Annotated in this window: 28 protein-coding genes, 1 pseudogene and 1 riboswitch (1 of these 30 cut by a window edge); of the genes and pseudogenes, 10 read left to right on the forward strand and 19 right to left on the reverse strand. The window is 75.6% G+C overall.

Annotated features, from left to right (window positions below; all coding sequences use genetic code 11):
* The 10 genes from JIG38_RS16345 to JIG38_RS16390 form a co-directional block, all read right to left on the reverse strand.
* Window positions 1-312: the 5' portion of a DUF501 domain-containing protein gene (locus tag JIG38_RS16345; protein WP_199424882.1), read on the reverse strand. The gene continues 180 nt to the left of window position 1, outside the view; only the first 312 of its 492 coding nucleotides appear in the window; its start codon is at window positions 310-312; the stop codon falls past the left edge of the window.
* Window positions 309-953 carry an FtsB family cell division protein gene (locus JIG38_RS16350; protein ID WP_199424883.1) on the reverse strand — a complete coding sequence of 215 codons (645 nt, stop codon included), beginning with the start codon at window positions 951-953 and terminating at the stop codon, window positions 309-311. Before JIG38_RS16350 ends, JIG38_RS16345 begins: the two co-directional genes overlap by 4 nt.
* A gap of 235 nt (window positions 954-1,188) precedes the next feature.
* Entirely contained in the window at window positions 1,189-2,466 is a 1,278-nt protein-coding gene (gene eno, locus JIG38_RS16355; RefSeq protein ID WP_199424884.1) for a phosphopyruvate hydratase, read from the reverse strand.
* A 186-nt stretch (window positions 2,467-2,652) separates the two neighbouring features.
* A complete protein-coding gene (pntB, locus tag JIG38_RS16360) occupies window positions 2,653-4,047 on the reverse strand; it encodes a Re/Si-specific NAD(P)(+) transhydrogenase subunit beta (RefSeq protein WP_199424885.1) in 1,395 nt (464 codons plus the stop codon).
* 1 nt (window position 4,048) lies between these two features.
* The gene (locus JIG38_RS16365; RefSeq protein ID WP_199424886.1) at window positions 4,049-5,593 is read right to left on the reverse strand and encodes a Re/Si-specific NAD(P)(+) transhydrogenase subunit alpha; all 1,545 of its coding nucleotides are present in this window, start codon (window positions 5,591-5,593) and stop codon (window positions 4,049-4,051) included.
* A 76-nt stretch (window positions 5,594-5,669) separates the two neighbouring features.
* Window positions 5,670-6,350, reverse strand: a complete 681-nt coding sequence (locus JIG38_RS16370) for a MazG family protein (protein WP_199424887.1) — start codon at window positions 6,348-6,350, stop codon at window positions 5,670-5,672.
* Complete coding sequence (locus JIG38_RS16375) at window positions 6,347-6,898, reverse strand: hypothetical protein (RefSeq protein ID WP_199424888.1); 552 nt, start codon at window positions 6,896-6,898, stop codon at window positions 6,347-6,349. Before JIG38_RS16375 ends, JIG38_RS16370 begins: the two co-directional genes overlap by 4 nt.
* A gap of 106 nt (window positions 6,899-7,004) precedes the next feature.
* Complete coding sequence (gene mfd, locus JIG38_RS16380; RefSeq protein ID WP_199424889.1) at window positions 7,005-10,703, reverse strand: transcription-repair coupling factor; 3,699 nt, start codon at window positions 10,701-10,703, stop codon at window positions 7,005-7,007.
* Between the two features lie 114 nt (window positions 10,704-10,817).
* Window positions 10,818-11,990 carry an acyltransferase family protein gene (locus JIG38_RS16385; RefSeq protein ID WP_199424890.1) on the reverse strand — a complete coding sequence of 391 codons (1,173 nt, stop codon included), beginning with the start codon at window positions 11,988-11,990 and terminating at the stop codon, window positions 10,818-10,820.
* A 2-nt stretch (window positions 11,991-11,992) separates the two neighbouring features.
* Window positions 11,993-12,442 carry an FAD synthase family protein gene (locus JIG38_RS16390; protein WP_199424891.1) on the reverse strand — a complete coding sequence of 150 codons (450 nt, stop codon included), beginning with the start codon at window positions 12,440-12,442 and terminating at the stop codon, window positions 11,993-11,995.
* Between the two features lie 280 nt (window positions 12,443-12,722).
* Between JIG38_RS16390 and JIG38_RS16395 the strand changes: the two genes are divergently transcribed.
* Complete coding sequence (locus JIG38_RS16395) at window positions 12,723-13,355, forward strand: GtrA family protein (protein WP_199424892.1); 633 nt, start codon at window positions 12,723-12,725, stop codon at window positions 13,353-13,355.
* Window positions 13,356-13,497: 142 nt separating this feature from the next.
* Here the strand turns inward: JIG38_RS16395 and JIG38_RS16400 are convergent, their stop codons facing one another.
* Window positions 13,498-14,310 carry a polyprenol monophosphomannose synthase gene (locus JIG38_RS16400; RefSeq protein ID WP_199424893.1) on the reverse strand — a complete coding sequence of 271 codons (813 nt, stop codon included), beginning with the start codon at window positions 14,308-14,310 and terminating at the stop codon, window positions 13,498-13,500.
* A gap of 245 nt (window positions 14,311-14,555) precedes the next feature.
* Here JIG38_RS16400 and JIG38_RS16405 point away from each other — a divergent pair, with 245 nt between their 5' ends.
* Complete coding sequence (locus tag JIG38_RS16405) at window positions 14,556-15,926, forward strand: hypothetical protein (RefSeq protein WP_199424894.1); 1,371 nt, start codon at window positions 14,556-14,558, stop codon at window positions 15,924-15,926.
* Here JIG38_RS16405 and JIG38_RS16410 read toward each other — a convergent pair.
* The 5 genes from JIG38_RS16410 to JIG38_RS16430 form a co-directional block, all read right to left on the reverse strand.
* On the reverse strand, window positions 15,842-16,888 hold the full coding sequence (locus JIG38_RS16410; RefSeq protein ID WP_307844990.1) for a glycosyltransferase family 2 protein: 1,047 nt from the start codon (window positions 16,886-16,888) through the stop codon (window positions 15,842-15,844). The genes JIG38_RS16405 and JIG38_RS16410 overlap by 85 nt on opposite strands.
* Window positions 16,889-16,938: 50 nt before the next feature.
* The gene (locus JIG38_RS16415; protein WP_199424896.1) at window positions 16,939-21,411 is read right to left on the reverse strand and encodes a LamG domain-containing protein; all 4,473 of its coding nucleotides are present in this window, start codon (window positions 21,409-21,411) and stop codon (window positions 16,939-16,941) included.
* A gap of 150 nt (window positions 21,412-21,561) precedes the next feature.
* A complete protein-coding gene (locus JIG38_RS21125; protein WP_199424897.1) occupies window positions 21,562-24,762 on the reverse strand; it encodes a LamG-like jellyroll fold domain-containing protein in 3,201 nt (1,066 codons plus the stop codon).
* A 235-nt stretch (window positions 24,763-24,997) separates the two neighbouring features.
* Window positions 24,998-29,413 (reverse strand): PKD domain-containing protein, encoded by a 4,416-nt coding sequence (locus JIG38_RS16425; RefSeq protein ID WP_199424898.1) that lies wholly within the window; start codon window positions 29,411-29,413, stop codon window positions 24,998-25,000.
* 153 nt (window positions 29,414-29,566) lie between these two features.
* Entirely contained in the window at window positions 29,567-30,331 is a 765-nt protein-coding gene (locus tag JIG38_RS16430; RefSeq protein WP_199424899.1) for a hypothetical protein, read from the reverse strand.
* Between the two features lie 299 nt (window positions 30,332-30,630).
* Between JIG38_RS16430 and JIG38_RS16435 the strand changes: the two genes are divergently transcribed.
* Together JIG38_RS16435 and JIG38_RS16440 are read left to right on the forward strand one after the other, a co-directional pair.
* Window positions 30,631-32,511, forward strand: coding sequence for a tyrosine-protein kinase domain-containing protein (locus JIG38_RS16435; RefSeq protein WP_199424900.1), 1,881 nt, complete (start codon window positions 30,631-30,633; stop codon window positions 32,509-32,511).
* Complete coding sequence (locus JIG38_RS16440; protein WP_199424901.1) at window positions 32,508-34,160, forward strand: glycosyltransferase family 39 protein; 1,653 nt, start codon at window positions 32,508-32,510, stop codon at window positions 34,158-34,160. Before JIG38_RS16435 ends, JIG38_RS16440 begins: the two co-directional genes overlap by 4 nt.
* Here JIG38_RS16440 and JIG38_RS16445 read toward each other — a convergent pair.
* From JIG38_RS16445 to JIG38_RS16455, 3 genes are all read right to left on the reverse strand, one after another.
* Window positions 34,150-34,935, reverse strand: a complete 786-nt coding sequence (locus tag JIG38_RS16445; protein WP_199424902.1) for a CDP-alcohol phosphatidyltransferase family protein — start codon at window positions 34,933-34,935, stop codon at window positions 34,150-34,152. The genes JIG38_RS16440 and JIG38_RS16445 overlap by 11 nt on opposite strands.
* Window positions 34,932-36,125 carry a DUF1972 domain-containing protein gene (locus JIG38_RS16450; RefSeq protein ID WP_233405153.1) on the reverse strand — a complete coding sequence of 398 codons (1,194 nt, stop codon included), beginning with the start codon at window positions 36,123-36,125 and terminating at the stop codon, window positions 34,932-34,934. The genes JIG38_RS16445 and JIG38_RS16450 overlap by 4 nt, the downstream gene beginning before the upstream one ends.
* A 175-nt stretch (window positions 36,126-36,300) precedes the next feature.
* Window positions 36,301-37,353, reverse strand: a complete 1,053-nt coding sequence (locus JIG38_RS16455; RefSeq protein WP_199424903.1) for a glycosyltransferase — start codon at window positions 37,351-37,353, stop codon at window positions 36,301-36,303.
* 127 nt (window positions 37,354-37,480) lie between these two features.
* On the opposite strand from JIG38_RS16455, the gene JIG38_RS20410 reads away from it, so the two are divergent.
* From JIG38_RS20410 to JIG38_RS16490, 6 genes and pseudogenes are all read left to right on the forward strand, one after another.
* Complete coding sequence (locus JIG38_RS20410; protein WP_233405154.1) at window positions 37,481-39,565, forward strand: glycosyltransferase; 2,085 nt, start codon at window positions 37,481-37,483, stop codon at window positions 39,563-39,565.
* 195 nt (window positions 39,566-39,760) lie between these two features.
* Complete coding sequence (locus tag JIG38_RS16470; protein WP_199424904.1) at window positions 39,761-40,834, forward strand: polysaccharide pyruvyl transferase family protein; 1,074 nt, start codon at window positions 39,761-39,763, stop codon at window positions 40,832-40,834.
* Complete coding sequence (locus JIG38_RS16475) at window positions 40,831-42,132, forward strand: Coenzyme F420 hydrogenase/dehydrogenase, beta subunit C-terminal domain (RefSeq protein WP_199424905.1); 1,302 nt, start codon at window positions 40,831-40,833, stop codon at window positions 42,130-42,132. Before JIG38_RS16470 ends, JIG38_RS16475 begins: the two co-directional genes overlap by 4 nt.
* Complete coding sequence (locus tag JIG38_RS16480) at window positions 42,129-43,685, forward strand: lipopolysaccharide biosynthesis protein (protein WP_307844991.1); 1,557 nt, start codon at window positions 42,129-42,131, stop codon at window positions 43,683-43,685. The genes JIG38_RS16475 and JIG38_RS16480 overlap by 4 nt, the downstream gene beginning before the upstream one ends.
* A 236-nt stretch (window positions 43,686-43,921) precedes the next feature.
* Window positions 43,922-45,316 carry a right-handed parallel beta-helix repeat-containing protein gene (locus tag JIG38_RS16485; RefSeq protein ID WP_199424906.1) on the forward strand — a complete coding sequence of 465 codons (1,395 nt, stop codon included), beginning with the start codon at window positions 43,922-43,924 and terminating at the stop codon, window positions 45,314-45,316.
* Between the two features lie 405 nt (window positions 45,317-45,721).
* Window positions 45,722-45,796: riboswitch (cyclic di-GMP riboswitch) on the forward strand.
* A gap of 13 nt (window positions 45,797-45,809) precedes the next feature.
* Window positions 45,810-46,482, forward strand: a pseudogene (locus tag JIG38_RS16490) (hypothetical protein); the annotation flags it as partial.

The raw sequence follows: 46,482 nt of genomic DNA on the forward strand, positions 1-46,482 counted from the left end.
CGCGCGCTCGGCGAGGTAGTGCTCGTGGGCGGCCCGGTACGCCGCGGCGAGGCCCTCGTCCTCCGCGAGCCGCGCGGTCATCTCGCGCATGACGCCGGACGCCTCGAGCGTCGAGACCGCGGCCACCGCGCGCGGGTGCGTGAGGTAGAAGGTCGTCGGGAACGGCGTCCCGTCGGGCAGCCGCGGGGCGGTCCGCACCACGGTGGGACGCCCGCAGACGCAGCGTGCGGCGACGCCGACGACGCCGCGCGGCGGCCGGCCGAGCTGCTGCTCGAGCGTCGCGAGGTCGTCGGGCGACACGTCGGGGCTCACCCGGCCGCCTCGTCGGCGGCAGGGTCAGCCTCGGGGACGGCCGCCGCACCCGCGAGCTGCACCGACTCCCACACGGTCGCGTACCAGGGCGCCACCGCACCGCCCGACGGCAGCGCCGGACCCGCGACCGGACCGGGCGTCGCGGCCTCGAGCGGCACCTCGACGACGACCTCCGGGTCGATGACCCGGTAGGACGTCTCGTCGGGGTGCACGTAGTTGAGCCGCTCACGGGCCTGCGCCTCGACGTAGGCCGGGTCGTCCCAGCGCGCGCGCTCGGCCTCGAGGTCCTCCTCCTGCTGCTCCGCCGCGGCGACCTCGCGCGCGAGCGCGTCGAGCTCCGCCCGCTGGGCGAGGTAGGCCCGCAGCGTCGGGAAGAGCATCGTGAACCCCACGAGCAGCACGACGGCGAGCACGAGCGCGCGGACCGAGAGCAGGCGTGCGACGTGGACCGGGCGCGGCTCGTCGTCGTCCTCGTGCCGGACACGGGCGGGGCGCGCCGAGCCGGGGCGCGCACCGGGCCGACCGGCGGCCGGACGCCGCCCGGTGACACCCGGCCGCGCGGGCGCCGCCCGGCCCGCGTGCCCGGCCGCGGGCGCGGCCGACCGCGCGCGGGAGCCAGGGAGCGCGGGCCGACGGGACATGGGTCGATTGTGCCTCGCCGACGGCGCCCGGCCGGGGAGCCGGCCCGGGCGCGTTGCCCTGGGCCGTCGTCGCCCACGCGCGGAGGGATGTGACACGACTCGCGCGGCGCGGCGCGGCACGCCGCTCCGCACGTCCCGGTGTGGCGTGGCGTGGTGTGGCGTGGCCGTCGGCCCGGGACGGCGCGAGGCCCGGTCGACGTGGTCGACCGGGCCTCGCGGGCGTGCGGGGACGAGCTCAGCGGCGGCGCGGGAACGCCGAGGCGCCGGCGTAGCGCGCGGCGTCGTCCAGCTCCTCCTCGATGCGCAGCAGCTGGTTGTACTTGTTGATGCGCTCGCCGCGGGCGGGCGCACCGGTCTTGATCTGGCCGGCGTTCGTGGCGACGGCGAGGTCCGCGATCGTCACGTCCTCCGTCTCGCCCGAGCGGTGCGAGACCATCGCGGTGAAGCCCGCGCGCTGCGCGAGGGACACGGCGTCGAGCGTCTCGGACAGCGTGCCGATCTGGTTGAGCTTGACCAGCAGCGAGTTCGCGGCCTTGAGCTCGATGCCCTTGGCGAGGCGCTCCGGGTTCGTGACGAACAGGTCGTCGCCGACGATCTGCACGCGGTCGCCGACATTCGTGACGAGCTGCGCCCACGAGTCCCACTCGTCCTCGGACAGCGGGTCCTCGATGGAGACCAGCGGGTAGTCCGCGACGAGCTGCTGGTAGAAGGCGAGCATCTCGTCGGGCGTCTTCGCGGCGCCCTCGAACTGGTACGCGCCGTCCTTGAAGAACTCGGTGGCGGCGACGTCGAGCGCGAGGGAGACCTCGGAGCCGGGCGTGAAGCCGGCCTTCTCGATCGCGACGAGGATGAGGTCGAGCGCCTCGCGGTTGGAGCCGAGGTTCGGCGCGAAGCCGCCCTCGTCGCCGAGGCCCGTCGACAGGCCCTTGCCCTTGAGCACGGACTTGAGCGAGTGGTAGACCTCGACGCCCGTGCGCAGGGCCTCGCGGTACGTGGTCGCGCCGATGGGGGCGACCATGAACTCCTGGATGTCGACGTTGGAGTCGGCGTGCGACCCACCGTTGAGGATGTTCATCATCGGCACGGGCAGCACGTGGGCGTTCGGGCCGCCGACGTAGCGGAACAGCGGCAGGTCGGCGCTGTCGGCCGCGGCCTTCGCGACGGCGAGCGAGACGCCGAGGATCGCGTTGGCGCCGAGCTTGCCCTTGTTGGGCGTCCCGTCGAGGTCGATGAGCGCCTGGTCGACGAGGCGCTGCTCGCTCGCCTCGAAGCCGATGAGCTCGGGCGCGATCTCGTCCATGACCGCGGTCACGGCGTCCTGGACGCCCTTGCCGAGGTAGCGGCCCTTGTCGCCGTCACGACGCTCGACGGCCTCGAAGGCGCCGGTCGAGGCACCCGAGGGCACACCGGCCCGGGCGATCGTGCCGTCGTCGAGGGCGACCTCGACCTCGACGGTGGGGTTGCCGCGCGAGTCGAGGATCTCGCGTGCGCCTACGGCCTCGATTGTGGCCACGGTGGCTCCTTCGGGAGGTGTGCGGTGGGTTCGGGTCAGGTTGGGTCCAGCGCCCGACACGCTGCGGCTGCAGCGACGGCGGACGGCGGACGGCGGACCGTGCCGCCGGTCGACGTCAACCGGCCGGGTTCCACAGTAGTGCGCCGCCTGAGGGCAGGCGCTGGGACGTTCGGCGGACGGGACGCGTCAGTGCGCGGCAGGCACCGGGAGCGCGGCGAGGATGGCCTCGACCTGGGTCTTCGCGTCGCCGAAGAGCATGGCGGTGTTCTCGCGGAAGAACAGCGGGTTCTGCACGCCGGCGTACCCCGTCGCCATCGACCGCTTGAACACGACGACCTGGCGCGCCTTCCAGACCTCGAGCACGGGCATGCCCGCGATGGGCGAGCCCGGGTCGTCGAGCGCGGCCGGGTTGACCGTGTCGTTCGCGCCGATGACGAGCACGACGTCGGTCTCGGCCAGGTCGTCGTTGATCTCGTCCATCTCGAGCACGATGTCGTACGGCACGCGCGCCTCGGCGAGCAGCACGTTCATGTGTCCGGGCAGCCGGCCGGCGACCGGGTGCACGCCGAACCGCACCTCGACGCCGGTCGCGCGCAGGCGCGAGACCAGCTCGGCGACGGGGTACTGCGCCTTGGCGACCGCCATGCCGTAGCCGGGCGTCACGACGACGCTGCGCGCGTCCGCGAGCAGCTCGGCCACGTCGGCCGCGCTCATCTCCCGGTGCTCGCCGTCGGCGGCGCCCGCCGCGGACGTGCCCGCCTCGACGCCGAACCCGCCGAGGATGACGGAGAGGAACGACCGGTTCATGGCCTTGCACATGAGGTACGAGAGGATCGCACCTGAGGACCCGACGAGGGCGCCCGTGACGATGAGCAGGTCGTTGCCGAGCATGAAGCCGGCCGCCGCGGCCGCCCAGCCGGAGTACGAGTTGAGCATCGAGACGACGACGGGCATGTCGCCGCCGCCGATCGACGCGACGAGGTGCCAGCCGAGCGCGAGCGCGACCACCGTCATGAGCACGAGCGGCACGGCGCCGTTGGTCGCGAGGAACCACACCATGAGGCCGGCCGACGCGACGAGCGCGCCGAGGTTGAGCAGGTTGCGGCCCGGGAGCACGAGGGGTGCGGTCCTGATCTTCGCCGCGAGCTTGAGGTACGCGACGACCGAGCCCGTGAGGGTGACGGCCCCGATGAGGACGCCGAGGTAGACCTCGACGCCGTGGACGACGTCGGCCTCCTCGGTGAGCCACGAGCCGTAGCCCACGAGCACCGCGGCGAGGCCGACGAAGCTGTGCAGCACGGCGATCATCTCGGGCATCTGCGTCATCTCGACGCTCCGCGCCCGCCAGGTCCCCGCGACCGCGCCGATCGCCAGCACGAGCGCGATGAGCAGGCCCGTGACCAGCACGGGTCGGCGGCTCGCCTCGAGGCTGAGCAGGACGGTCGCGGCGAGGGCCAGGCCCATGCCGACCATGCCGAGGACGGTGCCGCGGCGTGCGGTCGTCTGCTTGGACAGCCCGGCGAGGCTGAGCACGAAGAGGACGGCGGCGAGCAGGTACAGCGCCTGCGCGAGGGAGGTCACGTCAGCCGTCCTTCCGGAACATCGAGATCATCCGGTGCGCGACGAGGAAGCCACCGAAGATGTTGATGCTCGCGACGCTCGCGGCCACGAAGGCCAGCGACGTCACGAGCAGGTTCTCGGAGCCGAGCTGGAGCAGCGCGCCGACGAGGATGATCCCGGACACCGCGTTGGTCTGGGCCATGAGCGGGGTGTGCAGCGCGTGGCTGACGTTCGAGATGACGTAGTACCCGGCGACGACGGCGAGCGCGAACACCATGACGTGGCCGTGCAGGTCGGGCGGCGCGACGCTCATCGCACCCGTGACGAGCACGGCGCCCAGGCCGGCCAGCACGGTCGAGCGCCGACGGCGGCGCTGGGCCGCGAGCGGGTCCACGGGGGCGACGACGGGCGCGGCCGCGGCGACGACGGCCGGCGCGGCCGAGACGGCGACGGGCGGCGGCGGCCACAGGACCTCGCCCTCGTGCGCGACGGTCATGCCGCGCTGCACGGGGTCCTCGAGGTCGAGCACGGGCGTGCCGTCGCGCTCGGGCGTGAGCAGCTGCATGAGGTGCACGACGTTGGTGCCGAAGAGCTGCGACGTGTGCCGCGGCATGCGGCTCGTGAGGTCGGTCCAGCCGAGCACGACGACGCCGTTGTCCGTCACCACGCGCTCGCCGGGCACGGTGAGCTCGCAGTTGCCGCCGCCCGACGCGGCGAGGTCCACGACCACGCTGCCCGGACGCATCGCGGCCACCATGGCGGCCGTGATCGTCGTCGGCGCGGTGCCGCGCACGAGGGCGGTCGTGATGACGACGTCGGCGCGGGCCGTCTCCTGCGCGTACATGCGCGCCGTGAGGGCCTCCTCCTCGGCGCTCAGCGCGTCGGCGTACCCGTCGCCCGGGCCCTGCGCCGCGGCCGGGACGCCCGCGCGGACGAACTCGGCGCCCATCGACTCGATCTGCTCGGCGACCTCCGGGCGCACGTCGTACGCCCGGACGCGCGCGCCGAGGCTCACGGCCGCGCCGATCGCCGCGAGGCCCGCGACGCCCGCGCCGATGACGAAGACCTCGGCCGGCGCCGTCTTGCCGGCGGCCGTGACCTGACCGGTGAACATGCCGCCGTACTCCTCGGCGGCCTCGATCACGGCGCGGTACCCGGCGACGTTGGACAGCGTGCTCAGCACGTCGAGCGACTGCGCGCGCGAGATGCGCGGCACGGCGTCGAGCGCGAGGCCCGTGACGCCCGCCGCCGCGAGGGCCTCGGGCAGGTCGGGCCGCGTCGCGGGCGACATCATCGCGACGAGGAGGGCACCCGGGCGCAGGGCCGCGACACGGTCGGGCGGCGGGGCGGCGACCGACGTGACGACGTCGCTGGCCCACACCTCGTCCGGCTCGACCACGGTCGCGCCCGCGTCGGCGTAGGCGACGTCGGGGAAGGACGCCCCCTCGCCGGCGCCGGACTCCACCACCACGTCGTAGCCGAGCTTGTGGAGCTGCGCGACGGTCGCGGGCGTGGCGGCGACGAGCCGCTCCCCGGCCCGCGCCTCGCGCGGCACACCGATCCTCATCCGAGCCTCCTGGTCCCACCCACCCGACTGGCTTCGACGGTAGCCGCCGCGGGGCCGCCGCGGCAGGACACAGGGCCTACGCGCGCTCGGCCGCCCGGACGCGGTCCTCGAGGTCGCGCGCCGCCGCACGGAGGGCGGCCTCGGCGTCGACGCCGGCCGCCTGCGCCTCGGCGACCAGGGCGAGCAGACGCTGCCCGACGTCGGTCGCCGCGTCCCCGGGGCGCGCGGGGACGTCCGCCGTGGCGGCCTCGGCCGCCCCTCCCGCGCGCGCGGCGCGCGAGAGCACGGCCTGTGCACGCGCGAGCGCCGGGAGCCCCGCGGGCACGCCGTCGAGCGCCGAGGTGCGGCCCTTCTCGGCGCGCTTGATCTCGTCCCAGCGCGAGGACACGTGGTCGGCGTCGCGCACGACGGCGTCGCCGAACACGTGCGGGTGCCGGCGACGCAGCTTGGCGGCCACGCCGGCCGCGACGTCGTCGACGTCGAACGGGTCCTGCGGGTGCTCGGCCGCGACCCGCGCGTGGAACACCACCTGCAGCAGGACGTCGCCGAGCTCCTCGCGCAGCGCCGCGCGGTCGTCGGTCTCGATGGCCTCGACGAGCTCGTGGACCTCCTCGACCGCGTAGCGCGCGAGGGAGCGGTGGGTCTGCTCGGCGTCCCACGGGCACCCGCCCGGGGACCGGAGGCGGTCCATCACCGCGACGAGGTCCGCGACCCCGGGGTGCTCCCCCGCGCCCGGCCCGGCCGCGGTGCCGCTCATCCCTCGGCGGGCGCGCCGTCGGTGCCGTCGGTGCCGGCCGTGCCGACGATCCAGGGCGCGACGGTGGGCGCGATCGTCCCGGCCGCGAGGTCGAGCTCGCCGTACCGCGGGTTGACGTCGACGTCGAGCTCGGTGACGCGCGCCTGGACCTCGCCGAGCACCTCGTCGCCGTTCTCGAGCGAGCCGAGCGCCTGCGAGGAGAGGATCGCGCGCGCGACCTGCACGGTCGAGTCCGCGACCTCGCCGTCGGCGCCGCCCGCCTCCTCGTTGCCGTCGACGAGGGCCGCGCGGGCCTCGTCCTCCGAGACGCCGACGCCCGCGTCGGTCGCCGCGTCGATGTAGGCCGGGGCGATGGTGAGGATCCACAGGACCTCGCCCCCGCTGACGCCCTCGCCCGCCGACAGGTCGTCCTGGGCGGCCTCGACGTCGGCCCGTGTGATGGTGCGCCCGTCGACGACGGCGGCCGCGGACGGGTCCCCCGTGCACCCGGCGAGCAGCAGCGTGCCGGCCACGCCCACGGCGACGGCGGCGGACGGTCGAACCCTCACGCGGACCTCCTCGGTGGGCGCCCCTCGGCGCCCGCGCGCCCATGGTAGGCGACGGGCACCGCCGCCCCGGTCGCGCCCCGGGCAGGACGGCCCGGTCCCCCGGTCCTCACCGCGTGCGTCCGCTCGAGGCCACCTCGGCCGCGACCGGGACGCTGCCCTGCCAGACCGCGGCGACCAGGTCGCGCGCCCAGCCCAGGAGCTCCTTGCCCGCGAGCGGGCGCCCGCCGATCCGCGCCGTCGTCGGGAACGGGACGAGCGCGGTCCGGATGGCCGGCTTGAGCACCGTGCCCGGGTAGAGGCGCGTGAGCCGCAGCTGCGCGGACTCGGGCAGCTCGACGGGCGCGAACCGGATGTAGCGGCCCTGCGCCGTGACGTCGGTGAGCCCGACCTCGCGCGCGGTGTTGCGGAAGCCCGCGACCTCGAAGAGGTTCTCGACCGCCTCGGGCACGGGCCCGTAGCGGTCGACGAGCTCGGCCCGGACGGCCTCGAGCGCCTCTGAGGTCGTCGCGTCGGCGACCTTGCGGTACGCCTCGAGGCGCAGCCGCTCGTGCTCGATGTACTCGTGCGGCACGTGCGCGTCGACGGGGAGCTCGAGCGTGACCTCGGCGGGCCGCGTCTCGGCCTCGCCGCGGAACGCCGCGACGGCCTCGCCGACCATGCGCACGTACAGGTCGAACCCGACGCCCGCGATGTGGCCGGACTGCTCGCCGCCCAGCAGGTTGCCCGCGCCGCGGATCTCCAGGTCCTTGAGCGCGATCTGCATGCCCGAGCCGAGGTCCGTGTTGGCCGCCATCGTGGCGAGCCGGTCGTGCGCGGTCTCCGTGAGCGGCCGCTCGGGCGGGTACATGAAGTAGGCGTACGCGCGCTCGCGCCCGCGGCCCACGCGGCCGCGCAGCTGGTGGAGCTGCGACAGGCCCAGCAGGTCCGCGCGCTCGAGGATGAGCGTGTTCGCGTTGGAGATGTCGAGGCCCGTCTCCACGATCGTCGTGCAGACGAGCACGTCGAACCGCTTCTCCCAGAAGTCGACGATGACCCGCTCGAGCTGGTGCTCGCCCATCTTTCCGTGGGCGGTCGCGATCCGGGCCTCGGGGACGAGCTCGGCCAGGCGTGCCGCCGCCCGCTCGATCGAGTCGACCTTGTTGTGGACGTAGAAGACCTGGCCCTCGCGCAGCAGCTCGCGCCGGATGGCCGCCGTGACCTGCTTCTCGTCGTACGCGCCGACGAACGTGAGGACGGGGTGGCGCTCCTCGGGCGGCGTCGCCAGCGTGGACATCTCGCGGATGCCCGTCACCGCCATCTCGAGCGTGCGCGGGATCGGCGTCGCGCTCATCGCGAGCACGTCGACGTTGGTGCGCAGCTGCTTGAGCGTCTCCTTGTGCTCGACGCCGAAGCGCTGCTCCTCGTCGATGATGACGAGCCCGAGGTCCTTGAAGCGCACCTGGCCCGTGATGATGCGGTGGGTGCCGATGACGACGTCGACCGAGCCGTCGGCGAGGCCCTCGACGACCTCCTTCGACTCGGCGTCGGTCTGGAACCGCGAGAGGGCCTTCACCGTCACCGGGTAGGGCGCATAGCGCTCGGCGAAGGTGTCGAGGTGCTGCTGGACGAGCAGCGTCGTCGGCACGAGCACCGCGACCTGCTTGCCGTCCTGGACGGCCTTGAAGGCGGCCCGCACCGCGATCTCCGTCTTGCCGTAGCCGACGTCGCCGCAGACGAGGCGGTCCATCGGGACCGTCTTCTCCATGTCCGCCTTGACCTCGTCGATCGTGACGAGCTGGTCGGGCGTCTCGACGAACGCGAAGGCGTCCTCGAGCTCGGCCTGCCACGGCGTGTCCGGGCCGAAGGCGTGGCCCTCGGTCGCCATGCGCGCCGAGTAGAGCCGGATGAGCTCGCTCGCGATCTCGCGGATCGCCTTGCGCGCCCGGCCCTTGGTCTTGGCCCAGTCCGAGCCGCCCATGCGGTTGAGCGTCGGCGCCTCGCCCCCGACGTACTTGGTGACCTGGTCGAGCTGGTCGGTCGGGACGTAGAGGCGGTCCCCCGGCTGGCCGCGCTTGGACGCCGCGTACTCGATGACGAGGTACTCGCGCGTACCGGCCGTCGGCCCGCTGCCGATGGTGCGCTGGACCAGCTCCGCGAACCGGCCGACGCCGTGCTGCTCGTGCACCACGTAGTCCCCCGCGCGCAGCGCGAGCGGGTCGACCGTGTTGCGCCGCCGCGAGGGCATGGCGCGCATGTCCTTGGTCGACGTCCCGGCCCGGCCCGTGAGGTCCTGCTCGCTGAACACCGCGAGCTGCAGGTCCGTCGCGACGAAGCCGCGCCCCGCCTGCGCGGGGACCACGAGGACGACGCCGGCGTCGGGCTCGTCCTCGACCCGCCCGACGAGCCGTGCCGGGACCTCGAGCGCCGTGAGCTGCTCGACCATGCGCTGCGCGGGGCCGTGGCCCTCCGTGGTGAGCACCAGGCGCCAGCCGTCGCGCTGCAGGCCGCGCAGGTCGGAGACGGCGCGCTGGACGTCGCCGTGGTAGCCCTGCACGTCGCGGGCGCCGACGACGAGGGTCTCGACCGCGCCGTCGTCCTCGCGGCCCTCGCGCGCCGCAGACGCGCGCCCGGTGGCGCCGCCCTCGGCCTCGTCCGCGGGCACGTCCGACGTCGCCGCGTCGGCGTCGAGCGTGAAGGCGCTCATCGACCACCAGCCCAGGTCCCGCGCCAGGGCGAGCTCGCGCGTGTCCGCGTACGACGCGAACGACGCCGCGCGCAGGTCGATCGGCGTGCTGCCGCCCGCGGCCGCGGCGGTCCACGCCGCGTCGAGGAACTCCTGGGTCGTCGCCATGAGGTCGTGCGCGCGGCGCCGCACGCGCTCGGGGTCGGCGACGACGACGAGCGCCCCGTCCGGCACGAGGTCGAGCATCGGCACCATGCGGTCGACCAGGACGGGCGCGAGCGACTCCATGCCCTCCACGGCGATGCCCTGGGACAGCTTCTCGAGCATCTCGGCGGCGCCCGGGAGGTCTGCCACGAGCGCGGCAGCACGCTCGCGCACCGCGTCCGTCAGCAGGATCTCGCGGCACGGCGGGGCCCACAGCCCCTCGCCCGCCACCTCGAGGCTGCGCTGGTCGGCGACCGCGAACCAGCGGATCTCCTCGACCGTGTCGCCCCACAGCTCGACGCGCAGCGGGTGGTCGTCGGTCGGGGGGAAGACGTCGAGGATGCCGCCGCGCACCGCGAACTCGCCGCGGCGCTCGACCATGTCGACGCGCGTGTACGCGGCCGCCACGAGGCGGTCGGCGACGTCGGCGAGGTCCACCTGGTCGCCCGTCGCGAGCGCGACCGGCTCGAGGTCCCCGAGGCCCGCGACCACGGGCTGGAGCAGTGCGCGCACCGGCACGACGAGCGCGCGAACCGGACCGGCCTGGCCCTCGCCGCTCGGGTGGGCGAGACGCCGGAAGACCGCCAGCCGGCGCGCCACCGTGTCGCTGCGCGGCGAGAGCCGCTCGTGCGGCAGCGTCTCCCACGCGGGCAGCACGGCGACGTCGTCGGCGGGGAGCCAGCAGCGCAGGGCGGCCGCGAGGTCGTCCGCGTCGCGCCCCGTCGCCGTGACGACCACGACCGGTGCGGCGGGGGCGTCGGCGCGCGGGGGCGCGGCCTGCGTGACCGCGCGCGTCAGCTCGGCGAGCAGGGGCGGTCGCACGCCCGCGGGGCCGACGACGTCGAGCGCGCCGCGCGCGACGGTGCTGCGGCCGCGTTCGACGGCGCCCGCGAACGCCGGGTCACGCAGGAGGACGGGCAGGACGCCGGTGAGGTTCATGGATCCCTTCGGACCGTCGCGAGGCCCACGAGCGCCGGAGGACCCAGGCGCGGACCGTCGCGTCAGCAGCACGAGGACCCCGGTTCCGGGTGCGGATCGGGGTACGTCGCCAGTCTACGAGGGGGTACCGACAGCGGCCGGTCGGGCCGCGGGCGCCGACGGCGGGGCCGCGGGCGCGCGCCGCGCCCAGGGCAGCCGGCTCTTGAGCCGCAGCGCCGGCCGCTCCACGAGCACCCAGCTCGCCGCGGCGACCGGGACGGTCGCGACGAGCGCGAGCAGGCCGGACACGAGCGGCGGCAGCGCGTCGGCGCCGAGCAGGACGAGCGTCTGCTGGACGGGGAAGGCGTAGATGTACAGGCCGTAGGAGATGTCCCGGTCCGCGAGGCGGAGCCGGGGGGTGCGGATGGCGCCGCCGAGCCAGATGACGAGGTACGCGAGCGCCGGCCCGCCGAGGACGCGGTAGTCCACGAGCACGGGCGAGACGAGCACGAGCGCGGCCGCCGCCGCCGCGACCCCCGGGTGCGCGGGCAGCCGGTCGGCATAGACCTGGACGACCATGCCCGCCACGAACATGAGCCCGAGGCGGGCGCCCGTGCTCACCCAGTACCCGTCCTCCACCACGCCGAGCGCGAGCCCGACGCCGACGAGCCAGAGCCCCGCGAGCAGCACGAGCGAGACGGCGCGGCGCCGGAGCAGCCCGAGGACGCCCAGCGCGGCGAGGCCGACGTAGGCGAACGCCTCCCAGCGCAGCGTCCACAGCGAGCCGTTCCACACGCCGTCGAACGGCACCGTCGCGGGCGTGCCCGCGACGTCGTGCACGTCGATCGACAGGTCCGCGTTGTGCAGGAGGTAGGCGCCGGCCGACGGGCTGCCCGTCAGGATCCCGGCCGGGTCCTCGCCCTGCAGCAGCAGCGCGAGCGGGGCGAAGCCGAGCGCGACCACGACGAGGCAGACCCAGAACGCCGGAACGATCCGCAGCACGCGGTTGGCAGCGTAGGTGAGCAGGTGGGGCTTGTGCAGCCAGCTCCCCGCGAGCAGGAAGCCGCTGATGGCGAAGAAGCCGTCGACCCCGGCGCTGCCGGCGAGCTGCGCGGCCCACGGCAGCGGGAACTCGTGCCCGTTGAGCGGGTAGGCGTGCCAGAGGACGACGCTGCCGGCGAGCAGGAGGCGGACGAAGTTGAGGGTGTTGGCGCGCGGGTCGACGAGCTGGGCGAGCGTCCGGGCGGGGCCGCGGCGGGCCGGCGCGGCCGGGTCCGGCGCGACGACCCCCGCGCTCGTCGAGGCCATGCTCAGCGCACGGCCGCGGCCGTGGGCTCGGGCAGCCCGATGGCGTCGTCGAGCATGCGGCGCAGCTTCGTGCTCGACGTGTGCACCGTGTAGGGGAAGTAGACGACCTCGACGCCGACGGAGGCGAAGTCCCGCTCGAGCTTGTCGCCCTTGGGCGTGCCGCGCCAGTCGTCGCCCTTGAAGATCACGTCGAACCCGACCTCGCGCCAGGTGTCGAGCTTGTCGGGGAGCACCTCGGCGACCGCGCGGTCGACGAACGCGATGTGGCTGACGATCTCGAGGCGCTCGGCGAGCGGGACGACCGGGCGCCGTCCCTTGACCTTCTCGAGCAGCTCGTCCGAGACCACGCCGGCGATGAGCACGTCGCAGTGCGCCTTGGCGTGCCGGAGGATGTTGAGGTGACCGACGTGGAAGAGGTCGTAACCCCCCGGCGCGTACCCGACCACTGCCATCTCGTCACCCCTTCGAGCAAGGTGCCCGCCCGCCGTGCCCGACCGCTGCGTCCCTGTCCTGACACCGGCCGACGTCGGCTGACGCCCACGCCACCACCAGGGACCCGATCGGGCACCCCGACGTGCCGGCCTGGGCGGTCCTCCGCTCCAGTGACGACGATGCTAGTCAGACCGGGGCGAACCGGACAGGGCGGAACGGGTGAAAACCGGACATAGTCCGCGCGGGTGATATCGCGGCCCCGGCATGTCCATCCGGGCGGCGCGTCCCTAGGATCGTCAGATGACGCCCACGCAGACGCCCTCCGCCGACGCCGACGGCCGCTCCGCCCCCGGCTCCACCGGCGGGTCCGGCCCCGTCGCGCTCGTGCGGCGCCTGTCGCAGCGGTACCTGGGCGAGCTCGCCCGGTTCGGCTCCGTGGGCGCCGTGGCGTACGTCGTCGACGTGGGCCTCTTCAACCTCCTGCGCTTCGGCCCGGGCGGCCTCCTCGAGGACAAGCCCCTCACGGCCAAGGTGGTCGCCGTGGGGTTCGCGATGATCGTCGCGTACCTGGGCAACCGGTACTGGACGTTCGCCGACCGCAAGACGCAGCACCCGCTGCGCGAGGTCGTCGCCTTCCTCCTCGTCAACGGGGTCGGGATGCTCGCCGCCGTCGGCTGCCTCGCGTTCTCGCACTACGTCCTCGACCTCACGTCGCCGCTGGCGGACAACATCTCCGCGAACGTCGTCGGTCTCGCCCTGGGCACCGCGATCCGCTACGTCCTGTACCGCACGGTGGTGTTCACGGGCGAGGAGCCCGGGCGCCTCCCGCGCGGGACGACGCCGGCGGCCTCGCCCGTCGTCGCCGCGCCGGCCGGCACGGTCGCGGTCGACGTCGCGGGTCCCGCCGTCGCCGCGGCGCCCGCGCGCGACTGACCCGCCCGACCGACCCGCCCGACCGACCCGCCCGACCGACTCGCGCGACCGAGCCGCCAGCGGGGCAACCACACGGGACGAGACGAGCCCCCCACCCCGCCGTGGGGTGAGGGGCTCGGGCGTGCCGGGACCGTCCGGGCGGTCAGCTCGAGGCGCCGGCCCGGGCCAGGGCGCGCACGCGGCGCCGGTCGCGGCCCGTGAGCCGGTCGAAGCCCCAGACGGTGACGCGGAGCATGGCCTCCTGGACGATCGAGCGGCTCATCTTCGACTCGCCCAGCTCCCGCTCGACGAACGTGATGGGCACCTCGACGACGCGGTGCCTGCGCTGCACGGCCCGGCGGACGAGGTCGATCTGGAAGCAGTAGCCCTGGCTCTCGACGCCCTCGGCGACGAGGTCCCGCAGGACGTCCGCGCGGTAGACGCGGTAGCCCCCCGTGACGTCCCGCACGGACAGGCCGAGCGCGAGGCGCGAGTAGAGGCTGCCCGCCCGCGAGAGCAGGACGCGGTGCCACGGCCAGTTGACGATGCGCCCCCCGGGCACCCACCGGGACCCGAGGACGACGGCGACACGCGGGTCGGCCATCGCGGCGAGGAGGCCGGGCAGCTGCTCGGGCAGGTGGCTGCCGTCCGCGTCCATCTCGACGACGGCGTCGTAGCCCCGGCCGAAGGCCCAGTCGAACGCCGCGAGGTACGCCGCACCGAGGCCCTGCTTCTGCGTGCGGTGCATGACGTGCACGTGGTCGTCGCCGGCCGCGAGCGCGTCGGCGATGGCCCCCGTGCCGTCGGGCGAGCCGTCGTCGACCACGAGCACGTGGGCCGTGGGGACCGCGCTGCGCACGCCCGCGACGGCGGTCTCGATCGTCAGCTTCTCGTTGTACGTCGGGATCGCGACGAGCACCCGCTCGGGGACTCCCGGGGCGTCGGCGCCGGCGGGTCCGGAGGTGGCTCGCGTCATGGTGCACTCCTGTCTCTCGCGCCCGGGTCGCGGCGCCGGGCCGGCGCCACGGCGTCGGCGCAGCCCGTCCGCGGACGGGTCCGGCACGTCGTCGGCCTGGTCGCCAGTCTCCCCCGCGCGCGCCGGACGGATCAACAAAAACTGGACATATCACCCGGTCGGCCCCCCGTCCGGCCTGGGGCGTCGAGGGTAGCGCCGGTAGACTCGACGCCCAGGCGGACTCCGCCGGGTCGGCGGAGGTGACGGTGCGCGAGACGGTCCGGGACAGCTCGCTCGAGGATGGCGCCCCCGGCGCCATCACCTGGCGGGCGCCCGTGGAGCCCGGCCTCCGGGAGACCCGCACGCCCTTCCTGCGGCGGCGCATCACGCTGACCGAGGCCGTCGCCGCCCTCGCGGTGGTGCTGGTCGCGATGCGCACCGAGATCACGCTCAACGTCACGCTCGGCACCGTCGCGGCCCTGGCGCTCGCGCCGGTGTGGCTGCGGACGCTCGGCCGCTTCCGCGGGGCTGTCCCGCTCCTCGCCGTGAGCCTGCTCTGCCTGCCGATCGGCGTCTGGCTCACCGCGCTCTCGGCCGACGAGCGCGCGACGTCCGACCGGTTGCTCGCGGGCTCGTGCGTCCTGCTCGTCAACTTCGTGCTCGGCATCGGTGTGCTCCTGTGGGCGCGCACCGTCATGCCCTCGGCCGTCGTCGCCGTGTGGTTCGGGCTGGGGCTGCTCGTGGCCGCACCCATGAGCGGACGGCTCGGGGACAACCCGTGGCGCTTCGGGTTCTCGGTGCCCCTCACCGTGCTCCTCCTCGCGCTCGCGTGGTGGCACGGCAGCCGGGCCCTCGAGGTGGTCCTCGCCCTCGCGCTCGCCGGCGCCACCGCCGCGTCCGGCGGGCGCTCGCTGTTCGCGATCCTCGTGCTCGCGGCGGTCCTCGCGGCGTGGCAGGTGCCGCCGCGCCTCATCGACGTCGGGGTCTCCCGGCTGCGCACGCTGCTCTTCCTCGCGCTGACGCTGGCGGCGCTGTACACGCTCGGCCAGTCGCTCACGCTCGAGGGCTACCTCGGCCAGCGCGCCCAGGAGCGCACCGCGCTGCAGACCGCGGCGAGCGGCTCGGTGATCCTCGGTGGCCGGCCGGAGGTCGGGGCCTCGACGGCCCTGCTCGGGCACGAGCCGCTCGGCTTCGGCGCCGGCGCGCGGCTCAACGCGACCGACCTGCTCGTGGCGAAGTCGGGCATGGCGGACCTGGGCTACGACCCCGACAACGGCTACGTCGAGCGCTACATGTTCGGCGACGGCATCGAGCTGCACTCGTTCTGGGCGGACCTGTGGTCCGACTGGGGCCTCGTCGGCGTGCTGCTGGGCGGCATGATCGCGTGGCACCTGGGCGCCTACCTCAGCGGCCGGCTGGCCCACCGGCGCGCGAGCGCCCTCATGGTCTACCTCGTGGTGCAGTCGGGCTGGAACCTGCTCTTCAGCCCGCGGTACGGCTCCTACACGCTGCTCGTGCTCGCCGTGGCCCTCGTCCTGACCCCCGTCGTCCGTCAGCGCGACGAGGCCCCCGACGTGCCCGCCGCACCGCGCCGGGCGCCCACGGGAGCGCCACCGCCGGGCGCGGCGCCCGCCTGAGCGTCGTCGACCTCGCCGGACGCCACCTCCGCGGGACGCGCGTACTCCGCGTAGGTCAGACCCAGGGCGCCGACGACCATGCCCGCACCGCGCGCGGCGGTCCGGGCCCCGCGCGCCTGGCGCGCGGCCGAGCGGGCGAGCGTGCCCGCGAGGTACTGCAGGGCGCCGCCCAGAGCCCGCACCGCGCCGCGGGCGCCCCCGCGGCCGCGGGCGACGAGGCGCTCGCCGGTCGAGCGCGCGACGTGGACGGCGGCCCGCGTGCCGCTGTTGCCCGAGCGGAACGCGCGGCGCAGCACCCAGCGCCGCGTCAGGCGGGACGGCGGCACGACGTCCTCGACCACGGCCTCGTCGCACCACACGAAGGACCCGCCGCGGCGCCCGACCTCGAGCGAGAACACCGTGTCCGAGCCGCCCGACAGGCCGAAGCGCTCGTCGAAGCGGACGCCCAGGGCGCGGACGGCGGCGAGGTCGAGCAGGAGGTTGTTGGTCGCGACCACCGGCACGCGCGTCCCGGTCGGGTGGCGCAGCCGGTCGAAGAAGCGCCCGGCGGCGATCCACGGGTCGACGGGTCCGTCGAACACCGAGACGACCGGGCCGACGACACCCGTCGCGCGCGTGCGGTCGAAGGTCGCCAGCAGGGCCGCCAACCACCCCTCGCGCGGCCGCTCGTCGTCGTCGACGAAGACGAGGAGGTCGGAGCCCGCGCACGCGTCGAGCCCGCGGTTGCGGGCCGCCGCGATCCCGGGTCGCGGCTCGTGCACGTAGCGGACGGGGCGGTCGGCCGCGTACGCCTCGACCACCTCGCGCGCGCTGGGGACGGTGTCGTTGTCGACGACGACCAGCTCCGCGACGTCGCGCGCCGCGTCGGACGAGGCGGACGCCCCGCCGAGCCGCTCGACGTGCTCGAGCAGCGCCGGCAGGGCGTCCCGCAGGTCGTCGGGGCGGCGGAAGGTCAGCGTCACGACGCTGACCTTCCGCCCCTCGGCGCGTGCGCTCGGGGTCACCGGTCCCGTCACGGCTGCGCGGGCCCGACCCACAGGTCGTCGTAGGCCAGCACGACGGGCGCGTTGGTCGCCGACCCGAAGACGTACGACGAGAACCCGACGCCCCCGGCGGCCTGGAGCGAGGCCGTGGCGTCCGTCATCGACGTCTGCCACGCGGCCGGCTCCGTGGTGCCGACCTTCCAGACCTTCGCCCGCACGGTCGTCGGCGAGACGCCCGTGGCCTGCACGCGGACGTTGAGCTGGTCGCCGGCCGCGTAGGTCAGGCCCGGGACGACGACGCCCGCGACGGGCGTGCCGTTGCCGCGCGTGACGTGGAGCTGCACCGAGCCGTCGGCCTGGAGGCGCAGACGCGCGCCGTAGTAGTCCGTCGCCGTGACCCGGCGCGCCTGCACGTGCACGAACGCACCGCCGCCCGTGGGCACCTTGTCGGGGCTCACCACGACCCGCACCTCGGTGTCGGTCGAGGAGAGCGCAAGCGACGAGGTGAGCGTCCCGCCGGCCGGGACCGCGTGGAGCGCACGGACGCCGTCGACCGAGAACCGGCTCGCGGTCCCCGTCGCCGTCCAGGCCCCGCCCGTCTCCGCCGTGCCCCAGCCGCCCGTGACCGCACGCGTGAACGTGTCGGCCGCGAGCACGCCGGCGGGCGGTGCGGTCACCGTGACGTCCTGGGCGACCGCGTGGGTCGCGCCGTCGTCGTCGGTCACCGTGAGCGTCACCGTGTACGTCCCGGCCGCCGCGTAGGCGTGCGACGCCGTCGCGCCCGAGCCCGCGGGCGAGCCGTCGCCCCAGGCCCACGCGTACGAGACGACCGTGCCGTCCGGGTCCGCGGAGCCCGACCCGTCCACCGCGACGGACAGGTGCGTCGGCGACGCGGTGAACGCGGCGACCGGCGCCTGGTTGGCCGGCGGCGCGGTCACGGTGACGTCGTGCGCCACGACGTTCGTGCCGCCGTCGTCGTCCGTGACCGTGAGCGTCACGGTGTAGGTGCCCGGCGTGGCGTAGGCGTGCGACGCCGTGGCGCCCGCGCCGTTGGCCGTCCCGTCGCCCCAGCTCCAGGAGTACGCCGTGATCGTGCCGTCGGCGTCCGTCGAGCCCGAGCCGTCCACGGCCACCGACAGGTGCGTCGGCGTCGCGGTGAACGCGGCGACGGGCAGCTGGTTGACCGGCGGGGCCGTCACGGTGACGTCGTGCGTGACCGCGTTCGTCGCGCCGTCGTCGTCCGTGACCGTGAGGGTCACCGTGTAGGTGCCCGCGGCGGCGTAGGCGTGCGTCGCCGTGGCGCCGGACCCGTCGGGCGTCCCGTCACCCCAGCTCCACACGTGGGACGCGACCGTCCCGTCCGGGTCCGTCGAGCCCGACCCGTCCACGGCGACCGACAGGTGCGTCGGCGTCGCGGTGAAGGCCGCGACCGGCGCCTGGTTGAGCGGCGGCGTGGCCGAGCCGATCGACCAGTGCTCGGCGACCGTCTGGGCCGAGAGCGTCGTCGGGTAGACGGCGACCTCGTCGATCGTGCCCTGGAAGTAGGGCTGCGGGCCCCACGTGTTGTCCGCGCCGACCTTCCAGTGGCCGACGTAGTCCTGCGCGCTTGTCTGGCCGTTGGTGCCGCGGAGCACGCCGTCGACGTACAGGGCCAGACCGGTGGTCGAGCTCTGCGTCGCGACGAGGTGGTGCCACTGGCCGTCGTTGTACGCGTCCGACGTCGTCGTGGTGTTGGTGAACCCGGTCCAGACGCCGAAGGTCAGGCGCCCGTCGGTCTCCATGTAGACGTGCCGGTCGTAGCCGCCCGACAGGCCGTCGGGGCTCGTGCCGAACCCGATGATCTTGCCGCCGTTGGTCGTCGTGGTCTTGAACCACAGCTCCTCGGAGTAGTTGCGCGGGTTGGCGTACGACTGGTCGCTCGACAGGAACGACGAGGACCCGTTGAACGTCGCGGCCGTGCCGGACGTCCCCGCGATCGCACCCGCCGCGCCGAGGCCCACGCCGCCACGGTAGGTGCCCGTGACGCCGTTGATGCTCGCGTCGGCCGCGACCGTGCCCGCCGCCTCGTCGAGGCGCCAGTACAGGTCGGGCTGCGCGGCGTAGACGGCGGCGCCGTAGGCGTCGGCCGGTGCCGGCGGGACGACCGAGGTGCGGCCCGAGTCGGTGTAGTGGTCGAGCACCTGCTCGTGGGTGAGGACGGTGTCGTAGATCGCGACGTCGTCGAGGTCGCCCGCGAGGTAGTGGCTCGCCGGCTGGTTGGTCCAGCCGTTGATGTTGTCGCCGCCCACCCGCCAGAAGCCCGCGTAGCCCTGGCCGAAGGTGACGTCCGTGCGCTGGCCGACGCGCTTGCCGTCGACGTACAGGCGCATGCCGTTCGCGCCGAGGGACGCCACGACGTGGTGCCACTCGCCGTCGTTGAACGAGGCCGCGCTGTTGACGGTGCGCACGCCGCCCGGGTGGACGCCGAACCAGATGCGCCCGGCGTTGTCCATGTAGACGTGGCGGTCGTAGTTGGTCGACTGCCCGGTGGCGTTGTTGCCGAAGCCGATGAGCTTGCCGCCCGAGGTCGAGGTGGTCTTCACCCAGGTCTCGACCGTGAAGGTGTCGGGCCCCGGGATCGCCGACGCCGACGTCACGAAGCCGTCCGCGGCACCGGTGAACCGCGAGGCGTCGTTGGTGTCGCCGAGGATCGCGCCGTCGACGCCGCGGGTCACGCCCGCGTTCGCCGTGCCGTCGTTGAAGGCGGCCCAGTCGAAGACCGTCGGCCCGCTCGCCTCACCGAGGCGCCAGTAGGTGTCCGCGCCGTCGGCGAGCACCTGCTCGGCGTAGTCGGACATGGCGTCGTCCGAGCTCACGACGACGTCGTTGAGCCAGTTGGTCCACGTCGTGTTGCCGAACGCGTCGGTCGCCGACAGCCGGTAGCGCTGGGTCGAGCCGGGCGTGAGGCCGGTGTCGACGAAGCCCATGGTCTCGAGGTCCCAGAACGGCGTCGTCAGGGTCGTCTCGTAGATGGGCGGCGCGGCGTTCGAGCCGCGGTAGAGGCGGTAGGTGAGCGTCTGGTTGTCGCGGTCCCAGTTGGCCTTCCACGCGACCCGGACGGTGCCGGACGCGAACGAGGCCGCACCGAGGGGCCAGCCGGCGCCGCTGAGGCGCGGGCCCTGGGCGTCCGGCGCGATCGCGGACACCGCGAACCGCACGAGGCCCTGCTGGGGCGTGTTGTTGACGCGCGTGAACTCGCCGCCCATGAGGACGTACTGGCTGTTGCCCGAGACGGTCCACGGGCCCTGCGACTTGCCGGTGAAGGTGCCGGAGTTGAGGTCCGGGTACCAGTTGAGGAACTCGGGCGAGGGCTCGCCGTCGTGGTCCGGGTAGCCGTAGATGTCGGGCGTGTTGATCCGGCGCGCGTCCTTGGTCACCGCGGTGCCGCGGTTGAACGACCACGGCTCGGTCTGCGGGAAGCCGCCGCTGTTCGCGCAGTAGTGCTTGTGGCTCGCCTGGTAGACGGCGTTCCCGGCCGGGAAGGCCGAGTAGGTGTCGCCGTGGCAGTCCTCGATCCAGACCATCTCGCCGTCCGACCAGCGCGCGGCGAAGGTGCCCTCGACGTTGCCGGCACCGCCGAAGTGGAAGCCCGAGCCGTAGAAGTTGGTGCCGTCGGTCTCGAGGCTGAGGATCGCCGCGTTGGCGCCGGCGTTGCGGGCGAACTGGTTGACCGGCAGGGGGAGGTTGGCTCCCGTCGCCGCGTCGAGGCGCGCGAGGCCGTAGCCGGGGTTGGACGACCCGCCGACGTTCGTGAAGCTGCCGCCGATGACGACGGACGCGCCGTCGGGCGCGACGGTCAGCGCGTTGACCGAGCCGCCGTCCACAGGCGCGTCGAGCGCCCCGTTGGTCGCGCCGGTCGTCGTGCTGACCGCGGCCACCTTGGCGCGGGGCTGGCTGTTGACGCTCGTGAACGAGCCGCCGAGGAACACCTGCGTGCTCGAGACGCCGATCGCGGCCACCGTCGAGTTGACCACGGGCCGCCAGGAGGTCAGGGCGCCCGTCGCGGCGTTGAACGCCGCGGTGCGGTAGCGCGTCTGGCCGTTGACCGAGGTGAACTGGCCGGCCGCGTACAGCGTCGTGCCGTCGGGCGAGAGCGCGAGGTCGCGCACCTGGCCGTTGATGTTCGGGTTGAAGCTCGCGATGAGCGCGCCGGTGGTGAGGTTGTAGGCCAGCATGTGCGTCCGCGGCACCTCGTTGGTGCCGGCCGGCGACCCCGCGGGCCGCGCCGACGTGAAGTTGCCCGCGACGTAGACGGTGTTGCCGACGATCTGCTGGTTCCAGACGACCCCGTTGATCTGCACCGTGGGCAGGGCGTCCGCCGTGACCGTGGTCGGGAGGGTCGGGTCGACGGGCGCCGTGTCCGCCTGGGCGGGGAGGGCGACGAGACCGGTGAGGCCGACGGAGGCCAGGGCACCGATGCCCGCCGCCGCCACCCAGCGGCGCCACCCCAGAGATCCACGCATGTCGTACTCCTCGTCTGCACTGGCGACGCGGAGCCCGGGGGGAGGCGCGCCGACGACTGTGGTGAACGTCACCATACGGTCCAAATCGGACATTCCGACTGACCCGCACGGGTGAAATCCGGCGACCGCCCTCCGCTCACGCGGGCCCTGTCACCCGACCGGAGCAGCGCGCAGGTCGTCGAAGCCGACCGTCAGCGGGCCGTTGGTGGCCGTGCCGTGCAGGAACGAGGAGAGCCCGACGCCCCCGGGAGCCTGGAGGGAGGCCGTCGCGTCGGTCGCGGTGGTCTGCCAGCCCGCGGGCTCGGCCGTGCCGACCTCCCAGGCCTTGGCGCGCAGCGTCGTCGGGGAGGTGCCCGTCACCTGCAGGCGCACTTGGAGCCGGTCCCCCGGGGCGATGACGACGTTCGGCACGACGACGCCTGCGACCGGCGAGCCGTTGCCGCGCGTCACGTGCAGCTGGACCGTCCCGTCGGGCGCGAGGCGCAGGCGCGCCCCGTAGTAGTCGGTGGCCGCGACCCGCCGACCCTGCACGTGGACGAAGGCGTAGCCCGCGTCCGGCACACGGTCGACGTCCAGGACGACCCCGACGTCGGTGCTCGTGGACGCGACCGCGAGCGAGGACGTGAGCGTCCCGTTGGCCGCCACGACGTGGCGGCCGCGCTGGCCGTCGACCGAGGCCTGCGTCGCGAGGCCCGTCGTCGACCAGGCGCCACCCACGTCGGCCGTGCCCCAGCCACCGCTGACGGTGCGGCCGTACGCGTCGCGCGCGAGGTCCTCGCCGGGACCCGGCGGGGCCGTCACGGTGACGGACCGCGTCGTCGACGCCGTGGCACCGTCGTCGTCGGTCACGGTGAGCCCGACGGTGTACGTCCCGGCCTGCGCGTAGGTGTGGCCGGCCGTCGAGCCCGTCCCCGTGCCGCCGTCGCCGAACGTCCACGCCCACGCCGTCACGGCGCCGTCGGGGTCGCTCGAGCCGCGCCCGTCGACCTGCGCCGTGAGGCCCGAGGCCGACGTCGTGAACGACGCGACCGGGGCCTGGTTCGCGGGCGTGCCCGCGACGCCCGCCGCGCGGTGCTCGGCGACCTGCGCCGCCGTGAGCGGGTACGTGTAGACCGCGACCTCGTCGATCGACGCGGTGATGGTGTCGTCGGTCGGGTCGCCCGGCCATCCCTGGAGGCGGTCGCCGCCGATGCGCCACTGGCCCCACCACTGCCGCGTGAAGGGGACGTCGGAGCGCGTCGCGACCTGGGCGCCGTCGACGTACAGGCGCATCGTCCCGGACACGTACGTGCCGACGACGTGGTGCCACGCGTTGTCGTTGTAGGTGCGCGAGCTCTGCAGCGCGTGGAAGCCGGACGAGACCATGCCGAAGTACAGGCGGCCGTTGTTGTCCATGTAGAGGTGCCGGTCCGCGTTGGCGGACGTCCCCGTCGTCGCGTTGCCGAAGCCGACGATCTTGCCGCCGCGGGTCGTGGACGTGCGGACCCAGGCCTCGACCGAGAGCGCCGAGGGCGCGTTGCCCCACAGCGAGCTCACGGCGAAGGCCGTGCTCGACCCGGTGAACGTCGCCGCGCGGTCGGCGTCGCCGACGAGCGCGCCCGCGGCGTTGCGCGTGACGCCCGCGCCGGCGGTCGCGTTGTACGTGCTCGTGGCGTCGCCCACGGCCGCGCCTGAGGGCTCCCCCAGCCGCCAGTACGCCGCGGGCGCGTCGTCGAGCACCGTCTCGGCGTACGTCGAGCGCGCGCCGCCCGCGTTCACGGTCACGGTGACCCAGTCGGACCGCGCGACGTTGCCGAACGGGTCGCTCGCGACGAGGCGGTAGCGCTGGGAGGACCCGGGCGCCAGGCCCGTGTCGCGGAAGCTCATCGCGTGCCGGTTCCAGAACGACGTCGTCATCGTCGTCTCGTGGATCGGCGGGCTCGTGTCGGTGCCGCGGTGGATGCGGTACGTCAGACGCGCGTTGTCGCGGTCGACGTTCGCGCGCCAGGTCAGCTGGACGCGGCCCTCCGCCGTCGAGCGTGCGACGAGCGGGAAGCTCGCGCCGGCGAGGTCGGGGCCCTCGAGGTCGGGCGCGATCGAGGAGACGGCGAACCGCACGAGGCCCTGCTGGTTCGCGCCGCTCACGCGCGTGAACTCGCCGCCGAAGAGCACGTACTGGTCGTTGCCGGCCACGGACCACGGCCCCTGGCTCTTGCCCGTGAAGGTGCCCGCGTTGATGTCGGGGTACCAGTCGAGGAACGTGGGCGCCGGGCGCCCGCGGTGGTCGGCGTAGCCGAGGTAGTCCTGCGTGTTGACGCCGGTCGCGACCTTGGTCGTCGCCGTCCCGCGGTAGAACGTCCACGGCGTCGTCTGCGGGAAGCTGCCCGTGTTGCCGCAGTAGTGCTTGTGGCTCGCCTGGTAGACGGCCTGGCCGGCCGGGAAGGCCGCGTAGGTGTCCCCGTGGCAGTCCTCGATCCACACCAGCGAGCCGGTCGCCCAGTCCGCGGCGAACGAGCCCTCGACGTTGCCGCCGCTGCCGAAGACGTAGCCCGCGCCGTAGAACTTCTGGCCGTCGGACTCGAGGCTGAGGATGGCCGCGTTCGCGCCGCCGTTGCGTGCCGCCGCGTTGACGGGCAGCGGGAGGTTCGCACCCGTCGCGAGCGCGAGGCGCGCGAGCCCGTAGCCCGGGTTGGACGACCCGTTGACCGTCGTGAAGTTCCCTCCGATGACGACGGACGCGCCGTCGGGGGCGACGGTCAGCGCGTGCACCGATCCGCTCGGGATGGTCGCGGAGAGCGCCTGGTTCGCGCCCGCGGGGGTCAGCGCCGCGACCTTCTGCCGCGTCGCGCCGTTGACCGCGCTGAAGTTGCCGCCGATGACGACCGAGGTCGCCGTCGCGCCGACCGACGTGATCGTCCCGTTGACGGTGGGCCGGAACGTGCCGTTGAGCCCGCCGCCGGGCAGGTCGAAGGACGCGACGCGGTACCGGTTCTGGCCGTCGACGGTCGTGAACTGCCCCGCGACGTAGAGCGTGCGGCCGTCGGGCGACGCGGCGAGGTCCTCCACCTGCCCGTTGAGCGTGTGGTTGAAGCTCCCGACCAGCACCCCCGTGGCGAGGTCGTACGCGAGCAGGTGCGTGCGGTTCACCTCGTTGCTGCCCGCGGGCGAGCCCGCGGGCCGTGCGCGCGTGAAGTTGCCGCCCACGTAGACGGTGCCGCCGACGACGAGCTGCGCCCAGACGACGCCGTTGATCTGGACCGTCGGCAGCGGGTCCGCGCTCACCGTCGCGGGCCGCGCCGGGTCCGTCGGGGACGTGTCCCCCACGGCGGGCGGCGCCGCCACCAGCCCCCAGACCAGTGCCGTGGCCGCCACGGCCGTCGCCCAGGTCCGGCGTCCACGCGTCCGTCCGGTTGCACGCATCTCGCGCTCCACGGGCCGGGCGGCGCCGGCGCGGCCCGCCCTCCCGAAACCGGATGTTACGGACGAAACGGACAGCGCGACAGGGGCGGTCCACCCTTTCACCCGCCCCCGGACGCGCGGAGGCCCGTGCACGCAGGGGGCGTGCACGGGCCTCGGTCGCGTGACGGCCGGCGGGGCCGTCCGGTGCTCACTGCGCGGCGGTCACCACCAGGTCGTCGTAGGACACCGTGAGCGGACCGTTCGTCGCCGTGCCGAAGAGGAACGTCGACAGGCCGACCGCGCCCGGCACCTGGAGCGAGGCCGTCGCGTCCGTCATCGACGTCTGCCAGGCCTCGGGCTCGGGGGTGCCGGCGCGCCAGACCTTGGCCCGCACGGTCGTCGGTGCCGTCCCCGTCGCCTGCACGCGGACCTGGAGCTGGTCCCCCGCGACGTACGTGAGCCCCGGGACGACGACCCCCGCGACGGGGCTCCCGTTGCCGCGCGTGACGTGGAGCTGCACCGAGCCGTCGGCCTGCAGGCGCAGGCGCGCGCCGTAGTGGTCGGTCGCCGTGACGCGCCGCGCGAGGACCGATACGAACGCGCCGCCGCCCGTCGTCACCTTGTCCGGGCTGACCAGGACGCGCACGTCCGTGCTCGTCGAGGCGACCGACGCGAGCGCCGCGGTGAGCGTCGCCCCCGCGGCCACCGCGTGCCGGCCGCGGGCGCCGTCGACCGAGTGCTGCGCCGCGGTCCCCGTCGAGGTCCAGGCGCCACCGACCTCGGCCGTCCCCCAGCCGCCCGTGACCGTGCGCCCGAAGGCGTCCTGGGCGAGCGCGCCCGCGGGCGGTGCCGTGACCGTGACCTGCTGCGAGGTCGTCGCGGAGGCGCCGTCGTCGTCGGTGACGGTGAGGGTGACCGCGTAGGTGCCGGCCGCCGCGTACGCGTGCGACGCCGTCGCGCCCGTGGCCGTGCCGCCGTCGCCGAAGTCCCACGCCCAGGACGCGACGGACCCGTCCGGGTCGGACGACGTCGAGCCGTCGACGCCGACCGAGAGCACGCCCGGGCTCGCCGTGAACGCGGCCACGGGCGCCTGGTTCGCCGCGGGTGCGGTGACGGTGACCGACCGGCTGGTGGTCCCCGTGGCTCCTCTGTCGTCGGTCACGGTGAGCGTGACCGGGTACGTGCCGGACGCCGCGTAGACGTGCGACGCGGTCGCGCCCGTCCCCGTGCCGCCGTCGCCGAAGTCCCAGGCGTACCCGACCATCGTGCCGTCGGCGTCGGACGAGCCCGAGCCGTCGACCGCGAGCGAGAGCCCGGTCGCGGCCTGGGAGAAGGACGCGACGGGGACCTGGTTGACGGCCGCGACCGGCGGTCCCGCCCAGAGGTCGTCGTAGGAGACGACGAGCGGGCCGTTGGTCGCCGACCCGAAGAGGAACGCCGCGAGGCCGACCGAGCCGGGCACCTGGAGCGAGGCGCGCGTGCTCGTGCGGCCGAGCTGCCAGGCGGCGGGCTCGGTGGTCCCGGCCCTCCAGACCTTGGCCCGCAGGGTCGTCGGCGACGTGCCGTCCACCTGCAGCCGGACGTTCAGCCGGTCGCCCGCCGCGAACGTCAGGCCCGGGACCGTGACCGCCGCGAACGGGCTGCCGTTGCCCTCGGTGACGCCCAGCTCGACCGAGCCGTTCGCGTTGAGCCGCACGCGCGCGCCGTAGTAGTCCGACGCCGTGACGCGCCGGCCCTGGACGTGGACGAACGCGCCGCTGCCGTTCGGCACCTTGTCCGCGCTCACCGTCACGCGCACCTCGGTGCTGTCGGACTGCGGTCCGGTGAGCGCACCCGTCATGGTGCTGCCCGCGATGACCGTCTGGGTCGCTCGCTGGCCGTCGACCGCGTAGCGGCTCGCGAGCCCACCGGACGTGGTCCACGCGCCGCCGACGTCGGCCACGCCCCAGCCGTTGGAGACCGTGCGGCCGAACGCGTCGACCCCGAACGGCTCGCCGGACTGCGGCGGGTCGGTCGCGACGACCTGGCGCGTCGTCGACGCCGTCGCGCCGTCGTCGTCCGTGACCGTGAGCGTGACCGTGTAGGTGCCCGCGGCCGCGTAGTCGTGCGAGGCCGTCGCGCCCGTCGCCGTCGCGCCGTCACCGAAGGCCCACGCGTACGACGTGACCGTGCCGTCCGAGTCGGTCGACCCCGACCCGTCGACGCCCACCGTGAGGAAGGAGGCGGTCGTCGTGAACGACGGGACGGGCGCGCGGTTGGTCGTCTCCCCCGTCGTGCCGGCGGTGCGGTGCTCGGCCACCGTGGCCGCCGGCAGGGCGTAGGAGTAGACCGCCGCCTCGTCGATCGTGCCGTTGAGGTAGTCGCTCGTCGGGTCGTTGGGCCAGCCGTTGAGGCGGTCGCCGCCCAGGCGCCAGTAGCCCCAGTACGCCCGCTCCCACGCGACGTCGGACCGCTGCGCGACCTCGGCGCCGTCCACGTACAGGCGCATGGTGCCGTTCTCGTACGTGCCGACGACGTGGTGCCACGCGCCGTTGTTGAGCCCCGTGCCGCTGTTCACGGTCTGCAGCGACGAGGTCTGCATGCCGAAGTGGACCCGGCCCTGGTTGTCCAGGTAGAGGTGCCGGTCGGCGGCCGTCGAGGTCCCGGTCCGGCGGTTGCCGAAGCCGATGATCTTGCCGCCCCGGGTGCTGGTCGTGCGGAACCACGCCTCGACGCTGTAGGTCTCGGGCGCGTTGACCGCCACATCGGTCGACGCGTAGCTCGCGGTCGAGCCGCCGAACGTCGTCGCACGGTCCGCGTCGCCCGCGATCGCGCCGGTGGCGTTGCGGGTGACGCTGTACCCGGTCGCCGGCCGGAAGCCGGTCGTGTCGTGCAGCGCGGTGCCCGAGGTCTCGCCGAGGCGCCACAGGGCGGTGGGGGCGTCGTCGAGCACGTCCTGGAGGTAGGCGCCGGTGGTGCCGGCACCGGCGACGGTGACGGTCGTCCAGTCCGAGGACGCCGCGTTGCCGAACGGGTCGGTGACCACGACGCGGTAGCGCTCGGACGCACCCGGCTCACGGCCGGTGTCGAGGAACGTCAGCGCCTGCGGCTTCCAGAACGGTGTCGTCACGGTGGTCCGGTAGATCGGCTCGGCCGTCTGCGTGGTGCGGTAGACGCTGTAGGTGAGGGTCTCGTTGTCCGGGTCGTGGTTGGTGCGCCAGGTGAGGCGGACGCTGCCCGTGGCCTCGGACGTGGCGACGAGCGGGTACTCGGCGCCGGCGAGGGACGGCCCGACCTGGTCGGGCGCGATCGCCGAGACCGCGAAGCGCACGAGGCCCTGCTGCGGCTGCCCGCTGACGCGCGTGAACTCGCCGCCCATGACGACGTACCGGTCGTTGCCCGAGACCGTCCACGGGCCCTGGTCCTTGCCCGTGAAGGTGCCCGCGTTGATGTCGGGGTACCAGGTGAGGACCGTCGGCGAGGGGACGCCCGGGTGCGCCGGGTAGTTGTAGATGTCGGGCGCGTTGACCCCGCCCGCGGTCTTCGTCGTCGCCGTGCCGCGGTGGTAGCTCCACGGCTCGGTCTGCGGGAACCCGCCGCTGTTCCCGCAGTAGTGCTTGTGGCTCGCGGAGTACACCGCGTCGCCCACCGGGAAGACGGAGTACGTGTCGCCGTGGCAGTCCTCGACCCACACGGTCGAGCCGGTCGCCCAGTCCGCCGCGAACGAGCCCTCGATGTTGCCCGCGCCCCCGAAGTGGTAGCCGGAGCCGTAGAAGTTCACGCCGTCCGACTCGAGGCTGACGATCGCGGCGTTCGTGCCCGCGTTGCGCGCCTCGCTGTTGACCGGCAGCGGGAGCAGGGCGCCCGTCGCCGCGTCGAGCCGCGCGAGACCGTAGCCGGGGTTCGACGACCCGTTGACGCTCGGGAAGTTGCCCGAGACGACGATCGACGCGCGGTCGGGAGCGACGACCATCGCCTGGACGTTGCCGCTGGTGATCGTCGCCTGGAGCGCCTGGGTGGTGGTCCCGGCGCCGACGTTGACGGCCGCCACGTTGGTGCGCGCCTGGCCGTTGACGCTCGTGAAGTTGCCGCCCAGGAAGACCGTGGTGTCCGTGACGCCGACGGCGAGGACGCCGGCGTTGACGGTCGGGCGGAAGGAGGTGAGCGCGCCGGTCGCGACGTCGAACGCCGCGACGCGGTAGCGCGTCTGGCCGCCGATCGACGTGTACTGGCCCGCGACGTAGAGCGTGCGGCCGTCGGGCGAGGCGGTGAGGTCCATGACCTGACCGTTCGTGCCCGGGTTCCACGGCAGCAGCGCACCCGTCGTGAGGTCGTAGGCGAGAAGGTTGGCCCGCGGCGACTCGTCCGTCCCGAGCGGGGCCCCCGCGGGGCGCGCCGACGTGAAGTTGCCGCCCACGTAGACGGTGTCCCCCACGACGAGCTGCGTCCACGCGACGCCGTTGATCTGGACCGTGGGCAGCGCGTCCGCGCTGACGGTCGACGGCAGCCCCGGCTGGCCCGGGACCGTCGGCACCGTGTCGGCCGCTGCCGTCCCCGGGACGGCGACGAGGCCCACCGCGGCGAGCGCGGCGACCCCGAGTCCCGTGACGGTGCGGCGGAGGCGGAGGCGGAGGGTTCCGCGCATCTGGGTGCTCCTCGTTCCGGGCCGGCGCCCCCCGTCTGCGCGCGCGGCCGACAACAGCCGACGTCGAGCCGGCCAGAACGCACACTTTATGCCCCAAATCGGACATCCCTCTTCGGCCCTCCGGGTGAAAACCGGGGTCCGCGAACGGGAGGGTCAGCGCGGCGCGGCGCCCTCGAAGAGCACGACGTCGGCCTCGGTCGAGAGGTCCAGCTCGACGGTCACGAGGTCGCGCTGCTCGACCGGGACGAGGAAGACGAAGACGCCGGTCGCCTGCTGCCCGGGGTCGACCGACACGGGGAACTCCTCGTGGCCGGGTTCGAGCAGCGTGATCGCGGGGGCGCGGTCGGGGCCCACGTAGAGGTTGACGACGGCGGTCGTGAGGTCGAGCGGCGCGTCGGTGGCGTTGTCGATCGCGACGGTGACGCGCAGGGACGGCCCGCCGACCTCGCCCGGCAGGTTCGCCACGCCCTCGACGGCCTCGATCCGGCTGAGCGTCGCGGTGACCTGCGGCGCGGGCACAGCCGGCTCGTCGAGCGCGACCGGGGGTGCCGTCGGGCGGAGCTCGCCCGGTGCCGCGTCGGGCGGCGGCTCGTCGCCCTCCGTCGGCTCGGCGCTCGGCTCGGACGACGCCGACGGCTCGGGCGTCGCGTCCGGCGACGGGCTCGCGTCGGCCGACGCGGACGCGGACGCGGAGGGCGACGGCGCGGGGTCGGAGCCGGAGCGCGACGCGGCGACCGCCGCCACCACGCCGGCGAGGACGAGGACGGCCGCCACGACCCACACGACGGGGCGGCGCCACCACGGCGTGGGCGTCGGGTCCGCCACCGGGCCCGAGGGACGGTCCGGCCCGCCCGGTCCGGCCGAGCCACCGCGCCCGGTCGGGCCGGTCGGGCCGGTCGGGCTGCTCGAGCTCGCCATCACTCCACCTCCGTCGTCCGCTCCCGTGGCCGTCGGCCCGGGGACCCGCGGCCGCAGGCCGGATCGGGGTCCTCCGACGCAGGGGCCGCCGACCGGCGTGCGGGACACGGGGGACGGCCACCATGCACCGCGGAGAATCCGGCAGTCCAGGTCCGACCGGGTGAAAACGGGCACCGCCCTGTGCCCGGACGCTCCTCACGGGGGAGGATGGCCCCGTCCGATGACATGGGGGGGCCCTGAGGCCGCCGGGCGGGCCGCTGCTGTGTGCGCTCGGCCACCACCGACCGAGGAGCCGACGGATGGAACTAGGCGAGTACCTGGCCACCCTGCGCAAGGGCTGGCTGGTCATCGCCGTGCTCGGGGTCCTGTGCGGCGGCCTCGGCTACGCGCAGGCGGCGACGAGCACCCCGACCTACCGCTCCTCGAGCACCGTCTACGTGACGCTCGCGCGGGGCGAGACGGTCTCCGAGCTCAACCAGGGCGCGACGTACGCGCAGAACCTCGTCGAGTCCTTCGTCCAGCTCGCGACCATGCCCGCGGTGCTCGAGCCCGTCATCGAGGACCTCGGGCTCGACGTGTCCCCCCGCGCGCTCAAGGGCTCCATCCAGGCCGACTCGCCGCTCAACACCTCCCTCATCGAGATCGCCGCCGTGAGCGCCGACCCGCAGCGCGCGGCGGACCTCGCGAACGGCGTCGCCGCGAGCCTCGCCGACACGGTCGCCGACCTGTCGCCCACGACGGAGGACGGCGCGGCGTCGCTCAAGATGACCGTCGTCGCGGAGGCGGAGCCGTCGAGCGCCCCGTTCTCGCCCAAGCCCCGGCGCGACGCGGCCGCGGGCGCGGGTGTCGGCCTGGTGCTCGGCGTGCTCGTCGCCCTGCTGCGCGCGCAGCTCGACACGCGCGTGCGCACGACCAAGGACCTCCCGGGCGCGCCGGCGCGCGTCGCGCTCGGGCAGGTGCCGCTGGACCGCACGCTCGTCAAGCACCCGCGCACCGTGCTGCAGAACCCCCACAGCACGCTCGCCGAGTCCTACCGGCGCCTCGCGGCGAACCTGCAGTTCCTCGACGCGTCGCGCCCCCTGCGCACCATCGTCGTGTCGTCGTCGGTGCCCGGGGAGGGCAAGTCGACGACGGCGGTCAACCTCGCCATCGTCATGTCCGAGAAGCGCGAGCGCGTGCTGCTCGTCGACGCCGACCTTCGCTCGCCGTCGGTCGCGGGCATCTGCGGCCTCGAGGGCGGCGCGGGCCTGTCGACCGTGCTGGGCAACCAGGCGACCGTGGACGACGTCGTCCAGGAGTGGGGCGTGCCGGGGCTGCACGTCATCACCGCGGGCCAGGTCCCGCCCAACCCGAGCCAGCTCGTCGACAGCGCCGCGATGGACGCGTTCCTCGCGACCGTCTCGGCGTCCTACGACCTGGTCGTCATCGACACGCCCCCGCTGCTCGCGCTCACCGACGGTGCCGTGCTCGCGCGCAAGACCGACGGTGCCGTCGTCGTCGCGCGCAGCAAGAAGATCAACCGCGCACGCCTGGCGGAGGCGCTCGCGTCCCTCGACGCGCTCGGCGCGACGTGCCTCGGGCTGCTCCTCAACGGCGTGCCGACGTCCCGCTCCGAGCTCCGGTACGGCTACGGGAGCCCCTCCCGACGCCGCACGCCGTTCGGACGCCGCCGTGCGCGCCACGACGCGAGCCCGGCCCCGGCGCCGCGCCGGCGGCGCGCGGCCGGCACCGCGGCCGCGGGCCCGACGACGACGGCCGCGGGCCGGGCCACGGAGGAGCCGGGCCGCGCGACCGGCGACGCGGAGCCCGACGCAGCGGTCGCCGGCGCGACGGCAGGGGCGACCGAGGTCGGGGCGGCCCCGGCCGGCACCGCCCGGGTCGACGCCGTGACGCCCGACGCCCCGACGGTCGAGGCGACGACCGAGGGCACCGGGGACGCCTCCTCCGCCGAGGCCCCGGGCGTCGAGGCGGCGCCCACGGAGGCGGTTCCTGGCGAGGCGGCCCCGACCGAGGCGGCCCCGGACGGCGACGTCCCCGGCGACGACGACCTGCCCGACGACGGGACGCCCGAGGGCGAGGAGAGCGACGACGACGTGCTGGGGCGCCCCCGCCGGCACGTCGCGGCGCTGACCGGCGCCGGCGGGACCTCGACGAGCAGTCGGGTCCCGGAGAGCGAGTGAGCGCGACCGCGCGCCCCGGCGCGCGCGACCGCGGCGCGACGCGGCCCGCCACGGGGAGCCGCGACGCCGTCGCCGCCGGCGCGCGCGGCACCGCGGAGCCGGCGCCCTCGCGCCGCACGTCCGTCGTCGTCGGCGTGCTCGCCGCACTCATGGCCGCCGTGGGGTCGTGGTCGCCCGCGCTGTGGTCGGACGAGGTCGCGACGATCTCCGCGGCGTCGCGCAGCCTCCCCGACCTCCTGCGCCTCACGGGCGAGGTCGACGCGGTGCACGCCACGTACTACCTCCTCATGCACGCGTGGGTGCAGGTCGCGGGCACCTCCGCCGTCGCGGTACGCCTGCCGAGCGCGGTCGCCGTGGGGATCGCGGCCGCGGGCGTCCACGTGCTCGCGCGGCGCCTCGGCGGGCCCCGACCCGCGACGACCGCACTCGTCGCGGCGGCCGTGTTCACCCTCCTGCCGCGCGTCACCTGGGCGGGCGTCGAGGCGCGGCCCTTCGCCGCGAGCATCGCGGCGGCGGTGTGGCTCACGTTCCTGCTCCACGTCGCGGTCGGCCGCGCGCAGCCCGCCCGGACCCGCCGGCTCGCGCTCGCCGGGTACGCCGTGCTGCTGGCCGTGGGCGTCGCGGTCAACCTCTACGTCGCGCTCGTCGCGGCGGCGCACGGCGTCACCCTCCTGGCGCGTCGCCGCACGCGGGCCGCGGTGCTGCCGTTCCTCCTCGCGGCCGGGGCGGGTCTCGCGCTCGTCGCGCCCCTCGTCGTGACCGCCCTGGGCCAGGGCGGCCAGCTCGGCGCGCAGGACCTCGGGCTCGTCCGGCTCGCGCAGAACGTCGGCGTCAACCAGTGGTTCCTCGGCGAGACCCCGACGCCGACCACGGCGGACGGCTCGCTCGAGGACGCCCTGACGCCGGGTGGCGTGTGGAAGCCGGCTGCGCTCCTCCTCGCGGCGGCGTGCTGGACGCTCGTCGCGGGCGTCGTCGTGCGCGCGCTGCGGCGCGGCGCACCGACGGACGCGCGCGCCGACCTCCTCGCCTGGACCCTGCCGTGGCTCGTCCTGCCGGCCGTGGTGGTGGTCGCGGGCTCGGTGATCTCACCGTCGCTGTACAACGCGCGGTACTTCGGCGTGTGCGCGCCCGCCCTCGCGCTCCTGCTCGCGGCCGCGCTGCGCGACCTCGCGCCGCGGCGTGCCGTCGCCGTCGGGGTGGTCCTCGCCCTGCTCGCCGCGCCGGTCGTCGCCTCGCAGCGCACCGCCACCGCGAAGAGCGGGAGCGACTGGCTCGCCGTCGTCGGGCACCTCGACGACCGCACCGCGCCCGGGGACGGCGTGTACTTCGGCCCGCGCGACCCGTTCGACGACGGCGTCGTCAAGCGCTCGCTGCGCGCCCTGAGCCTCGGCTACCCCGAGCCGTTCGAGGGCCTGGTGGACGTGACGCTCCTGGACGCGCCCGCCGACGGCGCCACGCTGTTCGGCACGTCGGTGCCGCTCGCGACGTCGCTCGACCGCCTCGAGGACCTCGACACGCTGTGGGTGCTGCGCCGCCAGGACCGGCCCGCCGAGGCGACGGCCGAGGACGCGCTGCTCGCCGAGGCCGGGTTCCGCGTCGTCGACGTGTGGGACGGGCCGCAGACCCAGGTGGTCGAGCTCAGGCGCTGACCGACCCGGCCCCCGGGGCCCCGGTCGCGCCCGGCGCCGAGCGGGGACTTGGGGCGAGCGACCGCAGCTCGCGGTACCACTTGACGCACGCGAGGAGCAGGTAGAGCGCGGACGCGACGACGATCCCCCCGTAGAGCACGAGGAACACCGGCAGCACGCCGAGCAGCAGGAAGACGAAGCACTGCACGCCGTAGTCGGTCGGGATCGAGACGAGCAGCCGCAGCGCCGAGCCGGCGCCCCCGCCCTGCGGGGCGAGCGGCACGGTGCCGTGCGCGCGCCGCAGCTGCTCGGTGAGGATCATGGTGAAGAACGAGACCGCCGCGACGACGGCGCCGACGAGCGGCAGCGTGAGCAGCACCGGCTCGACGTCCGAGCGCCAGAGCGCGACGAGCAGCGCGAGCGGCAGGGCCGAGACCTTGACCGAGTCCACCACGTGGTCGAGCCACTCCCCCGCGGGGCTGCCGCCGCCGCGCAGCCGGGCGAGCTGGCCGTCGGCGGAGTCGAACGCGTAGCCGACGAGCAGCAGCACCGTCACGGCGACGCCCGTGGCCGTGCCGAGCGGTGCGGCGGCGAGCGTCGCGACGCCCGCGGCCGTGAAGAGCGCGCTGATCGCCGTGACCCCGTTGGGCGTGAGACCTGCCGCGGCGGCGCCCGCGGCGAGGTACCGCCCGAGCCGGCGGTTGACGAACCGCGAGTACGCCGGTGCGCCGCGCGCCGCGGCCTTCTGCGCACCGCCGAGGGCGCGCAGCGCCTCGCCGTAGGTCCAGGTGCTCATGCCTGCTCCTCCCACGCCGCCGCCGGACGGCGCCGCCCGCTCAGGCCCGGGCGGCGCACGCGGCGCCCGGCCAGGTCGCGGGCGAGCTCCTCGTAGCCGTCCGCCACCGTCTCCCAGTCGTACCGCAGCGCGACGTCGCGCAGGCGCTCGCCTCGCTCGAGCGTGCCCGTCGGGTCCACCTCGGCGGCCTCGACCTCGCGCGCGACGTCGTCCGGCTCGCGCACGTACCGCCCGAGGTCCCCGAGGACCTCGCGGTTGAAGCGCACGTCGTAGGCCGTGGTCGCGGTCCCCGCGCCGACCGCGCGCAGCAGGGCCGGGTTGGTCCCGCCGACCGAGTGGCCGTGGACGTAGGTGAGCGCGTTCGCGAAGAGCTGGTCGAGCAGCTCGGCGTCCCACACCCCGCCGAGGAACCGCACGCGCTCGTCCGCCGCCGCGTGCACCCGACGCGTGTACTCGTGCGCGTAGGGCGCCGAGCCGACGACGACGAGCGGGAGCCGTGCCGTGCTCTGCACGTAGCCCCGCACCGCGAGCTCGACGTGGTTCTCGGGCTCGAAGCGCGCGACGACGAGGTGGTAGCCGGCGGGCGCGAGGTCGAGCTCGGCGAGCCGCTCGGACCGGCCCGCCGGCAGCCGCGGGGCGCCGTAGGCCAGGAGGCGCGTGGGTGCGTCGAAGACGTCGCGGTAGTACTCGGCGATGCCCTGCGCGTCGGCGATGAGCGCGTCCGACCAGCGCACGGCGAGGGACTCCGCGACACGGTAGAAGCGGCGGCCCGTGGGTCCCCACTTGGCGCGGCGCCACTCGAGCCCGTCGACGTGGGTCGCGACGGGCACGCGCGCCGCGCGGACGAGCGGGAGCCAGACGGCGTTGGCCGCGTTGAACATGATCGCCGCGTCGACCCGGTGGCCGAGCAGGCGGTGCACGAGCAGGTGCCCGGCGGAGACGGCGGTGTGGCTCAGCGTCTCGAGCGCGCGGTGCCGCACGGCGGGCAGGTGCACGAGCCGCATGCCGAGGTGCGTGGACGGACGCTCGGCGCGCGCCTCGTCCGCCGTCGCGCGGCAGTAGACGACCACCCGGTGCCCGCGGTCCGCGAGGCGGGAGCCGACCTCCTCGACCGCGGTCTCGAACCCGCCGTACCGCGCGGGGACCCCGCGCGTGCCGATCAGCGCGATGCGCATCGGGGACGTGCCCATGGTCGACCTCCTGGCCGTGCGTCGGGGGGAGGGCACGCGTCGTCGGGGGCGCCGCCCCGAGTGTGCCGCACGCCGGGGTGCGCGTGCGACGGCCGCCCGGGCGCACCGCGCGCCGCGCGGACGGGCAGCACGCCCGGGGTCGCGAGGGGGGTCGTGGTCGCCGTCGCCGTCGTGGTCACCGTGGTCGCCCCGCCGGCGCGGGGGCGCGCCGGCCCCGGCGCGCGGCGACCGCCTCCGCGAACGCCGCGGCGTGCTGGGCGCCGAGCGGTCCCCAGTCGCGGGCCGAGAGGTCGGGCCGCCCGCCGGGCGTCGCGCGCACGTCGGCGAGCGCCCGGGCCAGCGCGGCGGCGTCGAGCGGGCCGGCGCACCGCTGCACCCAGTGCTCGCCGACCTCGGCCGCGAGCGCGCGCGTCACCTCGTTGTCGGTCACGAGCACGGGGCGGTCGAGCGAGAGCGCGAGCAGCGCCGCGCCGGAGTTGTGCATCTCGCGGTACGGCAGCACGACGAGCTCGGCGTCGAGGACCTCGCGCGCGAGCTCGTCGTCGGGCAGGTGCTCGAGGCGCAGCGTGATGCGCTCGTCGCCGGCGGCCGCGGCGGCCACCGCGGCCGCGAGCGCGGGCGTGTGGGGCCGGCCGGCGACGCGCAGCGCGAGGTCCGGGTCGGGGACGCGGCTGAACGCCTCGACGAGCGCCTCGACGCCCTTGTAGGGGCGGATGAGGCCGACGTACGTGAGGCGGCCCGGCACCGGGAGGTGCTCGGCCGGGTCGACGTCGAACCAGTCCCGGTAGTGGCCGTGGACGACCGTCCGCGCCGCGGCCCCCGGCGGCGTCGGCGTCGACGGGTTGAGCCGGATCCACAGGGTGGTCGTCCGGTCGCAGAGCCGCAGGACCGCGCGCACGAGCGCGGACCGCGGCTCGTGCGGCGCGAGGTTGTGGGCGGTGCGCACGACGGCGACGCGGGTGAGGCGGCAGCGCACGAGCACGAGCGCGAACAGCGCGGCGGCGGCCGCGGCGCGCACCGGGTGCCGCCGCTCGACGACGACCTCGGGCCAGTGCACGTGCAGGACGTCGTAGCGGCCGAGCAGCGCCGCGGGCCACGAGAACGTCCGGACGTCCGCGTGCGGCGCGAGCGAGCGCAGCAGGAGCACGAGGTAGGGGTTGGTCGTCGCGCGCGGCGTGCGGAACGACTCGAGCACCCGCAGGCGACGCGCGGGTGGAGCGGTGGTCATGCGGCGGTGCTCCGTCCTGCCGTCGCGCCGGGTGCTGGCCGGATGCTACCGGTCCCTCCGCGGCGCCCACCGGCCCTCGGGCCGGTCGCTACGCTGCGACCCACCCCACGCCGCCGGAGGCCCTCCCATGCACCGCACCGCGATCGTCGTGGTCAGCTACGGCTCGCACGCGCTGCTGGAGCGGCACCTCGCCCGGACGGCGGGGACCACGACGACGGCAGCGGCGGGCGACGGCACGGCACCGCTCGTCGTCGTCGTCGACAGCTGGTCGGGGCCCGAGGAGCGCGCGGCCGTCCGCCGCGTGACCGAGGACCACGGCTGGGAGCTCGTCGCGCTCGACACCAACCCCGGCTTCGGGGCGGGGGTCAACGCCGGCGCGCGGCACGCGCTCGCGCTCGGCGCGGACGTCCTCGTGCTCCTCAACCCCGACCTCGACGTCGACGCCGCGACGGTGGCGGAGCTGGCCGCGCACGTGCGGCGCGAGCCCCTCACGCTCGTCTCGCCGCGGATCACGCGGCCCGACGGGCGACCGTGGTTCGCGGGCGGCACGCTCGACCTCGCGACCGGGCGCACGCGGACCCCGGCCACGACCCCGGACGACGTCCGGTGGCTCTCGGGGGCCTGCATCGCCGTGAGCGCCGAGGCCTGGCGTGCGGTCGGCGGGTTCGACGAGGACTTCTTCCTGTACTGGGAGGACGTGGACCTCTCGTGGCGCGCGCTCGCCCGTGGTGCCCGGCTCGAGGTGCGCGCCGACCTGCACGCGACGCACGAGGTGGGCGGCACCCAGGCTCCGGGCGGGACGCGCGCCAAGTCGTCGGTCTACTACCGCCACAACGCGCGCGGCCGCCTGCTCTTCGCCGCGAAGCACCTCGACCGGCGCGCCGCGCTCGCGTGGGCCGCGGACGCCCCGCGGTTCGCGTGGGAGGTGGTCCTGCGGGGCGGGCGCCGTCAGCTGCTGCGCTCGCCGGCGCCCCTGGTCGCGGCCGGGCTCGGCTCCCTCGACGGGGTGGGCCGGGTCCTGCGCGGACCCCGTGCGGCGCGGCGCGAGCGCGGTGGCGGCACGGGCGCGCGACCCCGGCGGCTCCTCGTCGCCCACCCCTCCCCGGACCTCTACGGCTCGGACCGCCAGCTGCTCGAGACGGTCGACGCCGCCGTCGCGGGCGGCTGGGAGGTCGAGGTCGCGGTGCCCGCGCCCGGGCCCCTCGTGCCCCTGCTCGCCGAGCGGGGGGCGCGGGTCCGCGTCGCGCCGTTCCCGGTGCTGCGCAAGGCGGTCCTGCACCCCACCCGTCTCGCGGGCTTCGCGCTCGCGTCGGTGCGGGCTGCGGCCGGGATCCGTCGGCTGGTGCGCCGGACGCGGCCCGACCTCGTCTACGTCAACACGGTGACGATCCCGGTCTGGCTCGCGGCGGCGCGCCTCGCCGGGGCCCGGACCCTCTGCCACGTGCACGAGGCCGAGGAGGGCCACCCGCGCCCGGTCGCCGTCGCACTCGCGGCGCCGCTGCTGCTCGCGCATCGCGTCGTGGCCAACAGCGACGCGGCCCGCCGCGCACTCGCCGCGGCGCTCCCGCGGGCCGGTCGCGACGTCGTCGTCGTGCACAACGGTGTCCCCGGCCCGGACGGCGAGCCTGCGCCCCGCGCGCACGTACCGGGGTCACGGTGGGAGGTCGCGCTCGTCGCGCGGCTCTCGCCGCGCAAGGGCGTCGACGTCGCGCTCGAGGCCGTCGCGCTGCTCGCCGCCGAGGGCCACGACGTCCACCTCACCGTGTGCGGCACGCCCTTCGCGGGGTACGAGTGGTTCGACGAGCAGCTGCAGGCGCGCGCGGCCGAGCCCGACCTCGCAGGGCGCGTCACGCTGGCCGGCTACGTGCACCCCACCTGGCCCGTGCTCGCGGCCGCGGACGTCGTCGTCGTGCCGTCGCGCGCCGAGCCGTTCGGCAACACCGCGGTCGAGGGCCTCCTCGCACGCCGGCCGGTGGTCGCCTCGCGCGTGCAGGGCCTCGCGGAGGTCGTCGTGGACGGCGTGACCGGTCTCCTCGTCGAGCCGGGCGACGCGATCGCCCTCGCCGCGGCCGTCGGGCGCCTCCTCGCCGACGACGCCCTGCGCGCGCGCCTCGCCGAGGACGGCCGGGCCGACGCGCTGCGCCGGTTCACGACCGCGCGGTACGCGCAGGACGTGCGCGCCGAGCTCGACCGGACCGCGACGGGCTCCTGACGGGAGGCCCCCGGGGCGGGGGCGGAACTTCACCCGACAGGCCGCAGAGCCGCCGCGACCGGTTCGGGTAGTTTTGTCCCACGCCCGGGCCGCGTGAGCACGCCGGCCGGCCCGCCGGCGCCACTGGTCGACGACGTCGCGACTGCAGCCGCGGGTCGCCCGACGGCCGCCTGCGACCACAGCGGAGGGCTGACGATGCGAGCACTGGTCGCCTGGGCGGACGACACCTCCCGCAACCTGGGCGTGCGCGCGCTCGCGCACGGCGCCGCCGCGCTCGCGACGCGCGTGTGGCCGGACGCCGAGGTCGACTTCCAGAACTTCGGCCGCGGCGCCGCGCCGATGCCCGTGGGCCGGCTGCGCTCGCTGGTCAAGGAGCGCGTGACGTCCCGCGCGGGTCTCCTGGCGTGGCTCTCCACGTACGACGTCGTGCTCGACACCCGGTCGGGCGACAGCTTCGCCGACATCTACGGCGTCCGGCGCCTCGCGCGCATGACGGCGTTCGCCGAGCTCGCCGCGCAGGCGGGCGTGCCCGTGGTGCTCGCGCCGCAGACCATCGGGCCGTTCGGGACCCGCGCCGGCCGCGCGCTCGGCCGCCGCGGGCTGCGCCGGGCGGCGCTCGTCATGTCGCGCGACCACGAGAGCACGGCCTACGCCACCCGCCTCGGCCGGACGCCCGACGTCACCACGACCGACGTCGTCTTCGCCCTCCCCCAGCCGGACGCGCCGCGCACGCGCGACGTCGTGCTCAACGTCTCGGGACTGCTGTGGCAGCCCGGGCCGCACGTGGACGCGACCGCGTACCGCGGCGTCGTGCGCGGCCTGCTCGACGGCCTCGCCGCCGACGGCCGCACGGTGACGCTCCTCGCGCACGTGCTCGACTCGCCGCTCGGCGACAACGACGTGCCCGCGCTGCGCGAGGTCGCGGCCGAGTGGCCCGACCTCGAGGTCGTCGTGCCCGCGGACCTCGAGGAGGTCCGGACGGTCGTCGCGTCCGCCGAGGTCGTCGTCGGCTCGCGCATGCACGCGTGCCTCAACGCGCTCTCGGTCGGCACGCCCGCGGTGCCCCTCGCCTACTCGCGCAAGTTCGCGCCGCTGCTCGCCGACCTCGGCTGGGAGCACACCGTGGACCTGCGCACGCACGCCGACCCGGTCGCGGCCGTGCGCGCCGCCGTGGCGCTCGACGGGCTCGACGTCGCCGCCAAGGCCACGCGCGACCGCGCCCAGGCGATGCTGCGTCCCGCGGAGGACGCGCTGCGGGGTCTCGCGTGACGTCGGCCCTCGACGCCGAGGTCGGCCGCGTCCTCGCGGCCGACGCGTGCTCCGGGTGCGGCGCGTGCACCCGCCTGGACCCGGGGCTGTCGATGCGCCTCGACGACGCGGGCTTCCTCCGCCCGGTCCGGGGCGCCGCGCCGGCCGGCGCCGCCCAGGACGCCGACGCCGCGGCACGGTTCCGGGGGGTGTGCCCGGGCGTGCGGGTCGACGCCGGGCCCGCGGTGGACGCCGGCGGCCACGCCGTGCCCCGCCACCCGACCCTCGGCCCCGTGCTGCGCGCGTGGCGCGCGTGGGCCGCCGACGACGCCGTGCGCTGGTCGGGCAGCAGCGGCGGCGTCCTCACGGCGCTCGCCGGCTGGCTCGCGGAGACCGAGGGCGTGGCGCCGGTCACGGGCTGCGCCGCCGACCCGGCCGAGCCGCGGCGCACGGTGAGCGTGACGATCACGACGCGCGCCGAGGCGCTCGCCGCGTCGGGCTCGCGCTACGCCCCCGTGGCCGCGGCCGCGGGCCCGGGCGCGGAGGCGGCGTCCGGCGCGTTCGTCGGCAAGCCGTGCGAGGCCTCCGCGGTGCGCGGCCTCGCCGCCACCTCGGGTGCCGTCGCGCCGCTCGTCCTGTCCTTCTTCTGCGCGGGCACCCCGAGCCAGCACGCGACGGACGCCGTGCTCGCGAGCCTCGGCGCCCCGTCCGACGCCCCGCTCGTGCGCCTGCGCTACCGGGGAGAGGGGTGGCCGGGCAGCTTCGCCGCCGAGGACGCCGCGGGGCACGCGTGGGCGACGTCCTACGACGAGTCCTGGGGCGCCCACCTGGGCAAGGCCGTCCAGTGGCGCTGCAAGATCTGCCCCGACGGCGTCGGCGAGAGCAGCGACGTCACCGCGGGCGACCTGTGGCGCACGGACGAGCGCGGCTACCCCACCTTCACCGAGGGCGACGGGACCAGCGCGCTCCTCGCGCGCACGCCGCGCGGCCTGGACGCGGTGCTGCGCGCGATCGAGGCGGGCGTCATCGTCGCCGAGCCCGTCGAGCTCGACGAGGTCGCCGCGGTCCAGCCGCTCCAGCGCGCGCGGCGCGCGACGCTCGCCGGGCGGCTGCTCGGCGCGCGGCTCGCCGGACGCCCCGTCCCGCGGTACCGCGGGTTCGGCCTCGTGCGCCTCGCGCTCGCGCAGCCGCGCGCCGCCGTCCGCGCGGGACGCGGCACGTACCGGCGGCTCCGGTCCGCGCGGACGGGCACCACCGCGGCCGCGTCGGCCGTCCCCGTGGCGACCGGGGACCCCGGCGCGACGGGCGGCGCGCCGTGACCGCCGAGGGGACGCGCGCGGTGCCGGGGGACATGGAGGTCCCGGGACCGGCGGTGCCCGGGCCGGAGGTGCCCTCGCCGGGGGCACCCGGCTCGCCGGGTCTCGGCCGGCGCGCGGCGCGCGGCGCGGTCGTCACCGTCGGGGGCCAGCTGGCGCGGATGTGCGTGCAGCTCGCGTCCGTCGTCGTGCTCGCGCGGCTCCTCGCCCCGGAGGACTACGGCCTGCTCGCGATGGTCGTGGTCATCGTGGGCGTCGGGGAGATCCTGCGCGACTTCGGGCTGTCCTCCGCCGCCGTGCAGGCCAAGGAGCTCTCGACGAGGCAGCGGGACAACCTCCTGTGGCTCAACGGTGCGATCGGGCTCGTGCTCCAGGTCACCCTCTTCCTCGGCGCGGGCGTCGTCGCGACCGTCTACGACCGGCCCGAGCTCGTCGGCGTCGCGCAGGCCCTCTCGGTGAGCTTCCTGCTCAACGGGCTCGCGACGCAGTACCGCGCCGACCTCGTCCGGCGGCTCGCGTTCGTCCGGCTCGCGGTCGTCGACGTCGTCGCGTCGGCCGTCGCCCTGCTCGCCGCGGTCGCGGTCGCGCTCGCGGGCGGCGGCTACTGGGCGCTCGTGACCCAGACCCTCACCCAGGCCGGCGTCCTGCTGCTCGGGCTCGCGCTCGCGGCGCGCTGGCTGCCCGGCCTCCCGCGCCGCGCGCCCATGCGCGGCCTCCTGACGTTCGGCTGGCGCCTCGCGGGGACCCAGCTCATCGGGTACGCGAGCAACAACATCGACAACCTCATCATCGGCCTGCGCTTCGGGGCGGGCCCGCTGGGCCTGTACAACCGCGGCTTCCATCTGCTCATGACGCCGCTCACGCAGCTGCGCGCGCCGTCGACGACGGTCGCCCTGCCCGTGCTGTCGCGGCTCCAGGACGAGCCGCAGCGCTACCTCGAGTTCGTCCGGCGCGGGCAGCTCGCGCTCGGCTACACGCTCGTCGTCGGCCTCGGCGTCGTGGTCGCGGCCGCGGAGCCGATCACCGCGATCTTCCTCGGGCCGCGGTGGACGGAGGTCACGCCGATCCTGCGTCTGCTCGCGACGGCCGGGATCTTCCAGACCCTCGCCTACGTCGGCTACTGGATCTACCTGTCGAAGAACCTCACGGCCGACCTGCTGCGGTACACCCTCCTGACGTCGGCCATCAAGGTCACGTGCATCGCGGTCGGCAGCCTGTGGGGGGTGCTCGGGGTGGCGGTGGGGTTCGCGGTCGCGCCGGCGCTCGCCTGGCCGCTGTCGCTGTGGTGGCTGTCGCGGCGCGCGCGCATCCCGACCGGGAGCCTGTTCACCGGCGCGCTGCGGATCCTCGCGGGCGTCGGGGTCGCCGTGGTCGCGGCCGTGGCGGTCGACCTCGCCCTGGCCGACCTGCCCGCGGTCGCGCGGCTCGGGCTCACGCTCGCCGTCACCGCGGCCACCTACGGCGTGCTCGCGCTCGCCGTCCGGCCGATCCGGGCGGACCTGGCGGGCGTCCTCGCGCTGGGTCGTCTGGGGCTGCGGCGCGCCGCGCCGTCCTGACCCGACGGGACCTTCGGCCCGGGACCGGGCGGCGGGAGCGGGGCCCGCACGCGACAGCGGTCGACGCGCGGGATGTCCCGACCTGTCCGCATTGACGCGATTCACCCGTTCGGCCGTATGCTCCCCTGCGAGACGCCGACGTGTCCGCGCCCGCCCCCTCGGGGCCGGCCCGCCGGCCCAGCCCCCGACCGCCCCGGCCGCCGCGCCGTCACGGCCGGTCCTCGACAGGAGCGTGCGTGAGCCCTCGACACGTCGTGCCCGCTGGTGCGCGCACCCGGTCGACGCGCCGCACGCCGCCGCCCCCGGTCCGGCACGCGCGCGCCGCGCGCCGGCTGGTGCCCCGCTCGGCACGCACCGTGCTGGTCGTCGCGACCGCGGTCGCGGTCGCCGTCCTCGGCATCCCCCCCGCGGTGGAGCCCGGCGTCTCGACGCTGCAGGCGCGGACCGACCGCATCGAGGGCGCGACGAGCCGCTCGGGCGAGCGCACGCCCCTCCCGGTCGAGGCGTCCGACGTGCCCGCCGGCACCGGTGAGGCCGGGCTCGACACGATCCCGGCACCGAAGAAGCGCGGCCCCGCCCCGGAGGAGGAGGCGCCCGACGACGGCGACGCGCAGGCGCTCCCCCCGGACGAGCCGGCGCCCCCGGGCGAGGACCCGACGACCCCGGCGCCCGGCGGTGAGTCCCCGGCCCCCGGCGCCCCGGGCACGGGCGGAGGCGGCACGCCACCGCCGACCACCCCACCCACCACGGCGCCGCCGGCGCCGACGCCTCCCCCGCCCCCGGCGCCGCAGCCCCCGCCGCCTCCGCCGCCCGCGCCGCAGCCCCCGCCGGCCCCGCAGCCGCCGCCTCCGGGCGGAGGACCGGGTGCCGGCACCGTCGGGGTGCCGACCGGCACTCCGCTGACGGTCTGGCCAGGTGACCTGACGATCACCACGCCCGGCACCGTGATCGACGGGCTGGACGTCCGCGGCTACGTGCGGGTCAAGGCGCCGGACGTGACGATCAGGAACTCGATCATCCGCGGCCGGCCCGGCCTGACCAGCTACATGTCGCTCATCCAGTCCCCGGACCCGGCCAACAACCTGCTGGTGGAGGACACCACGCTCGTCGCGGCGGACCCGACGCCCTACGTCGACGGGATCGTCGGCAAGGGGTTCACCCTGCGCCGCGTCGACATCCACGGCGTCGTGGACTCGGTGAAGATCACCGGCGACAACGTGCTCGTCGAGAGCTCGTGGCTGCACGGGAACCTGTACTACCTGCAGGACCCCAACTACGACTACACGCCGACCCACGACGACAACGTCCAGATCCAGGCGGGCACCAACATCACCGTCCGGAGCTCGGTCCTCGAGTCGACCCACAACGCCGGGGTGATGATCACGCAGGACGCCGGCGTCGTGTCGGACGTGACGTTCTCGGGCAACCGGGCGAGCGGGGGCGCCTGCACGATCAACGTCGCCGAGAAGAAGGGCCCCGTGTCCGGCCTGCGCGTCACGGACAACGTCTTCGGCCTCGACACGGGCCACCCGCGCTGCGCCGTGCTCCTCGAGAGCGGGACCGCGAGCCGCTCGACCGTCACCGGGAACGTCTTCACCGACGGCAGCGCCGTCGGCATCAGCCCGGGCTGAGCCCGCCCGGCGCTGCGCCGTCCGGGTGATTCTCCACGCCGCGGCCGCGGCGGACGACGGCCCGCACCGCGCGGCCATACCCGCACGATCCGGACTCCCCGCGGTGCCCGCTGCGCGGAGCCCTAGCGCCGCCGCGTGCTGTTGATCAAGACCCGCGCGGGCGAATTGCTGTCCGCCCTGTGGTGATTGTCGGATTTGCCGACGTGATTCCCGACACATTCCCGAGATCAAGTGACCTAGGCCGTACCTCGGCCGCGGAATCTCCGCCTATGGTTCCGCGGTGCCCGACGCCCGGGTGAATTCCCCCTCGGGCAGGACGGGGCGGACGGCCTCCGAGGGCCGGACGGACCCGGCACGGTCGCCCCTCATGTCGTAGCCCTCGGCTGCCGACAGAAGGGGTGGCGCACGACGACAAGGCAAACCCGTCGCAAGGCGGGGACGCAAAACCATGGGACCCACCGGGTTCGCCAGGCTACCGAATCGCGGAGTTGATGTGACGACGACCACCCCGAGCGCGCGGACGCGCCGGACCCCCGAGCCCGCCGCACGCCTCGCCACGACGCGCCTCGGCCGGGGAGCGCTGGGTCTCACCGCAGCCGCCCTCGCAGCCGCGGCCACGCTGGGCTCGGCGTCGGCCACCGGCGCTGCCCGCCCCGCACCCGTGGCGCCGGCCGCCGCCGCGTCCGTCGAGCTCGTCGACGTCGCGTCGGCGCCGGGCACCGCGACGCCCACGGTGTCGAGCACGGTCGAGCCCGTCGCGCCGGTCACGCCCGCACCGACGGCGCCGGCGCCCGAGGTCGCGACGCCCGAGCCCGCACCGACGGCCGAGCCCGCGCCCGCGGCGGCCGAGGCGACCACCGCAGGCGACCCGGCGACGACGACCGTCGACGCGACCCTGGACGCGGAGCAGGCCATCGCCGACAGCCCCGCGCCGGAGCCCGTCGCGACCGTGGGTGCCGCCACCGACGCCTCCGCCGCCGAGCCCGTCTGGGCGCTCGGCCCCGCTCCCCTGGCCACGGCGATCCCCGGCGGCCGCCCCGGCCCGACCAACACGGGCGTCCCCGCGGGCACCGCGCTGCGCGTGCACGAGGGCGACCTCACCATCACCACCGCCGGCACCGTCATCGACGGCATGGACATCCGCGGCTACGTCCGGGTCAAGGCCC

The sequence above is a fragment of the Actinotalea solisilvae genome (genome assembly GCF_016464425.1).
GTDB lineage: Bacteria > Actinomycetota > Actinomycetes > Actinomycetales > Cellulomonadaceae > Actinotalea > Actinotalea solisilvae.

Coding starts and splice junctions, on each gene's coding strand:
- JIG38_RS16350 (WP_199424883.1), bottom strand. CDS start 953: ATGTCCCGTCGGCCCGCGCTCCCTGGCTCCCGCGCGCGGTCGGCCGCG.
- JIG38_RS16365 (WP_199424886.1), bottom strand. CDS start 5,593: ATGAGGATCGGTGTGCCGCGCGAGGCGCGGGCCGGGGAGCGGCTCGTC.
- JIG38_RS16370 (WP_199424887.1), bottom strand. CDS start 6,350: ATGAGCGGCACCGCGGCCGGGCCGGGCGCGGGGGAGCACCCCGGGGTC.
- mfd (WP_199424889.1), bottom strand. CDS start 10,703: ATGAACCTCACCGGCGTCCTGCCCGTCCTCCTGCGTGACCCGGCGTTC.
- JIG38_RS16385 (WP_199424890.1), bottom strand. CDS start 11,990: ATGGCCTCGACGAGCGCGGGGGTCGTCGCGCCGGACCCGGCCGCGCCG.
- JIG38_RS16390 (WP_199424891.1), bottom strand. CDS start 12,442: ATGGCAGTGGTCGGGTACGCGCCGGGGGGTTACGACCTCTTCCACGTC.
- JIG38_RS16395 (WP_199424892.1), top strand. CDS start 12,723: ATGACGCCCACGCAGACGCCCTCCGCCGACGCCGACGGCCGCTCCGCC.
- JIG38_RS16400 (WP_199424893.1), bottom strand. CDS start 14,310: ATGACGCGAGCCACCTCCGGACCCGCCGGCGCCGACGCCCCGGGAGTC.
- JIG38_RS16415 (WP_199424896.1), bottom strand. CDS start 21,411: ATGCGTGGATCTCTGGGGTGGCGCCGCTGGGTGGCGGCGGCGGGCATC.
- JIG38_RS16425 (WP_199424898.1), bottom strand. CDS start 29,413: ATGCGCGGAACCCTCCGCCTCCGCCTCCGCCGCACCGTCACGGGACTC.
- JIG38_RS16430 (WP_199424899.1), bottom strand. CDS start 30,331: ATGGCGAGCTCGAGCAGCCCGACCGGCCCGACCGGCCCGACCGGGCGC.
- JIG38_RS16435 (WP_199424900.1), top strand. CDS start 30,631: ATGGAACTAGGCGAGTACCTGGCCACCCTGCGCAAGGGCTGGCTGGTC.
- JIG38_RS16445 (WP_199424902.1), bottom strand. CDS start 34,935: ATGAGCACCTGGACCTACGGCGAGGCGCTGCGCGCCCTCGGCGGTGCG.
- JIG38_RS16450 (WP_233405153.1), bottom strand. CDS start 36,125: ATGGGCACGTCCCCGATGCGCATCGCGCTGATCGGCACGCGCGGGGTC.
- JIG38_RS16455 (WP_199424903.1), bottom strand. CDS start 37,353: ATGACCACCGCTCCACCCGCGCGTCGCCTGCGGGTGCTCGAGTCGTTC.
- JIG38_RS20410 (WP_233405154.1), top strand. CDS start 37,481: ATGCACCGCACCGCGATCGTCGTGGTCAGCTACGGCTCGCACGCGCTG.
- JIG38_RS16470 (WP_199424904.1), top strand. CDS start 39,761: ATGCGAGCACTGGTCGCCTGGGCGGACGACACCTCCCGCAACCTGGGC.